Source organism: Mesorhizobium sp. B2-8-9 (assembly GCF_006439475.1).
Lineage (GTDB): Bacteria > Pseudomonadota > Alphaproteobacteria > Rhizobiales > Rhizobiaceae > Mesorhizobium.
In genome coordinates, this window is sequence record NZ_VFTQ01000044.1 from 1 (window position 1) to 41,928 (window position 41,928).

At 63.6% G+C, this 41,928-nt stretch carries 36 protein-coding genes and 2 pseudogenes; 22 read left to right on the top strand and 16 right to left on the bottom strand.

The genetic code is table 11. The features are described from left to right. A pseudogene (locus FJ423_RS33800) lies at positions 1–1,350 on the top strand (peptidase C14 caspase catalytic subunit p20); the annotation flags it as partial. Between the two features lie 250 nt (positions 1,351–1,600). Here the strand turns inward: FJ423_RS33800 and FJ423_RS31130 are convergent. From FJ423_RS31130 to FJ423_RS31145, 4 genes are all read right to left on the bottom strand, one after another. Beyond that, positions 1,601–2,260, bottom strand: a complete 660-nt coding sequence (locus FJ423_RS31130; protein ID WP_181174962.1) for a transglutaminase-like cysteine peptidase — start codon at positions 2,258–2,260, stop codon at positions 1,601–1,603. Positions 2,261–2,443: 183 nt separating this feature from the next. Then, a complete protein-coding gene (gene tldD, locus FJ423_RS31135; RefSeq protein ID WP_140847274.1) occupies positions 2,444–3,856 on the bottom strand; it encodes a metalloprotease TldD in 1,413 nt (470 codons plus the stop codon). A gap of 99 nt (positions 3,857–3,955) precedes the next feature. Next, complete coding sequence (locus FJ423_RS31140; RefSeq protein WP_181174963.1) at positions 3,956–4,423, bottom strand: YbjN domain-containing protein; 468 nt, start codon at positions 4,421–4,423, stop codon at positions 3,956–3,958. 77 nt (positions 4,424–4,500) lie between these two features. Continuing rightward, entirely contained in the window at positions 4,501–5,040 is a 540-nt protein-coding gene (locus tag FJ423_RS31145) for an invasion associated locus B family protein (protein WP_095766761.1), read from the bottom strand. A 328-nt stretch (positions 5,041–5,368) separates the two neighbouring features. Between FJ423_RS31145 and coxB the strand changes: the two genes are divergently transcribed. The 12 genes from coxB to FJ423_RS31205 all read left to right on the top strand — a co-directional run bounded on the left by coxB (position 5,369) and on the right by FJ423_RS31205 (position 15,156). Beyond that, positions 5,369–6,253 carry a cytochrome c oxidase subunit II gene (coxB, locus tag FJ423_RS31150; protein WP_140847279.1) on the top strand — a complete coding sequence of 295 codons (885 nt, stop codon included), beginning with the start codon at positions 5,369–5,371 and terminating at the stop codon, positions 6,251–6,253. Positions 6,254–6,291: 38 nt separating this feature from the next. After that, positions 6,292–7,941, top strand: coding sequence for a cytochrome c oxidase subunit I (gene ctaD / locus FJ423_RS31155; protein WP_095766763.1), 1,650 nt, complete (start codon positions 6,292–6,294; stop codon positions 7,939–7,941). A 76-nt stretch (positions 7,942–8,017) separates the two neighbouring features. Next, positions 8,018–8,962, top strand: a complete 945-nt coding sequence (locus tag FJ423_RS31160; protein WP_140847282.1) for a heme o synthase — start codon at positions 8,018–8,020, stop codon at positions 8,960–8,962. Then, positions 8,959–9,150, top strand: coding sequence for a hypothetical protein (locus tag FJ423_RS31165; RefSeq protein WP_140541531.1), 192 nt, complete (start codon positions 8,959–8,961; stop codon positions 9,148–9,150). Before FJ423_RS31160 ends, FJ423_RS31165 begins: the two co-directional genes overlap by 4 nt. Continuing rightward, positions 9,150–9,779 carry a cytochrome c oxidase assembly protein gene (locus tag FJ423_RS31170; RefSeq protein WP_140847285.1) on the top strand — a complete coding sequence of 210 codons (630 nt, stop codon included), beginning with the start codon at positions 9,150–9,152 and terminating at the stop codon, positions 9,777–9,779. The genes FJ423_RS31165 and FJ423_RS31170 overlap by 1 nt, the downstream gene beginning before the upstream one ends. Position 9,780: 1 nt before the next feature. Then, positions 9,781–10,662 carry a cytochrome c oxidase subunit 3 gene (locus FJ423_RS31175; RefSeq protein ID WP_140847288.1) on the top strand — a complete coding sequence of 294 codons (882 nt, stop codon included), beginning with the start codon at positions 9,781–9,783 and terminating at the stop codon, positions 10,660–10,662. Positions 10,663–10,746: 84 nt separating this feature from the next. Further along, positions 10,747–11,133, top strand: coding sequence for a DUF983 domain-containing protein (locus FJ423_RS31180; RefSeq protein WP_140847290.1), 387 nt, complete (start codon positions 10,747–10,749; stop codon positions 11,131–11,133). Further along, positions 11,130–11,885 (top strand): SURF1 family protein, encoded by a 756-nt coding sequence (locus FJ423_RS31185; RefSeq protein WP_181174964.1) that lies wholly within the window; start codon positions 11,130–11,132, stop codon positions 11,883–11,885. Before FJ423_RS31180 ends, FJ423_RS31185 begins: the two co-directional genes overlap by 4 nt. 137 nt (positions 11,886–12,022) lie before the next feature. Then, entirely contained in the window at positions 12,023–13,027 is a 1,005-nt protein-coding gene (ispH, locus tag FJ423_RS31190) for a 4-hydroxy-3-methylbut-2-enyl diphosphate reductase (protein WP_140541535.1), read from the top strand. 6 nt (positions 13,028–13,033) lie between these two features. Beyond that, complete coding sequence (locus tag FJ423_RS31195; protein WP_140847293.1) at positions 13,034–13,996, top strand: homoserine kinase; 963 nt, start codon at positions 13,034–13,036, stop codon at positions 13,994–13,996. Further along, positions 13,993–14,523: a ribonuclease HI gene (gene rnhA / locus FJ423_RS31200; RefSeq protein ID WP_140847296.1), complete on the top strand. Its 531-nt coding sequence runs from the start codon at positions 13,993–13,995 to the stop codon at positions 14,521–14,523. Before FJ423_RS31195 ends, rnhA begins: the two co-directional genes overlap by 4 nt. A 39-nt stretch (positions 14,524–14,562) precedes the next feature. After that, positions 14,563–15,156: a histidine phosphatase family protein gene (locus FJ423_RS31205; protein WP_140847299.1), complete on the top strand. Its 594-nt coding sequence runs from the start codon at positions 14,563–14,565 to the stop codon at positions 15,154–15,156. A gap of 3 nt (positions 15,157–15,159) precedes the next feature. Here the strand turns inward: FJ423_RS31205 and FJ423_RS31210 are convergent, their stop codons facing one another. The 3 genes from FJ423_RS31210 to FJ423_RS31220 form a co-directional block, all read right to left on the bottom strand. Continuing rightward, positions 15,160–15,636: a DUF2938 domain-containing protein gene (locus tag FJ423_RS31210; RefSeq protein WP_140847302.1), complete on the bottom strand. Its 477-nt coding sequence runs from the start codon at positions 15,634–15,636 to the stop codon at positions 15,160–15,162. Between the two features lie 90 nt (positions 15,637–15,726). After that, a complete protein-coding gene (locus FJ423_RS31215) occupies positions 15,727–16,209 on the bottom strand; it encodes a peroxiredoxin (protein ID WP_140847305.1) in 483 nt (160 codons plus the stop codon). 139 nt (positions 16,210–16,348) lie between these two features. Continuing rightward, positions 16,349–17,155 carry a protein-disulfide reductase DsbD domain-containing protein gene (locus FJ423_RS31220; RefSeq protein WP_140847308.1) on the bottom strand — a complete coding sequence of 269 codons (807 nt, stop codon included), beginning with the start codon at positions 17,153–17,155 and terminating at the stop codon, positions 16,349–16,351. A gap of 125 nt (positions 17,156–17,280) precedes the next feature. On the opposite strand from FJ423_RS31220, the gene FJ423_RS31225 reads away from it, so the two are divergent. Further along, positions 17,281–17,889, top strand: a complete 609-nt coding sequence (locus FJ423_RS31225; RefSeq protein WP_140847311.1) for a YqgE/AlgH family protein — start codon at positions 17,281–17,283, stop codon at positions 17,887–17,889. Positions 17,890–18,130: 241 nt separating this feature from the next. Here FJ423_RS31225 and FJ423_RS31230 read toward each other — a convergent pair whose 3' ends face one another. Genes FJ423_RS31230 through thrC form a run of 4 tightly spaced genes read right to left on the bottom strand, consistent with a single transcriptional unit; the run spans position 18,131 to position 24,338 of the window. After that, on the bottom strand, positions 18,131–21,019 hold the full coding sequence (locus FJ423_RS31230; RefSeq protein WP_176476983.1) for an EAL domain-containing protein: 2,889 nt from the start codon (positions 21,017–21,019) through the stop codon (positions 18,131–18,133). Positions 21,020–21,021: 2 nt separating this feature from the next. After that, complete coding sequence (locus FJ423_RS31235; protein WP_140541542.1) at positions 21,022–21,618, bottom strand: GNAT family protein; 597 nt, start codon at positions 21,616–21,618, stop codon at positions 21,022–21,024. 15 nt (positions 21,619–21,633) lie between these two features. Continuing rightward, positions 21,634–22,926, bottom strand: a complete 1,293-nt coding sequence (locus FJ423_RS31240) for a pitrilysin family protein (RefSeq protein WP_140847315.1) — start codon at positions 22,924–22,926, stop codon at positions 21,634–21,636. 14 nt (positions 22,927–22,940) lie between these two features. After that, positions 22,941–24,338 (bottom strand): threonine synthase, encoded by a 1,398-nt coding sequence (gene thrC / locus FJ423_RS31245; RefSeq protein ID WP_140847317.1) that lies wholly within the window; start codon positions 24,336–24,338, stop codon positions 22,941–22,943. Between the two features lie 127 nt (positions 24,339–24,465). Between thrC and FJ423_RS31250 the strand changes: the two genes are divergently transcribed. Beyond that, positions 24,466–25,209: a hypothetical protein gene (locus tag FJ423_RS31250; RefSeq protein ID WP_140847320.1), complete on the top strand. Its 744-nt coding sequence runs from the start codon at positions 24,466–24,468 to the stop codon at positions 25,207–25,209. A 25-nt stretch (positions 25,210–25,234) separates the two neighbouring features. On the opposite strand, the gene FJ423_RS31255 is transcribed toward FJ423_RS31250, so the two are convergent. Further along, a complete protein-coding gene (locus FJ423_RS31255; RefSeq protein WP_140847323.1) occupies positions 25,235–25,924 on the bottom strand; it encodes an HAD family phosphatase in 690 nt (229 codons plus the stop codon). Positions 25,925–26,097: 173 nt separating this feature from the next. Between FJ423_RS31255 and FJ423_RS31260 the strand changes: the two genes are divergently transcribed. Then, a complete protein-coding gene (locus tag FJ423_RS31260) occupies positions 26,098–27,231 on the top strand; it encodes a site-specific DNA-methyltransferase (RefSeq protein ID WP_140847326.1) in 1,134 nt (377 codons plus the stop codon). A 51-nt stretch (positions 27,232–27,282) separates the two neighbouring features. Here FJ423_RS31260 and FJ423_RS31265 read toward each other — a convergent pair whose 3' ends face one another. Continuing rightward, complete coding sequence (locus tag FJ423_RS31265; protein WP_140847329.1) at positions 27,283–27,894, bottom strand: HAD family phosphatase; 612 nt, start codon at positions 27,892–27,894, stop codon at positions 27,283–27,285. A gap of 10 nt (positions 27,895–27,904) precedes the next feature. Further along, positions 27,905–29,059 (bottom strand): A/G-specific adenine glycosylase, encoded by a 1,155-nt coding sequence (mutY, locus tag FJ423_RS31270; RefSeq protein WP_140847332.1) that lies wholly within the window; start codon positions 29,057–29,059, stop codon positions 27,905–27,907. 32 nt (positions 29,060–29,091) lie between these two features. On the opposite strand from mutY, the gene FJ423_RS31275 reads away from it, so the two are divergent. The 3 genes from FJ423_RS31275 to smc all read left to right on the top strand — a co-directional run bounded on the left by FJ423_RS31275 (position 29,092) and on the right by smc (position 34,024). Beyond that, entirely contained in the window at positions 29,092–29,601 is a 510-nt protein-coding gene (locus tag FJ423_RS31275; RefSeq protein ID WP_140847334.1) for a DUF721 domain-containing protein, read from the top strand. Between the two features lie 154 nt (positions 29,602–29,755). After that, the gene (locus FJ423_RS31280) at positions 29,756–30,502 is read left to right on the top strand and encodes a DsbA family protein (RefSeq protein ID WP_140847337.1); all 747 of its coding nucleotides are present in this window, start codon (positions 29,756–29,758) and stop codon (positions 30,500–30,502) included. Positions 30,503–30,565: 63 nt separating this feature from the next. After that, a complete protein-coding gene (gene smc, locus FJ423_RS31285; RefSeq protein WP_140847340.1) occupies positions 30,566–34,024 on the top strand; it encodes a chromosome segregation protein SMC in 3,459 nt (1,152 codons plus the stop codon). Between the two features lie 32 nt (positions 34,025–34,056). Here smc and FJ423_RS31290 read toward each other — a convergent pair whose 3' ends face one another. Then, on the bottom strand, positions 34,057–35,769 hold the full coding sequence (locus FJ423_RS31290; protein WP_140847343.1) for an HAD family hydrolase: 1,713 nt from the start codon (positions 35,767–35,769) through the stop codon (positions 34,057–34,059). Positions 35,770–36,016: 247 nt separating this feature from the next. On the opposite strand from FJ423_RS31290, the gene FJ423_RS31295 reads away from it, so the two are divergent. Continuing rightward, positions 36,017–36,526, top strand: a complete 510-nt coding sequence (locus FJ423_RS31295) for a DUF1772 domain-containing protein (RefSeq protein ID WP_140847346.1) — start codon at positions 36,017–36,019, stop codon at positions 36,524–36,526. Positions 36,527–37,350: 824 nt separating this feature from the next. On the opposite strand, the gene FJ423_RS31300 is transcribed toward FJ423_RS31295, so the two are convergent. Continuing rightward, positions 37,351–38,265, bottom strand: coding sequence for a hypothetical protein (locus FJ423_RS31300; protein WP_140847349.1), 915 nt, complete (start codon positions 38,263–38,265; stop codon positions 37,351–37,353). 239 nt (positions 38,266–38,504) lie between these two features. Here FJ423_RS31300 and FJ423_RS31305 point away from each other — a divergent pair. Further along, a pseudogene (locus FJ423_RS31305) lies at positions 38,505–38,792 on the top strand (transposase); the annotation flags it as partial. Between the two features lie 427 nt (positions 38,793–39,219). Beyond that, positions 39,220–41,928, top strand: a 2,709-nt coding sequence (locus FJ423_RS31315; RefSeq protein ID WP_210239586.1) for a toxin TcdB middle/N-terminal domain-containing protein, incomplete at its 3' end; no start/stop codon positions are given.

Consider the following 41,928-nt stretch of genomic DNA (forward strand, 5'->3'; position numbering starts at 1 on the left):
GTCGTGCTGCCGCCGCCCCCGCCGCCGGTCGATGTTTACGTCCTGCCGACGCCGGTCTTCGGCCCCGTGCCGGTCTGGGTCAGGCCGCCGCGTGACATCGTGCCGCCGCCGAACGACATCATCTTCAACAACATTCACAACACGACCGTCATCAACAACAACACGACGATCAAAAACGAGCCGGCCAATCAGGCCGCACAGCCGAGCGCCAATGCACCGAGCGGCCTCACCACCGGGCAGAAGATGGCGGTTGGCGCGGGCGCGGCCGCAGTGGCGGCCAAGGTGGCGCTGCCGCCGGTGCTGCAGAAAAGGGCGGTGCTGTTCAAGCAAAATCAGGGCGGTCAGCCGCTGAAGCCGGGCCAGGCTGCCACGCAGGGCCAGCTGCCTGGTGCGACGCCGCAATCGCTGAAACCAGGCCAGGCTGTCACGCAGGGCCAGCAGCCGGGTGCGACGCCGCAGGCGAAGACGACGGGCAAGCTCCCGACCGGTCACGCCTTGCCGGGAGCTGATGGCAAGGCGCTGCCACTCGTCAACGGCAAGCCGGTGCTCAACGGCCAAAACGCGCCCAACAGCAAGGTGCTGGGCAAGCAAGGCACTGGCAACCAGCAGGCTACCGGGAATGCCGGCGCCCCCGTTACGGGCAACGGCCAGCAGAACGGAGTTGTCGACGATCAGGGCAAGAAGGGCAAGTTCCGCAAGTTGCCGACCGTCAATGGCGCGCCGGGCGAGAACGGGCAGAACGCCCAGCAGAGGTTCGGGAAGAACAATGCGAATGCGTTGTCCGGCCAGAACGAAGGCAGACCGAGGAAGCTGACCCGCAAGGATCTGCCGGCAGGCCAGACAGCTGTCGGACCGAGCGATCAAGGCACGGTCAACGGAGGCGATAGAGGTAAGAAGTTCCGCAAGCTGCCGACCGTCAATGGTGCGCCGGCCGACAACCGGGCGAGCGTGCAGGAGCGGCTCAGGAGAAACAATCCGAGTGTGTTCTCCGACCAGAATCAGGGTTCGGCCAACGCAAACAGGAAGTTTCGCAGGCTGCCGAACGGCGAAGAGGGTTCCGCCGGCGCAGGCATCAACGTCCAGCGCAGCTTCAAGCAGGAAAGGCCGAACGTGCAGGTGCTCAGGCCGCAAAGGCCAGAGTTCCAGGCGCAGCCAAGGCCTCAGATGCAAGAGAGACACCTGCAGCAGTTGAGGCCTGAGCCTCAGATGCAAGAAAGACGCTTGCAGCAACCGCGGCCTCAGCCTCAGATACAGGAACGGCGCCTGCCGCAGCAGCTCAAGGAGCAGCCGCCGCAGGGAAACAAGAAGCCGACCTGCGGGCGTCCTGGCGAGCCGCCCTGCCAGCAGTAGGCCAGCAAGGCTTGCTTGGCCGCAGGCGGCAACGCTCGTTCATGGGCCGGATTTTCCGGCCTATGAATTTGCGAGGTAGAGAATGTGACGGAGCAGTCCGTCAAAGCAGACAAGGCCGCTCTGGTCACGCCGGGAGCGATTGCGGGAAAAGGTGAAGGTTCGGGCTCGGCGACTTCGCCATAGCCTCCGGTGCAGAATTGCATCCCAGGGCGAGAGAGCGGCTCGCCGTTTCCGTGAAACGCTCTGGCCCTTATGAGCTCGGAGACATTCGTTTCGCCGTGCCGCCGCGCTGGTTGATCGACACCCAGGTGTTCGGGTTCTGCTGCGACTGGCGTTTCAGGAAATAATAGCCGGTGGCGTTCCAGGGGCGGATTTCGTCGACCAGATTGTCCAGCACGAGATCGCCCTTGTCGGTCTTCACCGTCAGAATGGTGTGGCCCTCATTGTGGAGGTCGCGCACCACCGTCATCAGCAGCGCCTGCCGGGGGAAGCCCGCTTCCAGGAGCAGCTTGCGCTTGTAGAGCGCGTAGATCTTGCAGTCGCCCTTGCCGTCCGTCGGATAGTCCCAGTGGTCCATCGTCGTGCCCCAGTGGTCATAGTTGCTGACGGGCTTGATGGAGCGGTTCGCCTTCTGGTTTACCCGCTTGAGGATGCCCATGTTCTGCGCGGTCAGCCTGACGCTTGTGGCAGGCAGGGCAGGCACTTTGCATTCCTTCGGCCGGCGATGACAGAAATCGAGCCAGCCATATGGGACGCTGGTGCTGCCGCCGACTGCGGCGGAACTCGCAGCCGTTAGCTTGAACAGCGACGACTGCGCCGCTGCGGGGCCGACTTGCAGCGATGATGCGCCAACCAGGGAAACGAGGCCAATGAGGAAAGAAGAAGTCAGGACGCCAGGAGAACGCTGCATTGCCGACACCACCGCAACGAGAAGACTGGCGACAAGCTAATGCGCAAACGCCCGCCCCGCCAATTGAACAATTAATAATGTCCTAACACGATTGTGTTCACTTCAAGGTGGAGCCAGAATCAACCCGCCTGGCGCGCGGAGACTGATCCGGATGGTCGTTCGCCAGGCAGTGGACGATAGACCTCAAACCCTGGTGCCGCCCACCGTCATCTGGTTCATCCGCAGATGCGGCTGGCCGACGCCGACGGGCACGCCCTGTCCGGCCTTGCCGCACATGCCGATGCCGGTGTCGAGCTTCATGTCGTTGCCGATCATGCTGACGCGGTGCATGGCGTCCGGCCCGTTGCCGATCAGCATCGCGCCCTTGATCGGCTGCGTCACCTTGCCGTTCTCGATCATGTAGGCTTCGGTGCAGCCGAACACGAACTTGCCCGACGTGATGTCGACCTGGCCGCCGCCGAAGGAAACGGCGTAGATGCCGTTCTTGACCGAGGCGATGATCTCTTCCGGCTCCATGTCGCCCGAGGTCATGTAGGTGTTGGTCATGCGCGGCATCGGCTGGTGCGCATAGCCTTCGCGGCGGCCGTTGCCGGTCGCCTTCATGCCCATCAACCTGGCGTTCTGGCGATCCTGCATATAGCCGACGAGCTTGCCGTCCTCGATCAGCACGTTGCGCGCCGAGGGCGTCCCTTCATCGTCGACGGTCAGCGAGCCGCGCCGCTCGGGGATGGTGCCATCATCGACCACGGTGACACCCTTCGCCGCCACCTGTTGGCCCATCAGGCCGGCGAAAGCCGATGTCTTCTTGCGGTTGAAGTCGCCTTCGAGCCCGTGCCCGACCGCCTCGTGCAGCATCACGCCCGGCCAGCCGCTGGACAGCACGATGTCGAACGTGCCCGCCGGCGCAGGGACGGCCTCGAGATTAACCAGCGCCTGCCGCAGCGCCTCGCTGGCGGCATGCTTCCAGCTTTCCTCGCCGACGAACTCGCCAAAACTCTTGCGGCCGCCCATGCCGTAGGAGCCGCTCTCCTGCCGGTCGCCATCGCCGACCACCACGGAAACGTTGATCCGCACCAGCGGGCGGATGTCGCGCACAATCTGGCCGTCGCCGCGCACGATCTCGACATGCTGCCATGAGGCGGCAAGCGACGCCGTCACCTGGCGCACGCGCGGATCCTTGGCGCGCAGCCAGCTGTCGATCTCCTGTAGCAGCTTGGCCTTGGCCTCGAAGGAAGGCGAGGGGATAGGGTTCTCGTCGCCATAGAGATGGCGGTTGGTGCGGGCGGGCGCTCCGGCCAATGTGCCGGAATAGCCGCCCTTGACCGCCGAGACGGCGTCGGCCGCGCGCAGCAGCGAGGCTTCGGAGAGATCGCTCGAATGCGCATAACCGCTGGCCTCGCCGGCCACGGCACGCAGGCCGAACCCCTGGTCGGTGTTGAAATTGGCCGTCTTCAGCCGGCCATTATCGAACATCAGCGCTTCGTTCTCGCTGTATTCGAGGAACAACTCGCCGTCGTCGGCGCCCTTGATGGTCTCGGTGACGATCTCCTTGACGCGATCGTCGGAAATGTCGAATTGGCCGATCAGGCTGTTCATGGCAAATCCATTCGTGGAAACAAATCGCTCCTCGGCATGTAGGCGCGAAGCCGCCGTCGCACAATCGCCAACTGGGTCAAGCCGACGATTGCGCCGCCATCAGTTGCCGCTGACGAAGTCCTTGATGTTGCCGGCCATCGCGTTCCAATTGGAAAACTGCTCCTCGAGATTGGCCCTGGTGATGCCGCCGGCAAAGCTGACATCCATCTTAAAATTCGAGCCGTCGCCCGAATAGGCCCTCACCCAGCGGTATTTTGCGTTCCAGGCGTTGGCTTGGTCAGCGGTAAGCGGGTCGGCGTAGCCGGTCGCGAATTGCAGCGACTTGCAGTTCTCGCGGTCTTCGCAGCCGTAGAAATAGATCAGGTATTTAACGCCGTCGATCCGCCCCGAAATCATCGGATCGCCGTTGTCGTCCTTGCCCATCCTGGCGGAACCGAAGCCCTTGGCGATATCGAGGATCGCCGCCGGCTCGGGCCTCTGGAGGATTTCAGCGTCCTCGGCCCGGGCGACCGAAACCGCACCGGCCAGCGCCAGCCCAGCGATGAAAGCGGACAATGACGTGCGCATGGAGCCTCCTGCCGCTAAATCCGCATTCGCCATCCGACCTCAGCGTCGGAAATGGCCGCGGTGCATGGTCAAGAAGATCAAGGTAGGGCGGCGAAGCCGTCTGCAAAGCCCTTGAGATCGACGGGAATGCCAATGCCTTCCTCGGGGGTCTGGAAGACGATGAAGGTGGCCGACGTGCCGCTCTTCAGCGTGTCGAGCAGCGGTTTTTCAAGGATCACCTCGGCGTAGCAGCCATCCTGGAAGCAGCGCACGAAATAGGCGCGGCCGATATCCTTGCCGTCGACATTGAGGCCAAGCCCGTTGGGCAGGAGCACGCCGAGCGGCGCCAGCACGCGCAGGATCTCGGCCTTGTTGTCGGCTGTGCGCAGCACCACGACCGAAAGCCCCATTTCAGGGCGGTCCTCGGCGACGACGTTCTGCATCATCACGCATTGCTCTGAAGTAGCACCTGCAGGCGTATCGCAGATGATCGACCATGCGCCATGCGTCGACTTCACCGTGCCGCTCGGCGGCTTGGCGTCGTTAGGCGAGGCGGGGGCGCCGACGGCTACGCCGACACCGAGCAAGGCGACGGCAAGGACGACCTTCGCCAGGGTTCTCGAAAGCCAGGAAGTCATAACGGCTCCATTGCGAATCACGGCACTTTAAGCCGCGCCGGGGCCAAGTAAAGGACGAGACCTCCGCCGGTCCGCCCCGATACCGGCAATTGCATGCTTTTCCAAAGCAAATTCGCCCGAATTGCGACCGTCGCGCATATAGCATGGCGGGCGCCGAACGCAGCCTTCGGCCTGCGCGCAAAAATGCCGCACGGTTTCCTCCGCTCCTTTCTTGCGGAGGGAAATAGAGTATGGTTTGAACCAGCCTCGGGACAGCCCGGGATTCCCAATTCCGGTGTCGTCCGTTATTGGTGCGACCAGATCGCGGGAAGTGGGAGACGAGAGGGCGATGAGGAAATTCCTGGCAAGCGCTGAATTCTTGGCAGGTACGGCAGCTTCGGCCGTGCTCTTCTCCAGTGCGGCGGCTCGTGCCGACCAGCCGCGGGAATGGGAGATGACCTTCCAGGCGCCCGCGACCGACATGATGCGGCAGATCGAGCGGTTTGGGAACTACACCATGTGGTTCATCGTCCCGATCACCATCCTTGTGCTGGTGCTTCTGCTGGTCTGCATCGTTAGGTTCCGCGCCAGTGCCAATCCAGTGCCGTCCAGAACCAGCCACAACACGCTGATCGAGGTGATCTGGACGGTCGGGCCGGTGATCGTGCTCCTGCTCATCGCCATTCCCTCCTTCCAGCTGCTCACGGCGCAGTACACGCCGCCGGAAGAAGCTAAGCTCACCGTCAAGGCGACCGGCAACCAGTGGAACTGGGATTACGAGTACCAGGTCGACAAGACCTTCTCCTTCAACTCGGCGGTTCTTCAGGATGCCGACCGCGCCAAGGCCGGCAAGGAAGATCGCGCCCGCTATCCGCGTCTGCTGGCGGTCGACAACGAGCTGGTCGTGCCGGTCAACACCATGACCCGCGTGCTGATCACCGCCACCGATGTCATCCACTCCTTCGCCGTGCCGTCCTTCGGCATCAAGATGGATGCCGTCCCCGGCCGCACCAACGAGACCTGGTTCAAGGCGGAGAAGGAAGGCCTCTACTACGGCCAGTGCTCGCAGCTCTGCGGCAAGGACCATGCCTTCATGCCGATCGCCGTGCGCGTGGTGTCCGATGCGCAGTTCAAGACCTGGCTGGATACGGCCAAGACCGACGTGCCCGCCGCCAACAAGGCGCTGATGGCCGAGATCGATGGTACCAACAAGGTAGCGGCCGCCGGCAACTGATGCCGCGGGTTAGCAAGATTTAGGGAACGGAGCGGAACATGGCAGAGGCTGCAGCTCACGATCACGGCGACCACAGGCCGCATGGCTGGGTCCGCTGGGTCTACTCGACCAACCACAAGGACATCGGCACGCTCTACCTGATCTTCGCGATCATGGCCGGCATCATCGGCGCCGCGCTCTCGGTCGCCATCCGCATGGAGCTGCAGGAGCCGGGCATCCAGATCTTCAGCGGCCTGGCGCAGATGGTCTACGGCATGCAGGGCGACGCCGCCATCGACGGCGGCAAGAGCATGTACAACGCCTTCGGCGCCGCGCACGGCCTGATCATGATCTTCTTCATGGTCATGCCGGCGCTCATCGGCGGCTTCGCCAACTGGATGGTGCCGATCATGATCGGCGCGCCGGACATGGCCTTCCCGCGCATGAACAACATCTCGTTCTGGCTGCTGCCGCCGGCTTTCATCCTGCTGCTCTCCTCGATGTTCGTGCCGAGCGCGCCGGGCGCCTTCGGCGTCGGCGGCGGCTGGACCATTTATCCGCCGCTCTCGACATCCGGCCAGCCCGGCCCGGCGATGGACCTGGCGATCCTCTCGATCCATATCGCCGGCGCGTCGTCGATCCTCGGCGCCATCAACTTCATCACCACCATCTTCAACATGCGCGCTCCCGGCATGACGCTGCACAAGATGCCGCTGTTTGCCTGGGCGGTGCTGATCACCGCTTTCCTGCTGCTGCTCTCGCTCCCGGTTCTGGCTGGCGCCATCACCATGCTGCTCACCGACCGCAATTTCGGCACCGCTTTCTTCGTGCCGGATCAGGGCGGTGACCCGATCCTCTTCCAGCATCTGTTCTGGTTCTTCGGCCATCCCGAGGTGTACATCCTGATCTTGCCGGGCTTCGGCATCATCAGCCATATCGTCTCGACCTTCTCGAAGAAGCCGGTGTTCGGCTATCTCGGCATGGCCTACGCCATGGTCGCGATCGGCGCCGTCGGCTTCATCGTCTGGGCGCACCACATGTACACGACCGGCCTGTCGCTCGACACGCAGCGTTACTTCGTGTTTGCCACCATGGTCATCGCTGTGCCGACCGGCGTGAAGATCTTCTCCTGGATCGCCACCATGTGGGGCGGCTCGATCTCCTTCAAGCCGCCGATGCTGTGGGCGCTGGGCTTCATCTTCCTGTTCACCATCGGTGGCGTCACCGGCGTTCAGCTGGCCAATGCCGGTCTCGACCGCTCGCTGCACGACACCTATTTCGTGATCGCCCACTTCCACTACGTGCTGTCGCTGGGCGCGGTGTTTGCCATCTTCGCCGGCTGGTACTACTGGTTCCCGAAGATGACCGGCTACATGTACTCGCCGGTTATCGCCAACACCCACTTCTGGGTGACCTTCGTCGGCGTCAACCTGATCTTCTTCCCGCAGCACTTCCTCGGCCTCGCCGGCATGCCGCGCCGTACCGTCGACTATCCGGACGCGTTCGCCGGCTGGAACATGGTGTCGTCCTACGGCTCCTACATCGCGGCCGTCGGTGTCGCGATCTTCCTCTACGGCGTGTTCGAGGCCTTCCAGAAGAAGCGCGTCGCCGGGGCCAACCCGTGGGGCGAGGGCGCCACCACGCTCGAATGGCAGCTGCCTTCGCCGCCGCCATTCCACCAATGGGAACAGCTGCCGAAGATCAGGTAGGCAGCGTCCCGACGCATACGAGACCGCCGGCTTGCCCGGCGGTCTTGGCCAACGGAATGATGGACTTTAAGTACGCATGGCCCTTGCCAAAGACAGATTGATGGAGGAAGCGGGTTTTCGCATGTCGGAAGCGACCGCAGGCGATTTCTTCGCCCTCCTGAAGCCGCGTGTCATGTCGCTGGTCGTCTTCACGGCCTTTGTCGGCATGATCGCGGCGCCCGTCGCCATCAATCCGCTCATGGCGGTGATCGCCATCCTCGCAATCGCCATTGGCGCCGGTGCTTCCGGCGCGCTCAACATGTGGTACGACGCCGACATCGACGCCGTGATGACGAGGACCGCCGGCCGCCCGGTGCCGTCCGGTCGCGTCACCCCAGGCGAGGCGTTGAGCTTTGGCCTTGTGCTGTCGGTGCTGTCGGTGATGACGCTCGGCGTGCTGGTCAACTGGCTGTCGGCATCGCTTCTCGCCTTCACCATCTTCTTCTACGCCGTCATCTACACCATGTGGCTGAAGCGCTGGACGCCGCAGAACATTGTCATCGGCGGCGCCGCCGGCGCCATCCCGCCGGTAATCGGCTGGGCCGCCGTGACCGGCTCGGTCAGCCTCGAAAGCGTGATCCTGTTCCTGATCATCTTCCTGTGGACGCCGCCGCATTTCTGGGCGCTGGCTCTCTTCAAATCCGACGACTACGCCCGCGCCGGCATCCCGATGATGCCGAATGTCGCCGGCCATGCCTCGACCCGTAGGCAGATCTTTGCTTATGCGCTGATCCTGGCGCCGGTCGGGGTGCTGCCCTGGGCGCTCGGCTACACCACGGCCGGCTACGGCGTCGTCTCGGCGGCCCTCGGCGCGGGCTTCGTCTGGTATGCCTGGAAAGTGCTTGCCATGGCCGACGACGATCGCGCGATGAAGCCGGCCAAGGCCCTGTTCGGCTACTCGCTGCTCTATCTCTTCGCTATCTTTGCCGCCTATCTCATCGATTGCGTGATTGGGCGCGCCCTCATGATGGGGGGAGCATGATCGTGGCTGACAAGAAACTCGAACTGGTCACGCTGACCGAACGCCAGCAGAAGGCCCGCCGCAACCGCTCCATCGCCATCGGTCTTGCGTTGGCAGCGCTGGTCGTCGTCTTCTATGCCGCCACCATCGTGCGCTTCGGTCACAGCGGAGCCAGCATCACCGGCTCCGGCCTGCTGGGAGGCGGCTGATGGGCGGCGAGGCCAGCAGCAAGCCCCGCAAGGTGAACAACGGCATCGTCGCCGCCGTCTGCCTCGCCTTCTTCACCGGCATGGTCGGCATGGCCTATGCGGCGGTGCCGCTCTACAAGATGTTCTGCCAGGTCACCGGCTATGGCGGGACCACGCAGCGCGCCGAGAAGCAATATGCCGGCCGCGTGCTCGACCGTGATATCACCATCCGCTTCGATGCCAACACCAACGGCATTCCATGGCAGTTCGAGCCTGTCGCCCGCTCGGTGACGATCAAGATCGGCGCGACGGCGCAGGCGCATTACAGCGCCACCAACAAGTTCGATCGCACCATTACCGGCCGCGCCTCGTTCAACGTGCAGCCGGAAATGGCCGGTGCCTATTTCAACAAGGTGGAGTGCTTCTGCTTCACCGACACGACGCTGAAACCCGGCGAGACGCTGGACATGCCGGTCGTGTTCTATGTCGATCCAGACATCGTCAACGTGCCGGAACTCAAGGACTTGAAGGCCATCACCCTGTCCTACACGATGTTCCCGGTCGAAAACAAACAGCCGGTCGCCTCCTCGGCGCCGGCCGCTGGCAGCAGCAACAAAGTTCCAGATTCCGACGCAAGCCTCGGGGGTTGATATGGCAGACGCGCACGCAAAACCACAACACGACTACCATCTCGTCAACCCCAGCCCCTGGCCTTTCCTGGGTTCCGTCGGCGCGCTGGTCACCGCCATCGGCGGTGTCTGCCTGATGCAGTATCTGAAGGGCGGCAACTTCCCGGTCTTCGGCCACAACATCGCCAATCCGTGGCTGTTCTTCATCGGCATGATCATCGTGCTCTACACGATGTTCGCCTGGTGGTCGGACACCATCAAGGAAGCGCATGAGGGCCACCACACGCGCGTCGTTTCGCTGCACCTGCGCTACGGCATGATCATGTTCATCGCCTCCGAGGTGATGTTCTTCGTCGCCTGGTTCTGGGCCTTCTTCGACGCAAGTCTCTTCCCCGGCGAGGCGAACCAGTATGCCCGCACCGCCTTCACCGGCGGCGTGTGGCCGCCGAAGGGGCTTGAAGTCCTCGATCCCTTCCACTTGCCGCTCTACAACACCATCATCCTGCTTCTGTCGGGCACGACAGTGACCTGGGCGCACCACGCGCTTCTGCATGGCGACCGCAAGGGCCTGATCAACGGCCTGGTGCTGACCGTCGGCCTCGGCATGCTGTTCACCATGGTGCAGGCCTACGAGTATATGCACGCTCCGTTCGGCTTCAGGGATTCGATCTACGGCGCCACCTTCTTCATGGCGACCGGCTTCCACGGCTTCCACGTCATCATCGGCACCATCTTCCTGCTGGTCTGCCTGATCCGCGCGTGGCGCGGCGACTTCACCCCGAAACAGCATTTCGGCTTCGAGGCGGCCGCCTGGTATTGGCACTTCGTTGACGTGGTCTGGCTGTTCCTGTTCAGCGCCATCTATGTCTGGGCCTCCAACGGCGCACTGATCGAAGGCCATTAAACCGACTGGTTTAGGAATCCCAAGGGGCGGCTGCGGCGACGTGGCCGCCTTATTCTTTGGGGCAAAAAGGTCTAGGGTGGGAACATGAGCGAAGACAAGGCGATCTGGCCACCTATCGATCCGATCTCGGCCGGCCTGCATGGCCGCTGTCCGCGCTGCGGCGAAGGCAGGCTGTTCTCGGGTTTCCTCACCGTCGGCAAGCGCTGCTATAATTGCGGACTCGACTATTCCTTCGCCGATGCGGGCGATGGGCCGGCCGTGTTCGTCATCCTGATCATCGGCTTCGTCGTCGTTGGCCTCGCATTGTGGATGGAGGTGACGTTCAGTCCGCCGCTCTGGCTGCACTTTATGTTGTGGCTACCGCTCGCCCTGGTGCTGTGCCTGACGGCGCTGCGCCTGATCAAGGGCGTGCTGATCACCTTGCAGTACTCCAAGAAGGCTGCTGAAGGCAGGCTGGAATCCCAAGAATGAATGAGACTACAGGCTCGGTTGCCGACCGTTCGCGGCCGCGCTTAGCGTTGCTCATCGGTCTCGGCCTCATCCTGTTCGCCGTCCTGATCGGGCTCGGCACCTGGCAGGTCCAGCGCCTGCACTGGAAGGAAGGCCTGCTCGCGACCATCGACAAGCGCACCCATTCCGCACCGCTGGCTCTGGCGGACGTCGAGAAGGAATTCGCCGCCTCCCACGATGTCGACTACACGCCCGTGACGGTAACAGGCACTTTCCTGCATCAGGGCGAGCGGCACTTCTTTTCCACCTGGCAAGGCGACAGCGGCTTCAACGTCTACACGCCCCTGCAGCTCGAGGACGGCCGCTTCGTGCTCGTCAACCGCGGCTTCGTTCCCTATGACCTCAAGGATCCCTCCAAGCGCCGGCAGGGCGAAGTCGCCGGCAAGGTGACGGTGACCGGACTCGCCCGCAATCCGCTGCCTGCAAAGCCGTCGATGATGCTTCCCGACAATGACGTCGCCAAGAACATCTTCTATTGGAAGGACCGCGACGTCATGGCGGCGACCGCCGGTCTGCCTGCCGGGTTCGTGCTGGTGCCGTTCTTCGTCGATGCCGACAAGACGCCGAATCCTGGCGGCCTGCCGGTCGGTGGCGTCACCATCATCGACCTGCCGAACAACCATTTGCAATATGCCGTCACGTGGTACGGGCTGGCCGCCGCCCTTGCAGCCGTGCTGATCCTGAGGTTGCGCCGCCCGGCGAAGGAGCAGTGAGCGTCCTCGCTCTTGACAGGGCGGGGGTGCGCACCTCATTTCGCCTAATCAAACAGATAGAGCATGATGTCGTCCGAAAACCGCTTCACACTTTTCGGCATCATGTTCTTGGTTCCGACTGAATCGGCCTTGCATTCATGACCCAGAAAAAGCCACCGCTGACGATCAGGCTCTGCCAGCCGCGCGGCTTCTGCGCCGGTGTCGACCGCGCCATCCAGATCGTCGTGCTGGCGCTGAAGAAATATGGCGCGCCGGTCTATGTCCGCCACGAGATCGTGCACAACCGCTACGTCGTCGAAGGGCTGCAGAGCTTGGGCGCCGTCTTCATCGAGGAACTGTCCGAGATTCCGCCGGAGCATCGCCAGTCGCCCGTGGTCTTTTCCGCGCATGGCGTGCCGAAATCGGTGCCGGCGGACGCGCAGGCGCGCAATCTCTTTTACCTCGACGCCACGTGCCCGCTCGTGTCCAAGGTGCACAAGCAGGCGATGCGCCACCAGCGGCTTGGTCGCCACGTACTCCTGATCGGCCATGCCGGTCACCCGGAGGTGATCGGCACGATGGGACAATTGCCGGAAGGCGCGGTGACACTGATCGAGACCGAGGCTGACGCCGCGCGTTTCGTGCCCGTCGACGCTTCGGCGCTGGGCTTCGTCACCCAGACGACCTTGTCGGTCGAGGACACCGCCGGCATCATCCGGGCGCTCCAGGAGCGGTTTCCCGAACTGCATGCGGCCGCGGCCGAATCGATCTGCTACGCCACCACCAACCGCCAGGAAGCGGTGAAGGAGACAGCGGCCGGCGCCGATCTTTTCCTTATCGTCGGCGCTCCCAATTCGTCCAATTCGCGTCGCCTTGTCGAAGTGGCGGAGCGCGCCGGCGCGACAATGTCGCTTCTCGTGCAGCGCGCCGCCGAAATTCCGTGGGATGAGATCGCCGGGATCAGGACGCTCGGCCTGTCGGCCGGCGCCTCGGCGCCGGAAATCATCGTCGACGAGATCATCGACGCGTTCCGGCAACGCTTCGACGTCACCATCGATCTGGCCGTCACGGCCACGGAAACGGAGGATTTTCCGGTGATGCGGGTTTTGCGCGATGTCGAACTGACGGCGGCCGACATGGCCTTCGTCAACGGAGCGGCGTGAAACCGGATGGCCGTCTACACCGACGTCAACGAAGGCGAGCTGACCGCATTCCTCAAGGCCTATCCGGTGGGTGAGCTGCTCTCCTACAAGGGCATCGCCGAAGGCACCGAGAATTCCAATTTCCTGGTTCACGCCTCGACCGGCTCCTACATCCTGACGCTCTACGAGAAGCGGGTCGACAAGGCCGACCTGCCGTTCTTTCTCGGCCTGATGGGCCATCTCGCCAGGAAAGGCATTTCCTGCCCGCTGCCGGTGACCGCGCATGACGGCACCGTCATCGGCACGCTCGCCGGCCGGCCTGCGGTCATCATCACCTTCCTCGAAGGCCTGTCGCTCAGGCGGCCGACGGCCGCGCATTGCGCGGAAGTCGGCAAGGCGCTCGCCGGCCTCCATCTCGCCGGCCAGGATTTTCAGATGCGAAGGCCGAACGCGCTGGCCATCGACGGCTGGCGCAAGCTCTGGGCGGCCTCGCGCCAGCGCGCCGACGAGGTCGAGCCAGGGCTGGCGGCCGAGGTCGACGCCGACTTCAGCGATTTCGAGCGCAACTGGCCCACCGGCCTCCCTAAGGGCATCATCCATGCCGATCTGTTCCCGGACAACGTCTTCTTCCTCGGCGAGAAGCTTTCGGGGCTGATCGACTTCTATTTCGCCTGCGACGACCTCTACGCCTATGATGTCGCCACCTGCCTCAACGCCTGGTGCTTCGAGAAGGATTTTGCCTTCAACCTGACCAAGGGGACGGCGCTGCTGGCCGGCTACCAGTCGGTGCGGCCGCTTCAGGACGACGAGAAGGCGGCGCTGCCGATGCTGGCGCGCGGCTCGGCGCTGCGCTTCATGCTGACCCGCCTCTATGACTGGCTGACCATTCCGGATGGCGGGCTGGTGATGAAGCGCGATCCGACCGAATATATCCGGCGCATGCGCTTCCACCGCGCCATCAAGTCGCCATCCGAATACGGGCTGACATGAACAAGCAGATCGAGATCTTCACCGACGGCGCCTGCTCAGGCAATCCCGGGCCGGGCGGCTGGGGCGCAGTGCTTCGCTACAACGGCGTCACCAAGGAGCTGTCCGGCGGCGAGGCCGAGACCACCAACAACCGCATGGAGCTGCTGGCCGCCATCACGGCGCTCAACGCGCTGAAGGAGCCTTGCGCGGTCGACCTCTACACCGACAGCAAATACGTCATGGACGGCATCTCGAAGTGGATCCACGGCTGGAAGAAGAACGGCTGGAAGACCGGCGACAGGAAGCCGGTCAAAAATGGCGAGCTCTGGCAGGCGCTCGACGAGGCCAACCGGCGTCACAAGGTCGTCTGGCACTGGGTTAAGGGCCATGCCGGGCACCCGGAGAACGAGCGCGCCGACGAACTGGCCCGGCAGGGCATGGCACCGTTCAAGAAGGGCCCGGTGAAGCCTGTTTTGGCGGCGCAGCCCGCAGCGCAGCCGAAGCGGCCGGCGGCTGCGAAGGCGCGACGCTCGACCCAGAGCTACTGATCGGCCATCGAGCCCGCATCTGATCGGAGAAAGTTTGCCTTGCCGATCGCTTATTACATTACCCATCCGCAGGTTCGGATCGACGCCAACATTCCGGTGCCGGAATGGGGGCTGTCTGACATCGGCCGGGCAAGGGCTGTTGCGATGCTCGATCAGCCCTGGGTTAGCTCGACAGGGCGCATCGTGTCGTCCGCTGAACGCAAGGCGGTCGAAACTGCGGAAATCCTGGCGAAGCACCTTCATCTTGAGGTCGAGGTGCGGGAGCGGATGCACGAGAACGACCGGTCGGCGACGGGCTTCCTGCCGCCGTCGGAATTCGAAGCGGTTGCCGACGAGTTCTTCGCCAGGCCGCACGACAGTATCCGCGGATGGGAAAGGGCGATAGACGCACAGCGGCGCATCATGGACGAAGTCGACGCCGTGCTTGGCACCGGCCTCACCGGCAACTTGGCTTTCATTGGCCATGGAGGCGTGGGGACACTTCTGCTGCTTCTGCTCGATTCCCGCCAAATCAGTCGTGTCGCGGATCAGCCGGCGGGCGGCGGCAATTACTTCGCCTATGACATTGAGGCTCGCCGCATCCTGCACGGCTGGCGCCCCATCGACGAACTGGCGCCGCATAGCGGCATTTGATCGTCAGCGGATCAGCAGCGCCGTCGAGAACATGCCGAGCGCGAACACCGTGTGCGCCAGGAGGTTGAGCGCGCGCACCTTCATCGGATTGGGAAGCTTGGACGCCGCCCAGCCGGCGCCCATGCCCGGCGCAAGCAGGAACCAGCCCGCCCCGACCGTGACGATGCCGAGGATGAAGGCCGGCAGGAATGTCGGCGCCGCCAGCCAGCCCGCGCCGGCGAGCACGACAAGGATCACGCCGTAGAGAATGCCAACGAGGTAGTGGAATGCCCAGCCGAGCGCCTTTTCATGCGCATAAGGTGCCGCCTTGCCGATATCGTCGTGAAAAACCCTCTTCGGCAGATGCCGCACCCAGCGTCCGACCATGCCCCAGTTGGGCAATGGCAGGCCGAACGCCTTGTTGAGGACGATCGCCCAGACATCCATGAATACTGTGGCGCCGACGCCGATCCCCACTGCGCGCCAGACGGTGTCAAACATCACAGCATGATCCCGAACCGAAGGTCAGCGAACGCAAAAAGTGGAACTGGTTTTCGGACAAGATCATGGGTCAACGAAACCTGACCTGATCTAGAGCTGCTCGAGGATTTTTGCCGCGCCGCTCTCGTCGACGCCCGGCTTGGTCTCGACATTGAGCGCCACGACCTTGCCGTCGTCGACGATCATTGAGAAGCGCTTCGAGCGCAGGCCCATGCCGGCCCCGGACAGATCGTTGTCTAGTCCCACCGATCTGGCGAAATCGCCGCTGCCGTCGGCGAGATAGAGGATCTTGCCTTCGCCGCCGGTGAACCGCGCCCAGGCGCCCATGACATGCACGTCGTTGACCGAGACGACGGCGATCGTGTCGACGCCGCGGGCCAGGATGGCGTCATGATTCTCCAGATAACCAGGCAGGTGGTTGTTGCTGCAGGTCGGCGTGAAGGCGCCGGGAACGCCGAACAGCACGACTTTCTTGCCGGCGAAGATCTCATCGCCGGTGATCGACTTTGCGCCGTCCGCGGTCATGGTCTTGAAGGTCGCTTCGGGCAGTTTTTCGCCAACCGCAATGGTCATGGGGTGCCTCGCTTGGGGGATGGGAAGGATCGATGCCTTCGATATCGGACTGCGCGGACTCCGGCAACTCTTCAGAGCAATTCCAGGAAAAGTGTGCAGCGGTTTTCCGTCCGGAATTGCGGCTCAGAAAGACCCTGGATCAAGGGAAAGGCAGCAGCCCGTCCACCGAACCCTCGGCACTGGTCAGCGTGTAATACAGCCCGCCATCGGTCGGCGCCGCCGACGGCCGGTCGAGGATCGGCACGGTGAAGACGAGCTTGCCATCCTTCTGACTGCGCACCGGCGCGCCGAACATGTAGTCGCGCTCGCCGGCGATGAAGAGATCGACGGATTGCGGATCGCCGGGCGACTGCGCCTGGACGACAAGGGTCTCATGGTCGCTGGACAGCACGCTGATGCCGAAATCGGACCGGGCCGGGGAGGGCAGCGTCGCAAGTGCGGTTTTCACCAGGGCCGCGTCGGTCGCGTTATCGGGATCGGACCCGGGTTCGACGCTGAGCCGGGTCTGCACTGGAATGCAGATCGTCTCGCAGATGCCGAGGAAGATATTGGCATCGATGGTCGCCGGCTGGTCGGGCGAAGACAGCGTGAACGTCACCGGCAGCGACACCGGACGATCGTAGCCGGCCCATTTGCCGTAGCCGTCGTCATGCCGCTGCGGCGGCGGGAACGACAATTGCGCGTCGGCGACATTGGTGCTGCCCGATATGTCGAGTTGCGGCGGCACGCCGGCGTCGCCTGGATCGCGCCAATAGGTTTTCCAGCCGGGCTTCAACGCGATGTCGAGCACGCCGTGGATCTTGCCGGCCTGGTCGGGCTTGCCGGTGGTCACCAGCCGAACCTTGCCGCCTTCACTGTTGTACCAGTTCGAGGAGGAGGCCTCGGCCGATGGGCTTGTAGCCCACCCGAAAACGACGCCGAGAACCAGTAATTTCATGTATCGCATGCGGTGATTTGACCGTCCGTTCTTGGCCGCGCAATGACTTCATCGCTCTCCCGGTATCATATTTGCGTGACATCGGGGACTGGCACCATCTTTTCGGCGCTGCCGAAACGCGTTACGCTGAGGCCATGGACTTGCTGCGCCACAAGAAGTCGGCCGCCGGACGCGGTTTCCTCGACGATCAGTTCCTGATTGCCATGCCCGGCATGAAGGACGGCCGTTTCGCGCGCTCCGTCATCTACATCTGCGCCCATAGCGACGAGGGCGCGATGGGCCTGATCATCAATCAGACGCAGCAGATGCTGTTTCCGGACCTGCTTGTGCAACTCGGCATCATGAACGAGCAGGAAGCGATCCGCCTGCCGGCGCATACGCGCGATTTCGTCGTGCGCAACGGCGGGCCCGTCGACCGCAGCCGCGGCTTCGTGCTGCATTCGGGCGACTATCGCGTGGAATCCTCGCTCAACGTCTCCGACGATATCTGTCTGACGGCAACCGTCGATATTCTGCGCGCCATCTCGACCGGCCGCGGCCCGCGCCATGCCCTCATGGCGCTCGGCTATTCCGGCTGGGGCGCCGGCCAGCTCGAAACGGAGATCTCCGAGAATGGCTGGCTCACCTGTCCGGCGACGCCGGAGCTTCTCTTCGACACCGATATCGAGCGCAAATACGACCGTATCCTTGCCTCGATCGGCATCGACCTCGCCCATCTGAGCGCCGCCGCCGGGCACGCTTAGCCCGTTCGTCATCCTAGGGCGGAGCAAGGAGCGAAGCGACGCGCGCAGACCCTAGGATCCATGCCGTTACATCGAGCATAGAGTGCAGCGGTGCAGAACTCTGCAACGCTTTTCAATGCGTTAACGTCACGGAATGGATTCTCGGGTCAAGCCCGAGAATGACGATGTGATGGACGTAACGGCCAATCGCAGAGTGTCTCGCTACTCGATTGGAACGACCGGCCGCATCAAGCGCGCCAACCTAAGCCTGGGTCAGCGGATACTGCTCCCTCAGCGTCTTCAGCACCTGGTCGCCGGGCATCGGCGCGCCGAACATGAAGCTCTGCACATATTCGCAGCCCATCTGGCGCAGCTCCAGCGCGTCGCTTTCATCCGAAATGCCTTCCGCCACGACCGAAAGCCCCAGCTCATGCGCCATGTTGACCATCGATTTGAGCAGCACGGCACGCTTCGGCGTGGCGTCGTCGACGAAGCTCTTGTCGATCTTGATGGTGTCGAAGGGGAAGCGCGTCAGATAGGAGAGCGAGGAATAGCCGGTGCCGAAATCGTCGAGCGACAGTCCGATGCCGAGCTGCTTCAGCTTGGTCAGCACATGCGCGGTCTGCTCGGGATTGTCCATCACTAGGGACTCGGTGAGTTCCAGCCGGAAGCAGCGCGGTTTCAGATTGGCGCGCGCGATGACCGAGCGGACGTCGCTGACCAGGTCGCGGCGGATGAGCTGGCGGCTGGACAGGTTGACCGAGACCGAGAGCGGCGCGTCGCCGATCTGCTTCTGCCAGGTGGCGAGGTCCTCGGCCGCCTGCTGCATGGCGAACAGGCCGAGCTGCACGATCAGCCCGCAATTCTCGGCGACCGGAATGAAGTCCCCCGGCGGGATCATGCCGCGGCGCGGATGATCCCAGCGCAGCAGCGCCTCGAAGCCGGCGACGCTGCCATCCTCCAGCCGCACGATCGGCTGATAGGCAAGCGTGAACTCGCGCCGCTCGATGGCGCGGCGAAGGTCGGATTCGAACTGCAGCCGGTCGGTGCCGACGGTGCGGAAGGCGGGACGGAAGGGCTCGATTCTGTCGCCGCCGAAACGCTTGGCCTGGTGCATGGCAAGCTCGGCGTCCTTGACCATGTCCTCGGCCGAAGTCTGCGCCGTCGTCCAGGTGATCAGGCCGATCGATGCGGTGAGCACGATTTCTCGCTTGGCGAAGGTGATCGGATTGTTGATCGCGTGCTTGATGGCGTCCGCCATGGCAGCGATGCGCGCCGGATCCTGTTCCGAAAGCAGCATCAGCGCGAACTGGTCGCCGGCAAAGCGCGACAGCGAATCCTTCGGCTTGAGCAGCCGGTGCAGCCGGCGCGCGACGGTGAGCAGAATGGTGTCGCCGGCGGAGATGCCAAGGCCGTCATTGACCTGCTTGAAGCGATCGATGTCGATGATGAAGACCGTCGGGCGCACCTTCTCCTCGGTGCGGGCGATCGAGATGATCGCTTCCAGCCGGTTCATGAACAATTCGCGGTTCGGCAGGCCGGTCAAATTGTCATGCACGGCGTCGTGCAGCAGCCTTTCCTCGGATTTCTTCTGCTCGGTGACGTCGATCATGGTGCCGACGCAGCGGATCACCTCGCCGTCGGAGCCGATCACCGGGCGGGCGCGCAGCGAGAACCAGTGGTAATGGCCGTCGGCGCCGCGCAGGCGGAAGTTCTGCGCTACCTTGCCGCGCCTATGCTCCAGCACCACGTCGAGCGTGGTGCGGAACGTGTCGCGGTCGTCGGCATGCAGCACCGGCAGCCAGTTGCGGGCCGCACCCCCAAGGCTGTTGGGCGCAAGGCCGAGCTGCAGGCTGATGTCGGGCTTAGTCACCACGCGGTCGCGCAGCACGTCCCAATCCCAGACGATGTCGCCCGAGCCGGCGACGGCGAGCGCCTGCCGCTCCAGGTCGGAGAACAGGCCCTGATGCAGCGCGCCGCCGGCAAAGGCGTGCTGCATGACCGTGAAGCCGATCAAGAGGATGATCAGGATCAGCCCGCCGCCCAGCGCCGGCTGGGCGATGTCGTTGTCCAGCATGCCGGTGATCGCCATCCACGACCCGCATAGCCATAGCAGCACCATCACCCAGCTCGGCACCAGCATGATCGCGCGGTCATAGCCGCGGATGCCGAGGAAGATGATCAGGCCGAGACCCGTGAGCGCGGTGGCGGCGAACGAGATGCGGGCAACGCCGGCGGCGACCGCCGGATCGACGATGGCGACCCCCGCGATCAACAAGAGCCCTAGGATCCAGACCAGCGCGCCATAGCTGAAATGACCATGCCATCGGTTGAGGTTGAGATAGGCGAACAGGAACACCACGAAGGTTCCGGCCAAGGCCACCTCTGTGCCGGCCCGCCAGATCTGCTCGTTGCCGGGCGATATCTCGATGATCTTGTTGAGGAAGCCGAAGTCGACGCAGATATAGGCCAGCACCGCCCAGGCGAGCGCCGCGGTCGCCGGGAACATCGAGGTTCCCTTGACCACGAACAGGATCGTCAGGAACAGCGCAAGAAGCCCCGAAATGCCGATGACGATGCCGCGGAACAGCGTGTAGGAATTGACCGAGTCCTTGTAGGAATCCGGCTCCCAGAGATAGACCTGCGGCAGTTTCGGCGAGGCGAGCTCGGCGATGAAGGTCACCACCGTTCCGGGGTTCAGCGTCACCCGGAATACGTCGGCGTCGGGGCTTGTCTGGCGGTCGAGCGCGAAGCCCTCGCTGGGCGTGATGGCGGCGATGCGCGTGGAGCCGAGATCCGGCCAGAAGATGCCGGAATTCACCAGCCGGAAATGCGGCGCGACGATCAGCCGGTCGAGCTGCTGGTCGGTGGTGTTGGCGAGCGCGAAGACGGCCCAGTCGCCGCTCGAGCGCGCGTCATTGGCTTCCACCTCGATGCGCCGCACGATGCCGTCGGGGCCGGGGGCCGTCGAGACCTGGAAATTCTCACCCTGGTTCCGGTAGATTTCCACGGCGCGCGATAGGTCCAGCGCCTTGTCGTCGCGCGCGATCTTGATCGGCTCGACGGCAAAAGCCGGCATGGCCGAAAAAAGCGTGACGACGACCGTCATGATGAGGGCGAATAGCGACGCTAATCGCGGAAAATTCGTCACAATCAGCCCTTCGTTCCATCGCCCGGCGGATCGTCCGCGATCCGGGCGTAGAGGTAGTGATCCTGCCAGATGCCGTTGATCCTGAGATAGGATCGCAGAAGTCCTTCGCGCCGGAATCCGGCTTTTTCAAGCACACGGATCGACCGGGCATTTTCGGGAATACAGGCAGCTTCGATCCGGTGCAACCGCAGCGTATCGAAGGCGAAGCGCGACACCAGCTTGACCGCCTCGGTCATCATGCCGCGGCCGCCGAAGCGTTCACCGATCCAGTAGCCGATATGGCCGCTCTGCGCGACGCCGTGGCGGATGTTGCCGAGCGTGATGCCGCCGGCGAGCTTGCCGCTCGATTTTTCGAAGATGAAGAAGGCGATGGCCGTGCCTTGGGCATAATCCTCGCGGTAGCGGCTGATGCGCAGGCGCCAGGCATTGCGGTCGAGCTCGTCCGGCTGCCAGCGCGGCTCCCAGGGTTCGAGGAAGGCGCGGCTTTCGCCGCGCACCGCCGACCATTCGCGGTAATCGTTGGTCAAGGGCACGCGCAGCGTGACCTTGTCGCCCTTCAGTGCCGGCAGGTCGCGGCGAAAGAAAGGGAGCGCGAACACGGTTTTGGTCGAAGATCAGACGGCGAGCCGGCGGGCCGTCGTCTGCGGGCCCGCAAGCGATTCGAGGATCGCCTCGTAAGGCGCCAGCGTGCCCACGGGACCGACCGCGGTAAGCGTCGGCTTAGTCGAGAACAGCCGCGAGGAGAGATCGGTCAGCCGCTCGACGGTCAGCGCCGAAAGCCGCTCCATCAATTCCTCTTTGGCGATCGGTCGTCCGAACAACAGCAGTTGCCGGGCAATCTGCGAGGCGCGGCTCGCTGGACTTTCGGCCGACATGATCAGGCCGGCGCGATATTGCGCCCGCGCCCGGTCGAGCTCGTCCTGCTGGATGCTCTCGCCGGCCTTCTGCAATTCGCCGATGATCACCGGCACCAGCTTGGCGATGTCGCTCTGCCCGGTGGCGGCGTGCACGCCGAAGATGCCGGTGTCGGAAAAACCCCAGTGGAAGGCATAGACCGAGTAGCAGAGGCCGCGCTTCTCGCGCACCTCCTGGAATAGCCGCGACGACATGCCGCCGCCCAGGATCATCGACAGCACCTGCGAGGCGTAGAAATCGCGCACATGGTAGGCGCGGCCCTCGAAGCCGAGCACGATCTGCGCATCCATCAGGTCGCGGTCCTCGCGGAAGTCGCCGCCGACATATTGCGCATATTGCGGGATATTGCCCGCCGCCTTGCCGCGGAAGCCGCCAAGCCGCTTCTCGACCTCGTGCACGAAATTGTCGTGCTTGACGTCGCCGGCGGCCACGACGACCATCCGCTCCGCGTCATATTGGCGCTCGATGAAGCTGTGCAACTGTTTGGAGGTGAAGGATTTGACGGTCTCCGGCGTGCCGAGGATCGAGCGGCCGATGGTCTGATGACGGAAAGCCGTTTCGGTGAAGCGGTCGAAGACGATGTCGTCGGGCGTGTCGTGCGCGGCGCCGATCTCCTGCAGGATCACATGCTGCTCGCGCTCCAGCTCGTCGGGATCGAATTCGGATTCCTGCAGGATGTCGGCCAGGATATCGACCGCCAGCGGCACGTCGTCGGAAAGCACCCTGGCGTAGTAGGAGGTCGTCTCGACGCTGGTGGCGGCGTTGATCTCGCCGCCGACATTCTCGATTTCCGAGGCGATCTCGAAGGCGCTGCGGCGCTTCGTGCCCTTGAACGCCATGTGCTCGAGCAGATGGGCCATGCCATGCTCTTCGTCGCGCTCGTTGCGGGCGCCTGACTTGACCCAGACACCAAGGGCAACCGATTCGATGCTTGGAAGGGTTTCGGTGGCGACTGTCAGGCCGTTCGACAGACGGCTTACCTCAACACCCATATGGCAAGTACTCCCTAACGCGCCGCCCGCGAGTGGCGGTCCACGTAATCTTCCACCATTTTCAAGTCGGATGGAAGTATCGTGTATTTTTCGTCGGCTGTCATCAAGCCGCCTAGCCATGCGGGCAGGGCAGGGGTGATGCCGCTTGCGGCCTCGACCGCCGCCGGGAATTTCGCCGGATGCGCGGTGCCGAGCACCACCATGGGCACCGCGCCGGAGTCCTGGGTGGCGGCGACACGGACGGCTGCGGCCGTATGCGGATCGAGCAGGTAGTTGCTCGCCTCGAGCGTCGCGCGGATGGTGGCGGCGACCTCGTCGACGCTAGCGCGGCCGGCGTCGAATTCGGCGCGGATGCGCTTGAGCTCGCCCTCCTCGATGGTGAAGGCGCCCGACTGCTTCAGGCCGTTCATATAGCGCCGCACCGTCTCGGCATTGCGGCCCGCGGCCTCGAACAGCAGCCGCTCGAAATTAGACGACACCTGGATGTCCATCGACGGCGAGGTCGTGGCGAACACGCCCTTGGTGCGGTATTCGCCGCTCGCCAGCGTCCGCGCCAGGATGTCGTTGTCGTTGGTGGCGATAATCAGCCGCTCGATCGGCAGGCCCATGCGCTTGGCGGCGTAGCCTGCGAAAATATCGCCGAAATTGCCCGTCGGCACGGTGAAGGAGACCGGCCTGTCGGGCGCGCCGAGCGACAGGGCCGACGAGAAGTAATAGACGATCTGGGCCATGATGCGGGCCCAGTTGATCGAATTCACACCCGACAGCGACACCCTGTCGCGAAAGGCGTGGTCGTTGAACATGTCCTTAACCAGGCCCTGGCAGTCGTCGAAATTGCCTTCGACCGACAGCGCATGGACGTTTGCCGCGCTCGACGTCGTCATCTGGCGCTGCTGCACCGGCGATACCTTGCCGTGCGGGAACAGGATGAAGATGTCGGTGCGGTCGCGGCCGGCGAACGCATCGATCGCGGCACCCCCGGTGTCGCCCGAGGTCGCGCCGACGATGGTGGCGCGTTTGCCCCGTTCCGAAAGCACATGATCCATCAGTCGCGCCAGCAACTGCATCGCCACGTCCTTGAAGGCCAGCGTCGGGCCGTGGAACAGCTCGAGGATGCAGGTGTTTTTCCCGGTCTGCACCAGCGGGCAGACGGCCTCATGCCGGAAAGTCGCATAGGCCTCGCGCACCAGCCGCTTGAAGACGGGCGCCGCGATCTCGCCGCCGAGGAACGGCGTCAGCACGCGGATGGCAAGGTCCGGATAGGCAAGGCCGCGCATGGCTCGGATGTCGGCGGCCGAAAACTGTGGCCACTCGCGCGGCACGTAGAGCCCGCCGTCACGCGCCAGGCCGGCCAGCACAGCGTCGGAAAATCCAAGCGCGGGCGCATCCCCGCGGGTACTCACATATTGCATCGTCAAGGCCTGTTGCTGCCGGTCGCGTCATCCACGGCAATTGGTTAATTTTCCGAGCCCGCTCAGTCGCATTTTTGCCGCGCGGTTGCTATACGTCACCGGCTTTGTGAGAGGGAAGTGCAGTTTCATGGCGTTTTATTCGGTCAACCGTCGTTTTGTCGCGGGTCTGGCGCTCACCGGCTTTATGCTTGCCGCCGCCGGCTGCCAATCGAGCGACAATGGTATTCTTAACTTTGGTCTAACCAAGAAGGATCCCGTCGCGCCGCCGCCGCCGCAGGATCCCAAGATCCTCGCCAGCCAGTTGCGAGCCTATTGTCCGAAGGTGACGCTGCGCGACGGCACTGCCTATTTCAACACCTATGCCAAGGGCACGACGGCGAAGCCCAAGAAAAAGAGGGTTGACGCCGCGGCCGACGCCGAGGCCGAGGCAGCCGCCGCGGCCGCGCAGACCGGACCCAACGGCCAGCCGATCGATCCCGCTCACGATCCGTCGAAGATTATCTACCAGGCGTCGATCACCGACGTGACGCGCGATTGCACCCATGCCAACGGCCAGATGTCGATGAAGATAGCCGTCGCCGGCAAGATCGTGCCGGGGCCGATGTTCGCGCCCGGCACCGTCACCATGCCGATCCGCATCGCGGTTCAGCATGGCGAGGAGGTGCTTTATTCGCAGCTGCATCCGTACCAGGTGCAGGTTACCGACCCATCGGCCGCTACCCAATTCGTCTTCGTCGACAGCAATGTCGTGGTACCGGAGCCGACCGCGCGCGACTACCAGGCCTATGCCGGCTATGACGAGAACACGCCGGTCGCCTCGGCGGACAAGCCGAAAGGCAAGAGGAAGAAGCGCGCTCCGGCGACGAACTGAGCAAGGGCCAGGATTCGAACGATCCTCAAGCGTCTTCCGACCACTCCGACAGCGCCGCGATCGTGCTGTTGAGCTCCGCCCAGCGCCGGATGACCGTTTCGGCGCCGGCCTCGGTCAGCGCATCGGCATGGCCCGGATAGCTGTGCCCGGCGCCGGTGAAGCCGATGACGCGCATGCCGGCGGCCCTGGCGCCGGCGATGCCGTGCACGGAATCCTCGATCACGAAAGTGTTCTTCGGCTTGGCGCCGAGCTTTTCGGCGGCGTAGAGAAACACGTCCGGCGCCGGCTTGGTCTTCTTGCTGGGAATATCGAGGCCCGAAAAGATGCGGCCGGCGAAGAACGGCAGCAGCCGCACCTTCTCTAGCATGAATTCGACCCGCTCAGTGCGTGAATTGGAGCAGACGGCGCGCGGCGCGGTTACGGCCGCCACCGCCTCGCGAGCGCCGTCGATGATGCGCACGTCTGCGCGCAGCTTGCGGTCGACGAGTTCCTCCTCGCGGTCGATCAGCGAGGCCTGGAATGGGATCCGCGACTTCTCCTCGACCCGCAACATGATGTCCTTGAAGGTCAGGCCGGCATAGGTCTCGGCAAGCTCCTCGGCCGAAATCTCGAATCCGGCCGACGTCAGAAGCTCCGCATCGATGCGCGCGGCAATGATTTCGGAATCGACGAGCACGCCGTCGCAATCGAAGATGACAAGGTCTGGCTGGGGCATGGCAATCCGGACGTTGAGAAGGGGAGCGTGGCATGGCTGGCCCAAGCGGTGCGGCATACACCAACAGGCCGCTCTTCGCAAACCGAGCAAGCGTCTGCAGCCTTCACTGAATGTTTACGCTGATCGGTAACCATAACAGTCAGTAAACCGTAACGCGTGCTTTGGGTGTTTTGATGTCTGCCATGCGTCTTCTCGACGAGCTTTCCCACGCTCCCCAGCGGTCCGAATGGCTGGATACCATCCTGAAAGGCGATTGCGTCGCCGCGCTTGACCGCCTGCCGGAAAAGTCGATCGACATCATCTTCGCCGACCCGCCCTATAATCTGCAGCTCGACGGCGACCTGCACCGGCCCGACCAGTCCAAGGTCAACGCCGTCGACGACGACTGGGATCAATTCGAGAGTTTCGAGGCTTATGACGCCTTTACCCGTGCCTGGCTGCTCGCGGCGCGCCGCGTGCTGAAGCCCAGCGGCACCATCTGGGTCATCGGCTCCTATCACAACATCTTCCGCGTCGGCGCCCGCATGCAGGATCTCGGCTTCTGGATCCTGAACGACATCGTCTGGCGCAAGACCAACCCGATGCCGAATTTCCGTGGCCGGCGCTTCCAGAACGCGCACGAGACGATGATCTGGGCCTCGCGCGACCAGAAGGCCAAGGGCTACACCTTCAATTACGAGTCCCTGAAAGCCTCGAACGACGACCTGCAGATGCGCTCCGATTGGCTTTTCCCGATCTGCACCGGCGGCGAGCGGCTGAAGGACGAGAACGGCAACAAGCTGCATCCGACGCAGAAACCGGAAGCCTTGCTTGCCCGCATCATGATGGCTTCGACGAAGCCGGGCGACGTCGTGCTCGATCCCTTTTTCGGTTCCGGCACCACCGGCGCTGTCGCCAAGCGCCTTGGCCGCCACTTTGTCGGCATCGAGCGCGAGCAAGCCTATATCGATGCCGCCAATGAGCGCATCGCCGCGGTGCGCCCGCTGGAAAGCGCCGATCTCACCGTGCTTTCCGGCAAGCGCGCCGAACCGCGCGTCGCCTTCATCAGCCTGATCGACAATGGCCTGGTGGCGCCGGGCGCCACGCTCTACGACGCCAAGAAACGTTGGGCGGCAAAAGTGCGCGCCGACGGCACGCTGGCCATCGGCGAAAGCGCTGGCTCGATCCACAAGATCGGCGCCGAGGTGCAGGGGCTGGATGCCTGCAATGGCTGGACCTTCTGGCATTATGAGCGCAGCGGCGGCTTGACCCCGATCGACGAGCTGCGCCGCATTGCCCGCCTCGGCATGGAGCGGGCGGGGGGCTGATTCGCCTGAAGCTGAACCAAAACATCAACGGATCGCCGCAAGTGATTCAGATCAGGCAGCAATCCCCAGCCGCTCAAGGTCTGCTTTAAGCGTCTCGGCGTCGGTGAACAGCACCGCCTGCCAGCCGGCGGCCTTGGCGCCGTCGACATTCTTCTGGCTGTCGTCGATGAATAGCGAAGCCGCCGGATCGAGCCCGAACGAAGCGACGTGATGGTCGTAGATGGCGCGGTCCGGCTTGATCAGGCCGATGTCGCCGGAGACCGTGATGCCGCGCGGCTTTTCAAGGAACGGAAAACGGGCGCGAGCCTCGCGGAATGTGTCCGACGCCCAGTTGGTGAGCAGGGTCACGTCGCGGCCGTCATCGATCAGGCCCTCGAGCAGCGCGACGCTGTCGTCATAGGCATGCGGCACCATATCGTGCCAGTGGCGGCGGAAGTTGCGGATGTTCTCGGCATGGGCGGGATGCTCGGCGATCAGCAACGACTCGGCTTCTTCCCAGGTCCGGCCACGGTCCTGCTCGATGTTCCAGGCGCTTGTGCAGACATTGTCGAAGAACCACCGCCGCTCCTCGGCATTGGGGATCAGGCGGCTGAATGGAATGTCCGGATCGTAATGGATAAGCACCTTGCCGATGTCGAAGACGATATGGCGGATTTCGGTCATTGCGGTCCTTTCAATGCGGGTGCTGCTTTTTGGTCGCGCCCGGTATGGCCGTCTCGATTACCTTTTTCATGACGGTGGGCAGCGCTTCCCCGGAAATTTCATGGGCCAGCGACCAGAAATACCCGTCGGGCGCATCGCGCTTGACATGGGCATGAAAGATGTCGAGCTCGAGCGCGAAATGTGTGAAGACGTGGCCGATCTGCCCGGCGCGCCGCCAATCGGCGGGAAAAGGCGCGGCATCCGCCGTCGTCGCGCCATCCACCCTGGCGGTCCAGGCGGTGGTCGGCACCTCCGTCATGCCGCCGAGCAGGCCCTTGTCGGGCCGCTTGCGCAAGAGGATGGCGCCGTCGTCGCGCTCGGCGACGAAGGCGGCACCCTTGCGCAGCGGCTTGTCGCCTTTCGGCAGGCGGACCGGAAAGCGTTCCGGATCGCCGTTGAGAATGGCGCTGCAATCCTCGCGCAGGGGGCACAGCATGCAGCGCGGGCGCTTCGGCGTGCAGATCGTCGCGCCGAGATCCATCATCGCCTGGGCGAAATCGCCGGGCCGCGTTTGCGGTACCAGCTTTTCGACCAGCGCTCGGATCTGCGGCTTGGCTTCGCTGAGCGGTGTTTCGATCGAATAGAGCCGGGTCACGACCCGCTCGACATTGCCGTCGACGACCGCCGCCGGCCGGTCGAAGGCGATCGCCGCGATCGCCGCAGCGGTGTAGGCACCGACGCCCGGCAATTCGCGCAGGCCGGCCTCGGTGTCGGGAAAGCGGCCGCCTCGCAGCGCCACGAGGTCGGCGCAGGCCTTCAGGTTGCGCGCCCTTGAGTAATAGCCGAGCCCGGCCCACGCCTTCATCACGTCCTCGGCGGGTGCCGCCGCCAGCGCCTCGACCGTCGGCCATTTCTCGACGAAATTGCGGAAATAGGCTTTTACCGCCTCGACCGTGGTCTGTTGCAGCATCACCTCGGACAGCCAGACGCGATAGGGGTCGGGCCTTGCGCCGCGCGCAAACGCGCTTGGCGTCACACGCCAGGGCAGGTCACGATGATGCGCATCATACCAGGCAAGCAGGCAGGCCCCGATATCCCGGGATCCAGCTTTGCTGGTATCTCCGGATCCCGCGTCGCCGGATGCGGCCTGCTGTGATGCCTTGCGGGTCTGGTTTAGTGGTGCCATTGATCGGATGAGCTGGGGACTGGAGAACGCACATGGCAGGGAAAAGGCCCTTCGGCAATCCCGTTCCGGTCAGCGATCTCGCGACCGAGATCCTCGATCCGGTGCTGAAGAAGCGCGCCGGCATCTCGATCGGGCTGGTGCAGTCCTGGGAAGAAATCGCCGGGCCTCGGCTCGCCAGCCATTCGCGGCCGGAAAAAATCCAGTGGCCGCGCCGGCTGCATGAGGACGACCCGTTCGAGCCGGCGACATTGATCATCGCCTGCGAGGGCATGGCCGCGCTGCATCTGCAGCACGAGGCCGGCGAGGTGATCAACCGCGTCAACGCCTTCCTGGGTTTCAACGCGGTCGGCCGCATCAAGATCCTGCAAAAACCGGTGCTTTCGCAAAAGGCGCGCCCAAAGCCAGCGCCGCGGCCTTTGAGCGAGGCCGAAAAATCGAAGCTTTCGCGCATGGTCGGCAAGATCCAGGACGACGGCCTGCGCGCTTCGCTGGAGCGGCTCGGCGCTACAATTATGGGTGAAAGGAAGCCCAAAGGGTCGTAAGAAGCGTCATGAATGCGTTACCGATCTCGCGCATTCGTGATGCTTGTGATCAAGTTTCCCGATTGGATTGAGGATCGCGATGCCTTAATTCGCGCCAACTCTCGCCTTTTCTAGCCCTTGCATTGCAAAATCCAACCGATATCAGGTGATTCGCATGAACCGTGCCCCGTTTGGCAAAAGTCTGTCTCGCAGAAACCTTCTGACCACGCTGGCTGCTGTTCCTGCGGTGGCGCTGCTTGCAGCATGCAGCGACTCCGGCGAGGAGGCCAAGGCCGCCGATGTGAAGCCGGCCAACCCGTCGACGCCTGCCAAGCCGGCCGCGACGCCGGCGGCGGCCCAGGTGCCCGAGGCGCAGGGCACCGTCGACATGGCGGAGCTGCTGAAGCCCGGCGCGCTGCCCGACAAGCAGCTCGGCAAGGACGACGCCAAGGTCACAATCGTCGAATACGCATCGATGACCTGCCCGCATTGCGCGCATTTCAACGACACCACCTTCCCTCAGTTGAAGTCGAAATACATCGACACCGGCAAGGTCCGTTACATCCTGCGCGAATTCCCATTCGACCCGAGCGCGGAGGCCGGCTTCATGTTGGCGCGCTGCTCGAAGGATAATTACTTCGCCATGGTTGACGTGCTGTTCAAGCAGCAGCCGAGCTGGGTTGGCGTCAGCAATACCAAGGAAGCGCTGCTGCAGATCTCCAAGCTGGCCGGTTTTACACAGGAGTCCTTTGAGTCCTGCTTGACGGACCAGAAACTTCTGGACGATGTGAGAGCAGTCCAGAAACGCGGAGCGGACGAGTTCAAGGTCGACTCGACGCCGACCTTCTTCATCAATGGAAAGACCTACAAAGGGGCGATGTCGATTGAGGAAATGTCGGCCATCATCGACCCTCTGCTCTGACATCCAGGCCGCGCCGAAGCGGTCCGGCTTCGGCGCGCACCCCTGTAGTGTCGGGCGGCGCGAATGAAGTTCTCGCGCCTTCGCCTCCTTGGTTTCAAGTCCTTCGTCGAGCCCGGCGAGTTCGTCATCGAACGCGGGCTGACCGGCATTGTCGGGCCGAACGGCTGCGGCAAGTCGAACCTCGTCGAAGCGCTGCGCTGGGTGATGGGCGAAAGCTCCTACAAGAACATGCGCGCGTCCGGCATGGACGACGTGATCTTCTCGGGCTCGGGTGCGCGGCCTGCGCGCAACACCGCCGAAGTCACGCTTTTCCTCGACAACACCGACCGCACGGCACCCGCCGCCTTCAACGATGCCGATGAGCTGCAGGTGTCGCGCCGCATCGAGCGCGAGGCGGGCTCGCTCTACCGCATCAACGGCAAGGAAGCGCGCGCCAAGGACGTGCAGCTTCTGTTCGCCGACCAATCGACCGGCGCGCGCTCGCCCTCGATGGTCGGGCAGGGCCGCATCGGCGAGCTGATCCAGGCCAAGCCCCAGGCCCGTCGCGCGCTGCTCGAAGAGGCGGCAGGCATTTCCGGCCTGCACACGCGCCGTCATGAAGCCGAGCTCAGACTGAAGGGTGCCGAGCAGAATCTCGAGCGGCTGGACGACGTCGTCGGCGAGCTGGAAGGCCAGATCGAGAGCCTGAAGCGCCAGGCGCGCCAGGCCTCGCGCTTCAAGAACCTGTCGGCCGATATCCGCAAGGCCGAGGCAACGCTCTTGCATCTGCGCTGGACGCTGGCCAAGGCGCAGGAAGGCGAGGCGCGTTCAGCGCTTGCCGTCGCCACCACGCTGGTCGGCGACCGCGCCGCCGCCCAGATGGCGGCGGCCAGGGAGCAGGGCATCGCCGCGCACCGGCTGCCCGATCTGCGCGACGCCGAAGCCGCCGCCGCCGCCGCCTTCCAGCGCCTGTCGATCGCCAAGACCCAGATCGAGGAAGAGGCCGGCCGCATCCGTGCGCGCCAGACCGAGCTCGAACGCCGGCTGCAGCAGCTCGACGCCGACATCGCCCGCGAGGAGCGGATGGTGCGCGACAATGCCGACATCCTCGAGCGCCTGCGCACCGAGGAAGCCGAGCTCAACTCGGAAAATGCAGGTGCTGCCGAGCGCGAGGCGACCACGCGCGCCGCCTTCGAGCAGGCCGGCGCGACGCTCTCGCAAAGCGAGGCAAAACTTGCCGCGCTGACCGCCGAGCGCGCCGAGGCGGCTGCCTCGCGCCACCAGATCGAGCGTAGCTTGCGCGAGACCGCCGAGCGCCGCGACCGCTTCGCGCGCCAGCTCGCCGACGTCGACCGCGAGCTTTCCGATATCGTCGCGCGGATTTCCGGCCTGCCCGATCCGGCCGAAAAGCGCCTGCTGGTCGAGGACGCGCTGGCTCGGCTGGAAGAGAGCGAGGCCGGCGCCATTTCCGCCGAGCAGGCCGTCGCCGAGGCTCGCGCCGCCGAAAGCGCGGCCCGCCCGCCGCTGCAGGATGCAAGGGCCGAACTGGCGCGCATCGAGACCGAAGCGCGCACGCTGGCCAAGATCCTCAACGCCGCCAGTGGCGATCTCTTTCCGTCCGTGCTGGAGCAGATCAATGTCGAGCGCGGCTATGAAACCGCGCTTGGCGCGGCCCTTGGCGAGGATCTCGACGTCCCGCTCGACCGCAGCGCCCCGGTGCATTGGGGTGAAAGCGCGGTGCAGCCCGGCGATGCGGCGCTGCCTGAAGGCGTGAAGAGCCTTGCCAGCGTGGTGCGCGCGCCGGCGCAGCTTGCGCGCCGTCTGGCGCAGATCGGCATCGTCGACGGCGCCGACGGCCGTCGTATTCAGGCGCAGCTTGCGCCCGGCCAGCGGCTGGTCAGCCGCGACGGCGCGCTCTGGCGCTGGGACGGCCTGACCGCGAGCGCAGATGCCCCGACCGCCGCCGCGCAGCGGCTGGCGCAGAAGAACCGCCTGGCCGAGCTCGATGCCGAAGCCGTGCAGGCGACGCGCGTCGTGCGCGAGGCCGAGGAAGCGCTGGCTCGCGCCGAGCAGGCGATGCGCCTGGCAAGTGAGGCCGAGCGCAATGCTCGCCAGGCCGGCCGCGATGCCCAGCATGCGCTGGATGCCGCGCGTAACGCGCTGGCCGAGGCCGAGAAGGCTGGCGGCGAGCTGTTGAGCCGGCGCGCCGCGCTAGAAGAGGCACGCGCTCGCATCGTTGACAGCCACGAGGAGACGCAGGCCTCCTTCCTCGAAGCCGAGGAGATGCTGAAGGACGCGCCCGATCTCGGCGACCTGCAGCTTCAGCTCGAACAGGCTGCCGCCAACGTCTCGCGCGACCGCGCCACGCTTGCCGATGCACGCGCCGTGCATGAAGGGCTGCGGCGCGAGGCCGAGGCGCGCATTCGCCGGCTGGACGCCATCGGCGCCGAGCGCAAAAACTGGGTGGAGCGCGCCGAAAATGCCTCGACGCAGATCGCCGCCCTTGGCGAGCGCAAGGCAGAAGCCGAAGCCGAGCGCGAGCGGCTGGCCGATGCGCCCGACGAGATCGACGCCAAGCGCCGTGCCCTGCTGACGCAGCTTTCCGAGGCCGAGGCGCTGCGCAAGGCTGCCGGCGACCGCCTGCAGGAGGCGGAAAACAAGCAGGCGGAGCTCGACAAGGCGGCCACAGCTGCCATCCAGTCGCTCGCCGAATCGCGCGAAACCCGCGTTCGCGCCGAGGAGCGGCTGACCGCGGCGGATGAACGCCGCGCCGAGGTCGAGGCGCGCATCCAGGAGGCGCTGAACACGCCGCCACATCTGGTCATCAAGCATACCGGCCTCGAAGCCGACGATCCGATGCCCGACATGGCCGAGATCGAACGCCAGCTCGACCGGCTGAAGATCGAGCGCGAGCGGCTCGGCGCCGTGAACCTGCGCGCCGAGGAGGAGCAGAAGGAACTGTCCGACAGGCTGGAAACCATCGTTTCCGAGCGCGAGGACATCATCGAGGCGATCCGCAAGCTGCGCCAGGCAATCCAGAGCCTCAACCGCGAGGGCCGCGAGCGGCTGCTGTCGGCCTTCGAGGTGGTCAACGGCCATTTCCAGCGGCTCTTCTCGCATCTTTTCGGCGGCGGCACGGCCGAGCTGCAGTTGATCGAGTCGGAGGATCCGCTGGAGGCGGGGCTGGAAATCCTCGCCCGCCCGCCCGGCAAGAAGCCGCAGACCATGACGCTGCTTTCCGGCGGCGAGCAGGCGCTGACTGCCATGTCGCTGATCTTCGCGGTGTTCCTCACCAACCCCGCGCCGATCTGCGTGCTCGACGAGGTCGACGCGCCGCTCGACGACCACAATGTCGAGCGCTTCTGCAATTTGATGGACGAGATGTCGAAGACCACCGAGACACGCTTCGTCATCATCACCCACAACCCCATCACCATGGCGCGCATGGACCGGCTGTTCGGCGTTACCATGGCCGAGCAGGGCGTCAGCCAGCTGGTCTCGGTCGATCTGCAGGCTGCCGAAGCGATGCGCGAGGCGAGCTGAGAGCTCGGCCGGTTCAGGCTGGCGAACCTGCTCTACGTCTCCGCAGCCGTAGCAGGCGCCGTGTAGCGCCTCCGCACGGCGTCGATCACCAGCTTGCGGCTCTCGTCGGCCGACAATGCCTTGTTCTTCTCCGCCTCAGCCGTTTCTCGGGCGAGGTCCTTGTCCCTGATCTGTTGGCGGAACCATTTGGAATAGTCGCCGGCGCGCAGATGGTATTCCCATGTCTTGTCGTCGATGCCTTCCGCCATCTGCGCGAAGATGATGAGATTGTGGGCCCTGAGGTTCATCGCCTTCTTCGGACCGGTGAAGTAGAAGCTGCCTGCCTCGTCGAGCTCGCCCTCGGCATATTTGCGGCTGTGGCGCTTCAGCGACTGGTCCGGCTCGATTGCCTTTACCGTGAACGGCTTCTTGCCGTCGTGCGGCCGCCAGAACAGTACCCGGTCGCCCTTGGGCAGCGGAATGCTCTTTGGAGCCTGGAGCCCCGTTTCCTTGCAGAAGGTCTTGATCACGCCCTTCGCCTTGGGCCCAAGCGCAATCACCGCCGTCACCAGGCCGAGCGCATCGGTCGAGATCGCTTCCGGATGGACAGTGATCAGCACCGTGCCGGGCAGCTCGATCGAAAGCACGGATCGCGTATCCCCGCGTCGCTTGGGCATCAAATGATGCGCCTCGTCGATGATCAGCCAATGCGGTCTTGCCGTGCGATAGCGGACATTGCCGAGACCCGGCAGCAATTCAGCGAAGAAATCGGGCCTCTCATCGACCTTCAACGCCAGGCCGTTGACCACGATATTGGTCTGCGGTTTCTCGATTAATTCCAGCAACTGTTCCTTGTTCGGTGCAGTCGAGCCGTTGCCGAGCGGCACCGCGCCTTTCAGTCCGTCATAGTCGCCCTCGGGGTCGAAAATGCAGAATTGCAAACCCTTTTCGACCAGCCGCTCGGTGAGCGCCGTGGCCAAGGTCGATTTGCCGATGCCCGAGCTGCCGGCGATCAGCACCGTTTCCATCGGCGACAAGTAGATGTCCTTGCCGCGTGAGGTCCCGAGCAGCACGCCGCGCAAACGTTCCTTAGCCAGCAGGTAATCGTGCTTGATCAGCTTGCGGATCAACTCCTCGACTCCCTTGCCGCGCGCCTCCTTGGTGACGAGGTCGGCGGTGTCCTTGACGGCGGGCAGCGCGTTGGCCACCGCAACACTGCAGCCGGACGACCTGAGGAAGGCATGGTCGTTTTCGGCGTCGCCAACGGCCACGACGTTATGCGGTGACAGCTTCAGGTCTTCGAGCGCCGACGCCAGCCCGGTCGCCTTGTTGATGCCGGAAGGCAGGATCATCACCGCGCCCTTGTTGAAGATGATCTCCAGCTCCAGCCCAAGCTGCTTGATGACGTCGAGCACGGTGGCCTGGTGCGGCTCCCAGGTGGCGACGATCGAGCGGCCGACGGACAGCGGCTTCACGCCGCGCTTTTTGAGCCTGTCGACAAGATCCGCGGAAGGCGAGGGGGCGATCGTGCGCTCTTCCTCGCTGGCCGGCGTGTAGACCAGCGCGCCGTTTTCGGCGACCACCTTGTCGAACAGGGAAAGTTCGGGAAACACCTCCTTGAGGTCGGGCAGTTCCCGTCCGGTGACCAGGATCAGCTTGCGCCCGGACTTCTTCAGCTTCTCCAGCGCCGAGATCGTGCTGGCCGCGACCAGGCCATCATGCGCCAGCGTGCCATCATAATCGGTGGCCAATGCCATGAAATACATCGGTTGAAACCTCTCCGAACGGTATTTGTCGGTCCGTCTGGAACGAACAACGCCTGTCGGCGGAAAAGGTTTAGGCCAATGGTTGGCGTCGAAACGATCGCGGTGTTTCGCCCAGCTCACGGCGCATACAGCGTCGCCCAGCGGAATTGGAGCGTGCGCCGACGGGAACCCGGTCGGCAGGATCACGTTCGGTCTTGACGAGGTTGCTTCCGCACAAGCGCTCGAGCTGGAGTGAGAGGCCGATCCGATGTATGTCTTTCTGGAGGTCCTGACCGTCGTCCTTGTGGCCGGTGCGATGGCCATGGCGCTCGCCCACGCGCTGGAGCTGCCGGGCAAGTTGCTACTCGGCAGGCAAGAGTATTTCGTTGTCCAACGCATCTACTACCCGGGTTTCACGATTGGAGGCGGCATCGCGGAGATCGGTGGGATCCTCGCGACTTTTGCGCTGATGCTGACGTCGAGCGGTGCGCTCCATGTCTGGCTGACCACCGGCGCCTTGATCGCGCTCCTCGCCATGCAGTTTGTCTTCTGGTTCATGACCCAGCCGGTCAACAAGCACTGGCTGCAGGACGTGGAATTGAACGCGCCGGCCAAGCGCTTCTTCGCGACTGAAGGCAGCGACGGAGCTCCGCTCCCACCAGCGCAGGAGTGGACGGCGCTGCGCAACCGCTGGGAACTATCGCACGTTATCCGCGCGACACTGGCGATGCTGAGCCTGATCTTGCTCACCACCGCAATCGCCATTAAAGGCGCCTGATGTCCGACCGGCTTTCCGGTCAAACCACGCGATGCTTCAAACGCGTTGGCCGATCGTCCGTTCGAGCTTGGCGCTGATGTGGAGGTTGGCTGGGGTTCTTGGAAGCTTTTCGAACTTTCTGGGTAGCGCCTCAGCCCGAATTGCGGGTGCTTATGGACAAAGCAGGATATTAGATTCGCTTTTTGGACGGTTTGTAAGGCCCCTGCTAATGGCGCGTGCGCTGTTCGGATAGCGCGCTACCACGCATCTCCGAATAATAAACGGCACTTTGCGCCGCATATTTCGTTAAACCGAGACTGGTCCCGCTCCGCAAAGCGGATGATCAGAGTTCAATCTAGCTGCAACATGCTCGATGCAGTTTCGCACCATTGCAGCATTGGGGTGCCTTCGGCGGTAGCAGCATATGCAAGACAAAGCGCTGACAGACTAAGATACCCCCGACCATGCCGAGTTTAGCGCCGTTGGCAACGAAGCCATTGAGGAATTCGGCCCACGCGCGATGTCCTGAGCAGTCGAGGGGAATTGGTCGGGCATGGTCCTTATTTTACCTTGCTCATCAAACGGAGTTCAGGCTCGAACTCGGCTCCTCCCGGCGATCCTTGGATTCTTGGCCCGCCGAGAAGAGGCCCGTCGAATTGTGGGCACTGGTGAAGGAGGTCGGGATGCATGCGCCTTCTATCGGACAGGCTTGATCGAGGGCACTCGCCGGATTTCAGCAAGGGCGGGGCCACTGGTCCGTTGAGACGACCGACCATGCGCTGCGCCAACGTACTACGGGGATACCTGCCGCGCGTCGCTTTGGCGTCGCGCTAACGTCTCCGTCCCTATAGCCACTCGATCTTCAGGATCGGGTGCAACTCGATGCCGTTTAGCGGCGAGGTGCCGGTGGCGCCATGGATGCGGTCGAAGAATCCGACGCCAGTAATGCGCGCCGCGGTCTGCTTTACTTTCGCCTCAAAAGTTGGCATCTCCAGGGCTTCGTCTAGCGGCGTGCGGAACGAGACTGGCAGCCTCTCTAATGCCATCGGCTGCAGCAGGAATTGATCGTCGCTGACGGCGTCGCGGGGTACCAGGGTGTCGTTGAGCTGCACGAAGTCGTGCGGCGACAGCGGCGCGATCAACTTGTCGTCAACTGCCTGCCTGACGTCCTTGATGTTCTGCAGCCACGGCGCGGCTTCGTCGATGAATGGTGGGCGCGGCGTCGGCACTTCGCCAACCATCATCTTGCTGCTCGCCCCTTGCAGGACCAGGTGATAGTCTCCGTCCTTCTCCAGCTTGACCCCAATCACGTCGCATTCGATGCGCCACACCGTGAACTCTACCGGCCCGCGCCGGCGTTCCTGGTAGCTCGGGAAGAGGATGGTCGGCGGACGCATGTCCGCCGGCCGGCCGATTAGGTTGAGCTCCTCGATCGTCGTCTCGACGATGCCTGTGGCGAGCTTCTTGCCGCCGATCACATTCTTTCCGACAAGTGCCACGTCCCGATCGGTGCCGGTCTTGATCGACCAGCGCTCCACGCCAGGCTTGGTGACCATCTTCAATCCGACAACCATGTCCTGGTCGGCCGGCATGGCCTGTTGCCCCTCCGCGGCGCACGCCGCCTTGACGGCGACCGCGACCGCCGTCGGCACCGTAGCGAGTGTGTTGACGTCGCCGAACGGCGCTTTGAGGTCGTCGATCCCTGAAGGTGGCAGCGCCGGCGGCGGCGTGGGTAGGGGCGGCACCGGTGAGATGCCCATGCCTCCTGCGCCATTACGCGCTCGTCCGAATATTACGAAGCGCGGGGTGACATCGCGGTTCGATCCGTTGCCCGGTCCCTTCATCGTGTAACCGGTGGCCGCAAATAGCTTGCCGCCAGGATGCACGGGCCGCACCGCAAGATAGTCACCCCATTCCCCCTTGCCGGTCGAGGGGTCTCCGATCGGGCCTCGGTCGCCATTGGCGACGATCAGGTGTTTTTCGGAACCGGTCAGAATCCAGGCTGACGACGTGGGTGGAGGAGACCATCGAGCGCACGCTGACATTCTTTCGCGTGCCGCGTCAGCACCACAAGCACCTGAAGTCGACCAACATGCTGGAACGCCTCGACGAAGAGATCAGGCGCCGAACCTATGTCGTGCGCATCTTCCCCAACGCCCAAAGCTGCCTGCGCCTGGTCAGGGTGCTGGCCGTCGAAACCAACGAAAACTGGATGGAGGCCAACCGCTACATCAACATGGACGACCTGCGCGAGCACACGAAGCTCGCTCTGCGCCAAGCCGCATGACCAGCCTCATGGCCGCCCCGTTTTGCAGAACTTGACGCACACAACCGGTTACGGTCGGCGCGCCAGCATCCAGGCCAATCGCCTGATCACCTCGCGATCACGCTGCGCTGTCGTCAGAGCGTGTGTTGTCCGCCGTTCGGCGCGTGAATCCGCTTGCCACGCAACTCAGTTCTTTGCGCCGCGAGGGCAAGACCGGGACGTAGAGAGCGCCGCTGTTTAGACAAGGCGGAAGATGTGGACGCCGTCCGTTCGCTGGGGAGCGCATCCAAGCACCGAGGAAGCAGCCGAAAAGGGAAGGGCGCCGATCTGTACACCCCACTGAAGGTGCCGAGGAAATAACTCTGTGGAAAACTTTGTTGTGACAGTCAGATGTCATATCTAATATTTTTGGTTTAATTATCGATAAGCAACTTGCTCGGGTGGTCTCATGAAGCGGTTGCTTGTTGGCGCGGCAGTGCTTGCGGCTTGGGTTGTCGGCGCGGATATTTCTGCGGTATCTTATATTAGCCGAAGTGAAGGCATAGTAGCGTTTGCCCAGCAGGCGCAAGGCTCTTCGATCAATACATCTTCGCCGGCAATTAGCCTTGGCAATGGCGGAGCAGGTTTCAAATCGTCCGCGCCTAACACTTCAGGAACAACGGATCAGCCGCAGGCCGGCGGTTCCGGCACCACGCACGTCACCGGCAGCCCGGATGCGGCGTTCAAGGTCGGCGCCAAGCCGGACGATGCCAAGAATGCTGATGGCTCCAGCGCTACGGATGACAGTAAGGCCGCCGACAGCAAGACGACTGGCGCGAAGACAACCGACAAGACCGCCAAGACCGGCGATACGAAAGCAGCGCCCGAGGAGCCTGCGGCACAGGCGGCGACCGCCGCGACAACCACCACGACCAGCGGCGATCCCGAAGCGATCGGCACGCCGAAGGTGGATCTGCCCAAGGCCGCCGGCAACGGCAATCTCGGCTATTCGATTGCCATCGATGTGCCTGCCTTCCATGGCATCGAGCCGCAGATCGGGCTCAACTACAATTCCTCGCGCAAGACCAAGCTCGGCGGCCTCTATCAGGGCTGGCTTGGTTACGCCTGGGGCCTCGATGGCATTGACGTCATCGAGCGGTCGACGCCCGGCTATGGCATGCCGGCCTATGATGCCAACGACATCTATCTCCTCGACGGCCAGGCGATGGTCGCCTGCGTTGCGGGCATGGTTTCGCCGTCCTGCTCGACCGGCGGCACGCATGCGACCGAGAATGAAAGCTATCGCCGCATTGCGCTGAACAGCACCACCAATGAATGGAAGGTGACCGACAGGGACGGCACCGTCTCGACCTTCCGGTCGGTGGGCGCCGTCGCCAATCTCAATCCGGCGGCCGGCACGCCGGCCTATGATCTCGCTTTCAGCTATCGCTGGCTCTTGACCTCGGTCACCGACACCAACGGCAACACCGTCACCTACAACTACACCTGCCCGGCAAGCCCGACCTGCTATCCGGCGAGCGTCACCTACAACGGCACCAGCATTCAGTTCTATTACGAGACTCGTCCCGACCTGATCCTGATGGGCAATGGCCGCGATATCTCGGTGACCGACAAACGCATCAAGACCATCGGCATCACGGTGTCCGGCGCGGTGCGCGGTGCCTATGCGCTGACCTACGACCAGGCTCCGTTCTCCAACGCCTCGCGGCTGACCCAAGTCACCCTCTACGGCACCGACGCGACAATCGCCGCCGACGGCACGATCACCGGCAGAACGTCGAAGGTCATCGCCCAGATGGCTTATCAGAACGCTGACGGAGTGTATGGCACAGTGGCGGCTTCATTCCAATCTGGGGGCGGGACAGTTTTATCCCGGTCCGCTGAGGATTTGGATTTTGACGGCCGCGACGAAATATTCGGCGAATATACAATTACAACAACTCAACGCAGCGGTGGAAGCAGTGGAGACACAACTACTACGGAAAAACAGTTTGAAAATATTTTCAAGTTCGGCGTTAACGGTGCATCAGCAGGTACCACCTCAACGCAGCTCGAATCTCATGTTGTAGTTCTTCCAGACAGCTACAGAACTGGGATACGCCTGGGGAGATTACTCGCGAATAAGAATACAATGGACTTTGTCGTCACGACAACGCACATGGAGGAGTTCGGTCAAAACGGCAACACTCGGATCGTCACCGTCAATTCGATTCTCACGAGCGATCCGCAGTTGGCTTTGACCAAGGCCAATTGCGCTGCCACTCCGCCAACGGGCTACGAAGCGGTCTGCAACGGTCTTCCTGGACTAATTATCGATGCCAGCGGAACAGGGGTTGATGCCGTGAACGCCAGCAACTCCACTTATGCCGTCAACGGCGTCGGCGATTTCCTCGGCAATGGCAAACAGCAGCCGCTCTACTGGGGTCCCAACGGAACCTCAACGAAGGGTGTGCTGTCGAACGGCAAATGGCAGCCGGGCAGTACGTCGTACGGCATTGCATGCTCCACCGGTGCCTACGATGGGGGGCCAGGCAGTTGCGCGCTGGCCGACATCAATGGCGACGGGGCGACGGACGTCGTCCTCTACAACGGCACCAACGGCAACAGCCAGGTCTGGCTTTCGACCGGGGTTGGTTTCAAGAGCTATACGGTCTCTGCGATGGCAGGCACCTCTGCAGTCGTGCGCGACTTCGATAACAGCGGCAAGGCTTCTGTCATCACTATTGGTGGCACAATAACGAGCCAGTGGGGTAGAACCGGCACGGTGAGAGTGTTCTCGCTGCGCCCCTCATCGGCATCGATGACGCCGGTGCAATTCACTCTGCCGGTTTCGCTGACGGCGGGCACTGTTGTCGGCGACTTCAACGGCGACGGGCTGCCGGACTTCACGAACTACAGCTCGATGTTCATCTCGAACGCCGGGACGGGCAATCCGAACCTGGTGAAGCAGATTGTGACGGAGCTCGGCGGCACGGTTGCGGTCGAGTACACACCGTCGTCGAGATGGACGAACAACTACCTGCCGCAGGTAGTGCATGCGGTGACGAAGTTGTCGCTGAGCGACGGCCGCGGCCAGACGGCGGTGAGCACGTATCAATATGCCGGCGGCAAATACGATCCGGCGGCACGGAAGTTTTTGGGGTTCGCCTCGATCGTG

Bases quoted from the DNA above. Each gene is read 5' to 3' on its own strand.
- ispH (WP_140541535.1), top strand. From the start codon at position 12,023: ATGACCCAGAAAAAGCCACCGCTGACGATCAGGCTCTGCCAGCCGCGC.
- FJ423_RS31255 (WP_140847323.1), bottom strand. From the start codon at position 25,924: ATGCCCCAGCCAGACCTTGTCATCTTCGATTGCGACGGCGTGCTCGTC.
- smc (WP_140847340.1), top strand. From the start codon at position 30,566: ATGAAGTTCTCGCGCCTTCGCCTCCTTGGTTTCAAGTCCTTCGTCGAG.
- tldD (WP_140847274.1), bottom strand. From the start codon at position 3,856: ATGAACAGCCTGATCGGCCAATTCGACATTTCCGACGATCGCGTCAAG.
- FJ423_RS31290 (WP_140847343.1), bottom strand. From the start codon at position 35,769: ATGTATTTCATGGCATTGGCCACCGATTATGATGGCACGCTGGCGCAT.
- FJ423_RS31160 (WP_140847282.1), top strand. From the start codon at position 8,018: ATGGCCCTTGCCAAAGACAGATTGATGGAGGAAGCGGGTTTTCGCATG.
- FJ423_RS31170 (WP_140847285.1), top strand. From the start codon at position 9,150: ATGGGCGGCGAGGCCAGCAGCAAGCCCCGCAAGGTGAACAACGGCATC.
- FJ423_RS31265 (WP_140847329.1), bottom strand. From the start codon at position 27,894: ATGACCGAAATCCGCCATATCGTCTTCGACATCGGCAAGGTGCTTATC.
- rnhA (WP_140847296.1), top strand. From the start codon at position 13,993: ATGAACAAGCAGATCGAGATCTTCACCGACGGCGCCTGCTCAGGCAAT.
- FJ423_RS31225 (WP_140847311.1), top strand. From the start codon at position 17,281: ATGGACTTGCTGCGCCACAAGAAGTCGGCCGCCGGACGCGGTTTCCTC.
- FJ423_RS31250 (WP_140847320.1), top strand. From the start codon at position 24,466: ATGGCGTTTTATTCGGTCAACCGTCGTTTTGTCGCGGGTCTGGCGCTC.
- coxB (WP_140847279.1), top strand. From the start codon at position 5,369: ATGAGGAAATTCCTGGCAAGCGCTGAATTCTTGGCAGGTACGGCAGCT.
- FJ423_RS31300 (WP_140847349.1), bottom strand. From the start codon at position 38,265: ATGGGCATCTCACCGGTGCCGCCCCTACCCACGCCGCCGCCGGCGCTG.
- FJ423_RS31280 (WP_140847337.1), top strand. From the start codon at position 29,756: ATGAACCGTGCCCCGTTTGGCAAAAGTCTGTCTCGCAGAAACCTTCTG.
- FJ423_RS31140 (WP_181174963.1), bottom strand. From the start codon at position 4,423: ATGCGCACGTCATTGTCCGCTTTCATCGCTGGGCTGGCGCTGGCCGGT.
- FJ423_RS31215 (WP_140847305.1), bottom strand. From the start codon at position 16,209: ATGACCATTGCGGTTGGCGAAAAACTGCCCGAAGCGACCTTCAAGACC.
- thrC (WP_140847317.1), bottom strand. From the start codon at position 24,338: ATGCAATATGTGAGTACCCGCGGGGATGCGCCCGCGCTTGGATTTTCC.
- FJ423_RS31165 (WP_140541531.1), top strand. From the start codon at position 8,959: ATGATCGTGGCTGACAAGAAACTCGAACTGGTCACGCTGACCGAACGC.
- FJ423_RS31180 (WP_140847290.1), top strand. From the start codon at position 10,747: ATGAGCGAAGACAAGGCGATCTGGCCACCTATCGATCCGATCTCGGCC.
- FJ423_RS31260 (WP_140847326.1), top strand. From the start codon at position 26,098: ATGTCTGCCATGCGTCTTCTCGACGAGCTTTCCCACGCTCCCCAGCGG.
- FJ423_RS31295 (WP_140847346.1), top strand. From the start codon at position 36,017: ATGTATGTCTTTCTGGAGGTCCTGACCGTCGTCCTTGTGGCCGGTGCG.
- FJ423_RS31130 (WP_181174962.1), bottom strand. From the start codon at position 2,260: ATGCAGCGTTCTCCTGGCGTCCTGACTTCTTCTTTCCTCATTGGCCTC.
- FJ423_RS31195 (WP_140847293.1), top strand. From the start codon at position 13,034: ATGGCCGTCTACACCGACGTCAACGAAGGCGAGCTGACCGCATTCCTC.
- FJ423_RS31175 (WP_140847288.1), top strand. From the start codon at position 9,781: ATGGCAGACGCGCACGCAAAACCACAACACGACTACCATCTCGTCAAC.
- ctaD (WP_095766763.1), top strand. From the start codon at position 6,292: ATGGCAGAGGCTGCAGCTCACGATCACGGCGACCACAGGCCGCATGGC.
- FJ423_RS31275 (WP_140847334.1), top strand. From the start codon at position 29,092: ATGGCAGGGAAAAGGCCCTTCGGCAATCCCGTTCCGGTCAGCGATCTC.
- FJ423_RS31185 (WP_181174964.1), top strand. From the start codon at position 11,130: ATGAATGAGACTACAGGCTCGGTTGCCGACCGTTCGCGGCCGCGCTTA.
- FJ423_RS31220 (WP_140847308.1), bottom strand. From the start codon at position 17,155: ATGCGATACATGAAATTACTGGTTCTCGGCGTCGTTTTCGGGTGGGCT.
- FJ423_RS31240 (WP_140847315.1), bottom strand. From the start codon at position 22,926: ATGGGTGTTGAGGTAAGCCGTCTGTCGAACGGCCTGACAGTCGCCACC.
- mutY (WP_140847332.1), bottom strand. From the start codon at position 29,059: ATGGCACCACTAAACCAGACCCGCAAGGCATCACAGCAGGCCGCATCC.
- FJ423_RS31145 (WP_095766761.1), bottom strand. From the start codon at position 5,040: ATGACTTCCTGGCTTTCGAGAACCCTGGCGAAGGTCGTCCTTGCCGTC.
- FJ423_RS31210 (WP_140847302.1), bottom strand. From the start codon at position 15,636: ATGTTTGACACCGTCTGGCGCGCAGTGGGGATCGGCGTCGGCGCCACA.